The organism is Congregibacter sp., assembly GCF_965662665.1.
Taxonomy (GTDB): Bacteria; Pseudomonadota; Gammaproteobacteria; order Pseudomonadales; family Halieaceae; genus Congregibacter.
In genome coordinates this window covers 1-52,712 of record NZ_CBFIIF010000019.1, presented here as the reverse complement: position 1 = coordinate 52,712, position 52,712 = coordinate 1, and the positions used below count along the sequence as shown (strand labels likewise).

Annotated in this window: 48 protein-coding genes and 1 tRNA gene; 22 read left to right on the top strand and 27 right to left on the bottom strand. The window is 55.5% G+C overall.

What is annotated here, in order from left to right; all coding sequences use genetic code 11:
• Together ACTG39_RS09450 and ACTG39_RS09445 are read right to left on the bottom strand one after the other, a co-directional pair.
• Nucleotides 1-375 (bottom strand): class I SAM-dependent methyltransferase (locus ACTG39_RS09450; protein WP_439107300.1); only part of this gene is annotated, 375 nt, incomplete at its 3' end.
• Complete coding sequence (locus tag ACTG39_RS09445) at nt 372-1,214, bottom strand: lipase family protein (RefSeq protein WP_439107299.1); 843 nt, start codon at nt 1,212-1,214, stop codon at nt 372-374. The genes ACTG39_RS09450 and ACTG39_RS09445, both read right to left, overlap by 4 nt.
• A gap of 92 nt (nt 1,215-1,306) precedes the next feature.
• On the opposite strand from ACTG39_RS09445, the gene ACTG39_RS09440 reads away from it, so the two are divergent.
• Nucleotides 1,307-2,086, top strand: coding sequence for an SDR family NAD(P)-dependent oxidoreductase (locus ACTG39_RS09440; protein ID WP_439107298.1), 780 nt, complete (start codon nt 1,307-1,309; stop codon nt 2,084-2,086).
• 57 nt (nt 2,087-2,143) lie between these two features.
• Here the strand turns inward: ACTG39_RS09440 and ACTG39_RS09435 are convergent, their stop codons facing one another.
• Nucleotides 2,144-3,271, bottom strand: a complete 1,128-nt coding sequence (locus ACTG39_RS09435; RefSeq protein WP_439107297.1) for a DsbA family protein — start codon at nt 3,269-3,271, stop codon at nt 2,144-2,146.
• A gap of 208 nt (nt 3,272-3,479) precedes the next feature.
• On the opposite strand from ACTG39_RS09435, the gene ypfJ reads away from it, so the two are divergent.
• A complete protein-coding gene (ypfJ, locus tag ACTG39_RS09430) occupies nt 3,480-4,379 on the top strand; it encodes a KPN_02809 family neutral zinc metallopeptidase (RefSeq protein WP_439107296.1) in 900 nt (299 codons plus the stop codon).
• A gap of 36 nt (nt 4,380-4,415) precedes the next feature.
• Here the strand turns inward: ypfJ and ACTG39_RS09425 are convergent, their stop codons facing one another.
• Both ACTG39_RS09425 and ACTG39_RS09420 read right to left on the bottom strand, forming a co-directional pair.
• A complete protein-coding gene (locus tag ACTG39_RS09425; protein ID WP_439107295.1) occupies nt 4,416-5,609 on the bottom strand; it encodes an NAD(P)/FAD-dependent oxidoreductase in 1,194 nt (397 codons plus the stop codon).
• Nucleotides 5,602-6,150, bottom strand: a complete 549-nt coding sequence (locus ACTG39_RS09420) for a DUF1415 domain-containing protein (RefSeq protein WP_439107294.1) — start codon at nt 6,148-6,150, stop codon at nt 5,602-5,604. The genes ACTG39_RS09425 and ACTG39_RS09420 overlap by 8 nt, the downstream gene beginning before the upstream one ends.
• A gap of 135 nt (nt 6,151-6,285) precedes the next feature.
• Here ACTG39_RS09420 and ACTG39_RS09415 point away from each other — a divergent pair, with 135 nt between their 5' ends.
• Complete coding sequence (locus ACTG39_RS09415) at nt 6,286-9,396, top strand: error-prone DNA polymerase (protein WP_439107293.1); 3,111 nt, start codon at nt 6,286-6,288, stop codon at nt 9,394-9,396.
• 169 nt (nt 9,397-9,565) lie between these two features.
• Nucleotides 9,566-9,766: a YgaP family membrane protein gene (locus ACTG39_RS09410; RefSeq protein WP_439107292.1), complete on the top strand. Its 201-nt coding sequence runs from the start codon at nt 9,566-9,568 to the stop codon at nt 9,764-9,766.
• 4 nt (nt 9,767-9,770) lie between these two features.
• Here ACTG39_RS09410 and ACTG39_RS09405 read toward each other — a convergent pair whose 3' ends face one another.
• The 9 genes from ACTG39_RS09405 to ACTG39_RS09365 all read right to left on the bottom strand — a co-directional run bounded on the left by ACTG39_RS09405 (nt 9,771) and on the right by ACTG39_RS09365 (nt 18,779).
• On the bottom strand, nt 9,771-10,721 hold the full coding sequence (locus ACTG39_RS09405; RefSeq protein ID WP_439107291.1) for a proline iminopeptidase-family hydrolase: 951 nt from the start codon (nt 10,719-10,721) through the stop codon (nt 9,771-9,773).
• Nucleotides 10,721-11,110, bottom strand: coding sequence for an MAPEG family protein (locus ACTG39_RS09400; protein ID WP_439107290.1), 390 nt, complete (start codon nt 11,108-11,110; stop codon nt 10,721-10,723). Before ACTG39_RS09400 ends, ACTG39_RS09405 begins: the two co-directional genes overlap by 1 nt.
• A gap of 43 nt (nt 11,111-11,153) precedes the next feature.
• Nucleotides 11,154-12,290, bottom strand: coding sequence for a PQQ-dependent sugar dehydrogenase (locus ACTG39_RS09395; protein WP_439107289.1), 1,137 nt, complete (start codon nt 12,288-12,290; stop codon nt 11,154-11,156).
• Between the two features lie 59 nt (nt 12,291-12,349).
• Nucleotides 12,350-13,774: a nucleotide 5'-monophosphate nucleosidase PpnN gene (ppnN, locus tag ACTG39_RS09390; protein WP_439107288.1), complete on the bottom strand. Its 1,425-nt coding sequence runs from the start codon at nt 13,772-13,774 to the stop codon at nt 12,350-12,352.
• Between the two features lie 73 nt (nt 13,775-13,847).
• Nucleotides 13,848-14,471 carry an alpha-ketoglutarate-dependent dioxygenase AlkB family protein gene (locus ACTG39_RS09385; protein WP_439107287.1) on the bottom strand — a complete coding sequence of 208 codons (624 nt, stop codon included), beginning with the start codon at nt 14,469-14,471 and terminating at the stop codon, nt 13,848-13,850.
• Nucleotides 14,472-14,479: 8 nt separating this feature from the next.
• Nucleotides 14,480-15,079 carry a GNAT family N-acetyltransferase gene (locus ACTG39_RS09380; RefSeq protein WP_439107285.1) on the bottom strand — a complete coding sequence of 200 codons (600 nt, stop codon included), beginning with the start codon at nt 15,077-15,079 and terminating at the stop codon, nt 14,480-14,482.
• Between the two features lie 139 nt (nt 15,080-15,218).
• The gene (locus tag ACTG39_RS09375; RefSeq protein ID WP_439107284.1) at nt 15,219-15,785 is read right to left on the bottom strand and encodes a peroxiredoxin; all 567 of its coding nucleotides are present in this window, start codon (nt 15,783-15,785) and stop codon (nt 15,219-15,221) included.
• Between the two features lie 221 nt (nt 15,786-16,006).
• Complete coding sequence (locus tag ACTG39_RS09370) at nt 16,007-17,500, bottom strand: flavin-containing monooxygenase (RefSeq protein ID WP_439107283.1); 1,494 nt, start codon at nt 17,498-17,500, stop codon at nt 16,007-16,009.
• Between the two features lie 58 nt (nt 17,501-17,558).
• Complete coding sequence (locus ACTG39_RS09365; RefSeq protein WP_439107282.1) at nt 17,559-18,779, bottom strand: argininosuccinate synthase; 1,221 nt, start codon at nt 18,777-18,779, stop codon at nt 17,559-17,561.
• A gap of 135 nt (nt 18,780-18,914) precedes the next feature.
• Here ACTG39_RS09365 and pyrC point away from each other — a divergent pair, with 135 nt between their 5' ends.
• Together pyrC and rnt are read left to right on the top strand one after the other, a co-directional pair.
• Nucleotides 18,915-19,964 carry a dihydroorotase gene (gene pyrC, locus ACTG39_RS09360; RefSeq protein WP_439107281.1) on the top strand — a complete coding sequence of 350 codons (1,050 nt, stop codon included), beginning with the start codon at nt 18,915-18,917 and terminating at the stop codon, nt 19,962-19,964.
• Nucleotides 19,965-19,967: 3 nt separating this feature from the next.
• Nucleotides 19,968-20,597: a ribonuclease T gene (rnt, locus tag ACTG39_RS09355; protein ID WP_439107280.1), complete on the top strand. Its 630-nt coding sequence runs from the start codon at nt 19,968-19,970 to the stop codon at nt 20,595-20,597.
• 91 nt (nt 20,598-20,688) lie between these two features.
• Here the strand turns inward: rnt and ACTG39_RS09350 are convergent, their stop codons facing one another.
• Genes ACTG39_RS09350 through mpl form a run of 3 tightly spaced genes read right to left on the bottom strand, consistent with a single transcriptional unit; the run spans nt 20,689 to nt 25,354 of the window.
• Nucleotides 20,689-21,279 (bottom strand): LON peptidase substrate-binding domain-containing protein, encoded by a 591-nt coding sequence (locus tag ACTG39_RS09350; protein WP_439107279.1) that lies wholly within the window; start codon nt 21,277-21,279, stop codon nt 20,689-20,691.
• Nucleotides 21,276-23,939 carry an efflux RND transporter permease subunit gene (locus ACTG39_RS09345; RefSeq protein ID WP_439107278.1) on the bottom strand — a complete coding sequence of 888 codons (2,664 nt, stop codon included), beginning with the start codon at nt 23,937-23,939 and terminating at the stop codon, nt 21,276-21,278. Before ACTG39_RS09345 ends, ACTG39_RS09350 begins: the two co-directional genes overlap by 4 nt.
• Before the next feature lie 41 nt (nt 23,940-23,980).
• On the bottom strand, nt 23,981-25,354 hold the full coding sequence (mpl, locus tag ACTG39_RS09340) for a UDP-N-acetylmuramate:L-alanyl-gamma-D-glutamyl-meso-diaminopimelate ligase (protein ID WP_439107277.1): 1,374 nt from the start codon (nt 25,352-25,354) through the stop codon (nt 23,981-23,983).
• Nucleotides 25,355-25,486: 132 nt separating this feature from the next.
• Here mpl and ACTG39_RS09335 point away from each other — a divergent pair, with 132 nt between their 5' ends.
• Together ACTG39_RS09335 and ACTG39_RS09330 are read left to right on the top strand one after the other, a co-directional pair.
• A complete protein-coding gene (locus ACTG39_RS09335; protein WP_439107276.1) occupies nt 25,487-26,755 on the top strand; it encodes a 6-phosphofructokinase in 1,269 nt (422 codons plus the stop codon).
• A 176-nt stretch (nt 26,756-26,931) separates the two neighbouring features.
• Nucleotides 26,932-27,570 (top strand): inorganic pyrophosphatase, encoded by a 639-nt coding sequence (locus ACTG39_RS09330; protein ID WP_439107275.1) that lies wholly within the window; start codon nt 26,932-26,934, stop codon nt 27,568-27,570.
• A 33-nt stretch (nt 27,571-27,603) separates the two neighbouring features.
• Here ACTG39_RS09330 and ACTG39_RS09325 read toward each other — a convergent pair whose 3' ends face one another.
• A complete protein-coding gene (locus ACTG39_RS09325) occupies nt 27,604-28,335 on the bottom strand; it encodes a M15 family metallopeptidase (RefSeq protein WP_439107274.1) in 732 nt (243 codons plus the stop codon).
• Between the two features lie 87 nt (nt 28,336-28,422).
• Here ACTG39_RS09325 and ACTG39_RS09320 point away from each other — a divergent pair, with 87 nt between their 5' ends.
• The 11 genes from ACTG39_RS09320 to acs all read left to right on the top strand — a co-directional run bounded on the left by ACTG39_RS09320 (nt 28,423) and on the right by acs (nt 40,208).
• Nucleotides 28,423-28,746, top strand: coding sequence for a Rieske (2Fe-2S) protein (locus tag ACTG39_RS09320; protein ID WP_439107273.1), 324 nt, complete (start codon nt 28,423-28,425; stop codon nt 28,744-28,746).
• Nucleotides 28,747-28,907: 161 nt separating this feature from the next.
• Nucleotides 28,908-29,465, top strand: coding sequence for an RNA polymerase-binding protein DksA (dksA, locus tag ACTG39_RS09315; protein WP_439107272.1), 558 nt, complete (start codon nt 28,908-28,910; stop codon nt 29,463-29,465).
• A gap of 22 nt (nt 29,466-29,487) precedes the next feature.
• Entirely contained in the window at nt 29,488-30,354 is an 867-nt protein-coding gene (gluQRS, locus tag ACTG39_RS09310) for a tRNA glutamyl-Q(34) synthetase GluQRS (RefSeq protein ID WP_439107271.1), read from the top strand.
• An 87-nt stretch (nt 30,355-30,441) separates the two neighbouring features.
• Complete coding sequence (locus tag ACTG39_RS09305) at nt 30,442-31,569, top strand: sensor histidine kinase (RefSeq protein WP_439107270.1); 1,128 nt, start codon at nt 30,442-30,444, stop codon at nt 31,567-31,569.
• 75 nt (nt 31,570-31,644) lie between these two features.
• A complete protein-coding gene (locus tag ACTG39_RS09300) occupies nt 31,645-33,102 on the top strand; it encodes a sigma-54-dependent transcriptional regulator (protein WP_439107269.1) in 1,458 nt (485 codons plus the stop codon).
• Between the two features lie 497 nt (nt 33,103-33,599).
• Nucleotides 33,600-34,883 carry a polynucleotide adenylyltransferase PcnB gene (pcnB, locus tag ACTG39_RS09295; protein ID WP_439107268.1) on the top strand — a complete coding sequence of 428 codons (1,284 nt, stop codon included), beginning with the start codon at nt 33,600-33,602 and terminating at the stop codon, nt 34,881-34,883.
• Nucleotides 34,880-35,401 carry a 2-amino-4-hydroxy-6-hydroxymethyldihydropteridine diphosphokinase gene (folK, locus tag ACTG39_RS09290; protein WP_439107267.1) on the top strand — a complete coding sequence of 174 codons (522 nt, stop codon included), beginning with the start codon at nt 34,880-34,882 and terminating at the stop codon, nt 35,399-35,401. The genes pcnB and folK overlap by 4 nt, the downstream gene beginning before the upstream one ends.
• A complete protein-coding gene (locus ACTG39_RS09285) occupies nt 35,398-36,063 on the top strand; it encodes a deoxynucleoside kinase (RefSeq protein ID WP_439107266.1) in 666 nt (221 codons plus the stop codon). The genes folK and ACTG39_RS09285 overlap by 4 nt, the downstream gene beginning before the upstream one ends.
• A gap of 121 nt (nt 36,064-36,184) precedes the next feature.
• On the top strand, nt 36,185-36,976 hold the full coding sequence (gene panB / locus ACTG39_RS09280; RefSeq protein WP_439107265.1) for a 3-methyl-2-oxobutanoate hydroxymethyltransferase: 792 nt from the start codon (nt 36,185-36,187) through the stop codon (nt 36,974-36,976).
• 237 nt (nt 36,977-37,213) lie between these two features.
• Nucleotides 37,214-38,098 (top strand): pantoate--beta-alanine ligase, encoded by an 885-nt coding sequence (gene panC, locus ACTG39_RS09275; protein WP_439107264.1) that lies wholly within the window; start codon nt 37,214-37,216, stop codon nt 38,096-38,098.
• 175 nt (nt 38,099-38,273) lie between these two features.
• Nucleotides 38,274-40,208 (top strand): acetate--CoA ligase, encoded by a 1,935-nt coding sequence (acs, locus tag ACTG39_RS09270; RefSeq protein WP_439107263.1) that lies wholly within the window; start codon nt 38,274-38,276, stop codon nt 40,206-40,208.
• 112 nt (nt 40,209-40,320) lie between these two features.
• Here the strand turns inward: acs and ACTG39_RS09265 are convergent, their stop codons facing one another.
• The 9 genes from ACTG39_RS09265 to ACTG39_RS09225 form a co-directional block, all read right to left on the bottom strand.
• On the bottom strand, nt 40,321-41,313 hold the full coding sequence (locus tag ACTG39_RS09265) for a glycosyltransferase (protein WP_439107262.1): 993 nt from the start codon (nt 41,311-41,313) through the stop codon (nt 40,321-40,323).
• A 108-nt stretch (nt 41,314-41,421) separates the two neighbouring features.
• The gene (gene pnp, locus ACTG39_RS09260; RefSeq protein ID WP_439107261.1) at nt 41,422-43,539 is read right to left on the bottom strand and encodes a polyribonucleotide nucleotidyltransferase; all 2,118 of its coding nucleotides are present in this window, start codon (nt 43,537-43,539) and stop codon (nt 41,422-41,424) included.
• 58 nt (nt 43,540-43,597) lie between these two features.
• The gene (gene rpsO / locus ACTG39_RS09255) at nt 43,598-43,867 is read right to left on the bottom strand and encodes a 30S ribosomal protein S15 (RefSeq protein ID WP_439107260.1); all 270 of its coding nucleotides are present in this window, start codon (nt 43,865-43,867) and stop codon (nt 43,598-43,600) included.
• Between the two features lie 164 nt (nt 43,868-44,031).
• Nucleotides 44,032-44,961 carry a tRNA pseudouridine(55) synthase TruB gene (gene truB, locus ACTG39_RS09250; RefSeq protein ID WP_439107259.1) on the bottom strand — a complete coding sequence of 310 codons (930 nt, stop codon included), beginning with the start codon at nt 44,959-44,961 and terminating at the stop codon, nt 44,032-44,034.
• 2 nt (nt 44,962-44,963) lie between these two features.
• Entirely contained in the window at nt 44,964-45,404 is a 441-nt protein-coding gene (rbfA, locus tag ACTG39_RS09245; RefSeq protein ID WP_439107258.1) for a 30S ribosome-binding factor RbfA, read from the bottom strand.
• Nucleotides 45,405-45,429: 25 nt separating this feature from the next.
• Nucleotides 45,430-48,060, bottom strand: coding sequence for a translation initiation factor IF-2 (gene infB / locus ACTG39_RS09240; RefSeq protein ID WP_439107257.1), 2,631 nt, complete (start codon nt 48,058-48,060; stop codon nt 45,430-45,432).
• A 52-nt stretch (nt 48,061-48,112) separates the two neighbouring features.
• Complete coding sequence (nusA, locus tag ACTG39_RS09235) at nt 48,113-49,606, bottom strand: transcription termination factor NusA (RefSeq protein WP_439107256.1); 1,494 nt, start codon at nt 49,604-49,606, stop codon at nt 48,113-48,115.
• A 37-nt stretch (nt 49,607-49,643) separates the two neighbouring features.
• The gene (gene rimP, locus ACTG39_RS09230; protein ID WP_439107255.1) at nt 49,644-50,099 is read right to left on the bottom strand and encodes a ribosome maturation factor RimP; all 456 of its coding nucleotides are present in this window, start codon (nt 50,097-50,099) and stop codon (nt 49,644-49,646) included.
• Nucleotides 50,100-50,229: 130 nt separating this feature from the next.
• A tRNA-Met gene (locus ACTG39_RS09225) sits at nt 50,230-50,306 on the bottom strand.
• A 468-nt stretch (nt 50,307-50,774) separates the two neighbouring features.
• Between ACTG39_RS09225 and ACTG39_RS09220 the strand changes: the two genes are divergently transcribed.
• The 3 genes from ACTG39_RS09220 to ACTG39_RS09210 all read left to right on the top strand — a co-directional run.
• Nucleotides 50,775-51,185, top strand: a complete 411-nt coding sequence (locus tag ACTG39_RS09220; RefSeq protein WP_439107254.1) for a hypothetical protein — start codon at nt 50,775-50,777, stop codon at nt 51,183-51,185.
• A gap of 35 nt (nt 51,186-51,220) precedes the next feature.
• Nucleotides 51,221-51,889: a hypothetical protein gene (locus ACTG39_RS09215; protein ID WP_439107253.1), complete on the top strand. Its 669-nt coding sequence runs from the start codon at nt 51,221-51,223 to the stop codon at nt 51,887-51,889.
• 519 nt (nt 51,890-52,408) lie between these two features.
• Nucleotides 52,409-52,712: hypothetical protein (locus ACTG39_RS09210; protein WP_439107252.1), on the top strand; the 304-nt coding region annotated here is incomplete at its 3' end.

Sequence of the window (52,712 nt, the reverse complement as noted above, 5' to 3'; positions counted from 1 at the left end):
ATCATCAGGAGCAACAAAGCGCTCTCGAATCGCTATAGCCTCGGGCAGATCGACGGTATACCAGCAACACGCTTCCTCACAGAGTCGGTAGCGCTGCGTCTCCAGCCCTTCACCAAGGTTGACGACACTGGCACCCGGATATTGACCGAGGAACGCTGATAAGGACCGATCAAACAATTGGGCGCGCAAGGCAGCCATAGGGTTACTGCGCCCAAAACTGCGTTTAAAGTCGTAATCAATGCCTCGATAAATCTCAACGGCCTTAGGGTCGTCAAAGGTCCCGTCCGGACGCATAGCCTCCTCTGCTCGACTGTACAGGGTCCAGAGCATTGTTTCGGGGACATCGCTAAGACCGGGTGCGTGGGGAGGGCTCATCGCTTTCGCGCTCGCTCTTCACGTGCAAGATCATCTATTAGCCTTGGAATATAACTGTTCTTGGCGGATGCGAGTCGATGGTTGTCCGCCAGATCGAAGCGCTTCCCGGTCATTTTTACGAAGTTTTTCAAGGCTGCGATGCGCTCATCAAGCCAGGACCCTTTGGTACGCTTTTTGTGGTTGTGCTTGAGTATCACGCGACTTCCCGGATGGCTGAAAAACGGCTCGGGAGGCACATGGGGAACCACGTCGCCAGAGTTAACCACACGATAGTGCGGCCCTTCGATGCTCTTGCTGAGAGCGGACGCGAATTTTGCATCACCGGGCCTGGGACTGGCGAAGGTATACACTCCGTAAACATCAATGTCATTTTCTAACAACATGCCGGCATACAGTGAACACAAAGCGCCACCGAGGCTGTGCCCCGTAATCCATACCCGTCGCGGTTTATCCGCCTGAGTCCTGAGTATCTCTGTAAGTTTAATCACCGCGGGATAGAGTGAATCCTGAAAACCTTCATGAGCACCGGTACTCTCAAAAGGCCCTGGATCCTGAGATGCCTGAAAGTTCGCGAACCAGTCATTTCCGGAGTCACTGCCGCGAAAAACAACCACAATATTGTTGTCATCAGCCATGATGAAACACTGCGTATCGATGTCGGGTTGCTTCTTTCGCGACACCAGCGCAAGAAACTCGTAACCCCAGGTTTTTTCAACGCAGCGCTTGGCCGATCGCAATGAAGCGTAGGACAACTCGCAGGCAAGGGCCAAAGATAGAGCGTTCTGCGGATCGTAGGCATTGCTGGCCCGCAGCGACCGAAAGTGTTCCGCGTACTTCATAGGACCCCTTCTAACAGGAGGAATGTTCGCTGACGCATTATGACGCTATGCTGAGCTGTCGCGATAATAAATCTTTAGTGAGGCAGTCATCCATGAAAAGCGCAGAACGAACCCTCGCAGGCAAAGTAGCCCTGATAACGGGTGCCGCCTCCGGTATTGGCGAAGCCTGTGCTCGAAAACTCGCTGCTGACGGCGCTGCACTGGTACTCACAGACATTAACCAAGCCGGCGTAGAAACACTGACCGCCAAGCTCACCGCTATCGGGGCGCAAGCTATAGCGACCCAACTTGACGTCACCAAGCCAGATGACTGGGATCAAGCCATTGCCCTCACCCTGGACCGCTTCGGTGGCCTGGACATCCTGGTTAACAATGCAGGCATTGCCGGTGACAACACCGATTTAATGACGCTCGACCTAGAAGCATGGCATCGCGTACTGTCAATAAATCTCGATGGCGTGTTTCTTGGTCTGCGTTACGCGGGCCCGGCACTTGAACAACGCGGCGGTGGATCAGTCGTTAACATCAGCTCGATTCTGGGCAAGATTGGCCTCCCGGGAGCAGCACCGTATTGCGCTTCCAAAGGCGGCGTCACGCAGCTTACAAAAGCCGCCGCACTGGAATGGGCTTCGCTGAACATTCGGGTCAACTCGGTCCATCCGGGCTTTGTCGAGACGCCGCTCGTAGACGGAGCACTGGAAAAGCATGAGGATAGCCTGGCGATGCGCGAACTTCTCGTAACGGCGCACCCTCTGGGAAGACTGGGTCAGGCGGACGAAATTGCCAACGCGGTGGCTTTTCTGTCGTCCGATGAGTCAAGCTTCATGACGGGTTCGGAGCTGGTCATCGACGGCGGATACACTGCGCAGTGAGCTGAGGGCTGAGGGCTGAGGGCTGAGGGCTGAGGGCTGAGGGCTATCGAGCCGCACTCAAGACCTTACACCCAACTTCGCCTCAACAAGCGGCAGATGCTGTCGGCCAATAAAAATCTCATCATCGAGCAGCATCACGATGCCAGGCATCGCTGGTTCTGTGACTTGCTCAGGCCCTTCCGAGGAGAGATGAATGTCAAAAGAGCTTAAGGTGTCAGTTATCGCATCAGCATAGGCATCGCTCTGGATATCTAAAACTCCATAGCGGCGCTTGTTCGCGCTTTTATGCGCCCGACGAAAGCGCTGATGCATAGCACTGCGAGAGTTATCCTCATCCGCGACATGCCTGGGACCGGGCTCACGCGAAGTAATCCGCAACCAATGGACCTCAGCTGGGTAGTTGTTCAATAGCCCTACCAGAGTCGGAAGCGCCCGCAGACTATCCAGAGAGTCATCGACCCCGACAAAGATACGCTCGGGCGTATCCGCGTACTCAGGAAGACTTGGCGGTAGTGGGTTGGCGATATCCGGCGCCCCACCCTCACAGCCCTCTAGCTGCCAGCGCACGCGAGGCAGATGCTCCCGACCAAAATAGCATTCGCCTTTGACGACAAAAGTGGGAACTCCGTAAACTCCTGCGTCAAAAACTGCGTGTTGGAAGTCGATACTCGCCGCAAGCCCACCCTCACGAGCCCACTCAAGAAATGCAGCTCCATCAAGCCCCCCGTCATTGAGCAGCCCGGCAACCACCTCCTCACTCTCAAGGTCGAGATCTCGCACCCAGAACCGTGGATACACGCTGTCAATAAAATGCTGCACCGCCGCATGAGAAATCTGTCTGGTCCACATCATTGCTGCTGATACGAGGTGCGTGTCCCAAATTTTTTCTGTGCCGCGTATGGTTAATCCATACAAGCTCGCGTAGCGACGGCAATCGTAATACGCGTACTTCACTCCGGACCATTGTTCAGCACTACGTTTTTGCTCTACGACCTCACCACTTTCACCTAATCGGGCACTGCCCAAATAGCTTGGAATATCCAGTACAAAAGGCCGCCAATCAAACTGCATACCCAGTTGCCGCTCGAGCGCTCGCGTGGGCTCAACCGCCAGGTACGCATAGGGGCTTTTAAAGTCGATGTAGACAATGGCGGGCGCATCAGTCTCAAGAGGCACTATGTTCATAGGGTTTCCGTTAACGAAAAATATGTGAATTCAGACGACGCCTGAACCCCCGCTACTCAGCTTAAGTTCTGCGATGCCAACAACTAATAACCAAGCCATGAGTGCACTCCTGATGAAAGAACTGCGTCGGAGTATAGCCAGCTATCAAAGAGACCGAATCATTTGCTAGGGTTTACGCTGCCGTCACAACTAAATCGGGGAGCTACCCATGCGCTGGAAAGGCAATCGACGCAGCGACAACATTGATGATCGCCGGGGTCGGCGGGTCGTCAGATCCGGTGGATCCCGGTCGACTATGCTGCCGCTCATCATGCAGCTCACCCGCAGTCGTGGAGGTTGGGCGGTCATAGTGATCGTGGCAGGGCTGATGTTCTTTACCGGCACAGACTTAACGACACTCCTCGGTCTGGCAGATGGCCAGTCGACACAAACAACAAGCAGGCCAGTAGAACAGTCCGCCGAAGAAGCCGAGACAGTGGAGTTTATGGCCACGGTACTCGCCGACACCGAAGACACCTGGACGGCGCTCATGGCTGGCGGACAGACGCCCTATGTCGAACCCAAACTTGTGCTGTATCGAGATTCGACACGCTCGGCCTGCGGGCTTGGACAAAGCGCTATGGGTCCTTGCTACTGCCCGGGTGACCAAAAGATCTATCTGGACCTGTCGTTCTTCGGGCAACTCAGCCGCCGCTATGGTGCCCCCGGTGATTTTGCGCAGGCCTATGTGCTGGCTCATGAGGTCGGACATCATGTACAAACCTTGCTGGGTATCAGCGCACGCAATCACGAGGCTCGACAGCGAGCGACAGAAGTTGAAGCGAATCGCTTAAGCGTACGCCAGGAACTCCAAGCCGATTGTTTTGCCGGACTGTGGGCTAATAAGGCGGATCAAGCTCGACAGATTCTCGAGAGCGGCGACGTCGAAGAGGCCCTCGCGGCTGCCACCGCGATCGGCGATGACACCCTCCAGCGTCAGGCCCAGGGACGGGTTACTCCAGACTCATTTACCCATGGTAGCGCAGAGCAGCGCTTGCGCTGGTTTACCGTCGGACTGGAAAAAGGCTCTATGGATAGCTGCAATACCTTCACGACAAACACGCTGTAACCAAAGCCGGGGACTTTTTAAAGCCTAAGAATGCAATCAGAGATGTTGTCCGCAGCACCATCCTGAGGCCCAGGCCCACTGAAAGTTGTAGCCACCGAGCCAACCCGTCACATCCAGCGCCTCTCCAATGGCAAACATGCCGGGCACACGCTTGAGCTCAAAGGTTTTTGAAGAGACTTCGTCGGTATCAATACCTCCCAAAGTCACCTCTGCTGTTCGATAACCCTCGCTACCCCCGGGCATAAAAGACCAGCTGTTCAAGCGCTCGCCGATTTCCGTGAGGGCTGGCGGCGAAAAACTCCCGATTTTCTGATCTTCGAACCATGTGCCCGACATGAGATCCACCAGACGGTTGGGAAGCTGTGTTTTGAGCACGCTGAGCAGCCGCTGCTGGGGATTGGCTTCTCTCGCTGCTGCAAGCCACTGGGATGCGTCATGATCGGGAAGTAGATTTATATCCACGGCCAGACCTTCTCGCCAGAAGGACGATATCTGCAGGATTGCTGGTCCACTCAGACCCCGGTGGGTGAACAACAGATTCTCCCGAAAACTGTGGCCCTGACAGCTCGCAATAACTTCTGTGGATATGCCTGAAAGCGACTCGTAGACGGCTTTGTCACTGGAATTCCAGGTTAAGGGCACCAGAGCAGCGCGTGTTGCATTCAATTTTAAGCCCAACTCTTTAGCGGCGCGAAAGGCCAGATCACTCGCGATTTTCGGCATAGACAAACCACCGGAAGCGATAACTACCTTCTGACCCTCATACTCAGCATCCCCGGTGCGCACAACAAACCCCTCATCTGTCCCGGGATCTATGGAAGTCACCGCCTGGCGTAAACGAATTTCGACCCCCGCGTAGGAGCACTGCTCCAAAAGCATGGCCACAATATCCTTGGCACTATGGTCGCAAAACAGCTGGCCCAGCTTCTTCTCGTGATAGTCGATGCCCGCAGTCTCCACCATTTGGATAAAGTCCGATGGCGAAAACCGCTTCATAGCAGAGATGCAGAAATTGGGGTTCTGCGACACATAGTGTTCGCGCGGGTCTGCGAAAACATTGGTGAAGTTACAGCGACCGCCGCCCGACACCAGAATTTTTAAGCCAACTTTTGGGCCCTGCTCCAGCACTAAAACGCGCAGCCCACGATACCCCGCACTAATCGCGCACATGAGGCCGCTTGCGCCGCCACCGACAACAACCACATCGTATTTTGGAGAGCCTTTACTCATCTAGGCAGCTTTGCAAAAGCTTTTGGAGCCTCTCTCTTCCAAGGCGATTTAGTGTGCGGATATTGTCCTCGGGAATTCTCGCGATATCTGGATGACCAGCAACCGCACGCTCCACGCCCTCCTCTCTCAGTAAATGCAGCATCGGATAGGGTGAACGGTTGGAGTAGTTCTCGGCATCATCAGGCTCAGTCCCAGCAAATTGATAATGCGGATGAAAACTGGCGATCTGATAGATCCCTTCCAGCTTCATCTGTTTAAGCAGAGCATCAGAGCGACCCAGGAAATCGTTGAAGTCATAGAAGTCGTTCAATACCTTTGGATGGACAATAAACGCAGTCTCGATCTCCGGACAATCCTCGAGTCGCTGCAGCTCTTGTGCCAGAGCAGTGAGTAACCCCTCTTCGTCGTCGGCATCACTTAGCGTGAACGCCACGCTATCGCTGTCGAGCTCGCGCTTTGCGAAGGGGCACAGGTTGTATCGCACTACAAGGCTGTCTATCCAGCGCCGGCAGGCATTTAAAGCTTGGTCGTTCAGATACATAACTCCAGAATCGTGCCACGGCGCTAAAACCGAGGGCAAAAAAGGCAATTTAGGACGTAAGTTAGATAATCTATAAATACTGTATAAATATACAGTACACTGTGCGGCCGAGAAATTTTGGCACCGCCGTAAACCATGTCCTACTGCGAACTCCACTGCCTGTCATGTTACAGCTTCCTGCGCGGCGCTTCCCGTCCAGAAGAGCTTGTCGCGCAAGCTGCGGTGAATGGTTATGCCGCGGTCGCTATTACAGACGAATGCTCCCTGGCCGGTGTCGTCAAAGCTCACGTAGCGGCCAAGGAATACGGAATACCGCTGATTATCGGCAGTGAATTCACCTTAACCGAAGGCGTTCATATCATTGCCCTTGCTCCCACGCGTGCAGCCTATGGCGAACTCTCGGGACTCATCAGCCTTGGCCGGCGCCGTAGCCCAAAAGGCGAATACGAGGTGACACTTCGAGATGTGATCTTTCATCTTAAGCGTTGCTTGCTCATCTGGCTCCCGAAGGAAGACAGCGAAGCTAATCGCGGCTATGGCAAACAACTCGCAAGACTCTGTCGAGAGAGAGTCTGGATCGGGGTGCATTATCTTCTTGGCAACGATGAGCTGCGCCGCTATCGGGCATTGCAGACACTCGCGGGCAAACTACAGCTACCTCTCGTCGCCTGCGGTGATGTGCGTATGCACTGCGCAACCCGCAAACCCCTGCACGACGTGATGACCGCCTTGCATCACAATTGTAGTGTTGCTGCGCTAGGTCGTCGCCGGCTACCTAATGCTCAACGGCACTTACGCAGTATCCGGCAGCTGCAACGCTTCTACCCCGCCGAGCTTCTGGACGAAACACTCAACATCGCCCAGCGCTGTCAGTTCACTCTGGATGAGTTGCGTTACGAGTACCCCGAAGAAGTCGTACCCGATGGGCATAACGCGCGGGACTATCTGAGAGAACTTACCTGGCAAGGAGCAAGCCAACGCTGGCCCGACGGGGCGCCCTCAGTCATTCGCGAGCGCATCGAAAAAGAACTCGCCTTGATAGCCGAGCTGGATTACGAGTACTACTTTCTTACGGTACACGACATTGTTCGTTTCGCGCGGGGTCGCGGCATCCTGTGTCAGGGCCGCGGGTCCGCCGCAAACTCCGTAGTGTGCTACTGCCTGTTCATCACAGAAGTCTCCCCCGAGAAAATCTCTTTACTATTTGAGCGGTTTATATCCCGGGAGCGTGACGAACCTCCGGATATCGACGTGGACTTTGAGCACGAGCGCCGCGAAGAAGTTATCCAGTACATCTACGAAAAGTACAGCCGACGCCGAGCTGCACTTGCCGCCACGGTTATCACTTACCGAGCTCGCAGTGCCGTGCGCGATGTAGGTAAAGCCCTCGGCCTGGACCCTCTATTTGTCAACGATCTTGCTAAGTCTCTCGCCTGGTGGGACAAGCAGCGCGACCTGGAAGCACGCTTTAGCGAACATGGGCTACAAACCGAAAGCCAAGATGGCAAACCCAATACCGCCCAGCTCTTTTATCAGCTGGTGCAAGAGATATTGGGATTCCCGAGACATCTGTCTCAGCATGTCGGCGGATTTGTGATATCCCGGGGGCCCATCTCGCAGCTTGTCCCCGTAGAGAATGCCAGCATGGCAGACCGCACCGTGATTCAGTGGGATAAGGATGACATCGAAGCGCTGGGGTTACTCAAGGTCGATGTTCTGGCGCTGGGCATGCTCTCGGCGATCCGCAAATCTCTGGCATTGGTAAATCGCTATGATCCCAGTATCCGTACGCTGCAAGATGTTCCGGCAGAAGACATCGCAACCTATCGCATGCTGCAAAAAGCAGACTCCATTGGTGTTTTCCAGATCGAGTCTCGAGCGCAGATGAGCATGCTGCCGCGCTTAAAGCCGGCGTGCTTTTATGATCTTGTTATCGAAATTGCCATTGTGCGCCCGGGTCCTATTCAGGGAGATATGGTGCACCCTTATCTACGTCGGCGACAGGGGCTGGAAGACATCAGCTATCCCGATGAAGCCGTACAAAGTGTCTTGGAGCGCACTCTTGGTGTGCCCATTTTTCAAGAGCAGGTCATTCGTCTGGCAATGGTAGCCGCAGGCTTTACCGGAGGTGAGGCAGATCAGTTACGGCGGGCCATCACCAACTGGGGCCGTAACAGCAAACTACTCACCTTCGAGAAAAAGCTCACCGATGGCATGCTAAGCCGCGGCTACAGCGAGGACTACGCCCACAGGCTTTTTGATCAGATTAAGGGCTTTGGAGGCTATGGGTTTCCCGAATCCCACTCCGCAAGCTTCGCTCTATTAGCCTACGTGTCATCCTGGCTTAAATGCCACCACCCCAGCGCCTTTTATGTGGGGCTGCTTAACAGCCAGCCCATGGGTTTTTACACGCCTTCGCAACTGATTCAGGATGCTCGCCGGCATGATGTCGTGGCATTACCTCCGGATGTGAATCACAGCGACTGGGATCATCAGCTACTGGATGACGGTCAACAGACCACGCGCGCGCCTATTCGCTTAGGTCTTCGATTGATTAAAGGATTGTCTAAGGATGCCGCCAAACGCATCAGCAGGGCACGCAGAGATGCGCCCTATCGTCAGGTTTCTGATTTACGTAAACGTACTGCACTAAATCGCAAGGATATGGAGGCGCTGGTAGATGCTGATGCGCTTGCCAGTCTGAGCGGTCACCGGCATCAGGCACGTTGGCAAGTCATGGCACTGGAGCCCGAGCGACCGCTTTTGCAACATGAGCAGTACTCTGCCAGCACCACCCTAAACGACGAAGTCAGTTTGCCAGAGCCCGCGGTAGCTGAATCCGTCATCGCCGATTATCGCAGCACGGGAGTCACGCTTCGGGCCCACCCTCTTGCTTTACTTCGCAATCAGGTGCCGTTTAACCGGTGTAAGAATCAGCGTGATCTGCAAGCTATGGATGATGGCCGCTTCGTACGCATAGCCGGACTCGTAACTTGTCGTCAACGCCCGGGCACCGCCTCCGGCGTCCTCTTTCTCACCCTGGAAGACGAAACCGGCAATAACAACGTCGTGGTCTGGCCCAAGGTCCAGCAGAATTTTCGTGAGGCACTCATGAAAGGTCGATTGCTACTTGTTAAAGGCACGCTACAAAAACGCGATGGCGTCACGCACATCGTCGCAGGAGCATTGTTTGATCACAGTGATGCGCTGGGGAACTTAGGTCTTAAGTCGCGGGGTTTTCATTGAGACGAGTCATCGATGGAATACTGGCCTCCGACATCAACAACTCCGAGGGACTCTATAGATCACATAACGAAGTATTCGTTGGGAGAACCTTAGTCATGTGCCATACAACCACGATTGGTCTGTGCTTGATGGGTGAGCAATATTTGGGTGCGTAATATTTGGAGGTGGTATGAAAACAAATATACACAGCATTGAAAGAGTCGTTCGTGTCCTTGGTGGCGCGGGCATCGTCAGCCTCGCCTTTATAGGACCTCAGACACCGTGGGCCTGGTTGGGACTCGTACCTATGGCGACCGGGCTGAGCGGCTGGTGCCCACCCTACGCAATTCTTGGGATCAGTACCTGTAAAACACAGCCCGAAGGTAACTAAAACCTTACCTGGCTTCGGCGTCGCGCATAAAGCGACGCAGCAGGTCACGATAAAGCTGCGGCTCACGGCTGATCGACGCGTGTCCCACTCCCGGGATGACTTCAAAGCGCGACCCTGGCACTGCTTCCGCAAAGCTCTTCACGGTATCCGGTCGTGCCTCATCAAACTCACCCGTGACAAACAGGGTAGGTACATCGATCTCGGCAAGGCGTGGCGTCAGGTCAAAGTCCTGCAAGCTGCCCGTGGCATAAAACTCTGTGGGACCCCACATCTGGTTATAGATCACTGAGTTCCACGGTGCGCCGGGACAATCAACTTCTTCCTGGGCATCACCCCGTCTCACAAATTCCTCATAAAAGACCGCGGTCGCCTTCTCATAGTCCTCATGGTCCGTGGAACTCTCGGCTTCGTGCTTGTCCAGTATCGCTTGCACCTCGGGGGCCAGCGTAGCGCGCAGGGCGTTGGCATCACGAATCCACAGCGGCGTGCTAATTAGCGGTGAGGACAGCGTCAACGACACTATGCCCTCGGTACCTTTCTCCAAAACGTAGTAAGCCGCCAGGGCTCCGCCCCAACTATGCCCCTGAAGATGCATCCGCTTGAGACCCAGCTCCGTGCGCAGGGTGTGAAGAGCATCTACAAATCGGTCCCTGTTCCAAAGCTCAGCATCCCGCGGCCGACCAGAGCGACCGGTACCCAACTGGTCGTAACGAATAACCGCACGTTCATCGGAAAGTGGATACAACAACTGCAAGCCGCAGGAGGTGCCGCCTGGACCACCGTGCAGGGTCAACAAAGGCACAGCATCGCTATTGATGGAATCTCCGCTCGCTATCTCATACCAAAGCGGACCACCCTCGACTCGGATGAAACCGGAACGGAGCTCTGTATCTGCCTGCGTAGCGAAGCTTGTCAGCAACAGCGCGAACGTAAAGAACCGATTAATCGTTCTCATCACATCACCGCCGCTAAGAGCATCACAAAAGTGGCCGCAAAGCCCACAAACCATATGGCTGAGCGCAGTAGCGGAATACCCGAGGCATAGGCCGGCACGTACAAAATCCGCGCAGCCAGATAAGTCCAGGCAGCCTTGGCCGTTAAGGCGCTTCCTGCATCACCAAGCACGACCACCGCCACCGCAATGGTGAAGAGGATCAATCCCTCAAAGTGATTATCCATTGCGCGCTTGAGCCGCCCGGGAACACCCCTTGCCTCCTGAGGTTCATCCCGAGGCCCACCGGTGTACTGCACGCCCAACTGTATATTCAGGGGCACCGCCATTAAGACAAACTGCAGGTACTGCAGCAGTCCCGCGTAAGCCAGAACTTGAACTTCTACAGGCATGGGTAAATCTCTTTGTGTGCGATCAACGTCGAATCAATAACGATCAAGGCGTCAAACGCAGCAGACGCCCACTGCTATCACCGTAGTCGTCTTCGAGCACCCAGATGCTGCCATCTGCAGACTCCTGAACACTGCGAATGCGTGCACCCATATCAAAGCGCTCCACCTCTTCAGCTGATCCGTCTTCGCCCAAGGCAACGCGGACGATCGCGCGAGAAGACAAACCCGCAATAAGCGCGTCGCCTTTCCAGTCAGCGAACGCACCACCACGATAAATCAGCATATCTCCCGGAGAGATTACCGGCGTCCACCACAGGGCAGGTTTGTTGAATTCGGGTCGCGTGTCGTGATCGGGCATTTTGCGGCCATCGTAATGATCACCATTTGACACCTCCGGATAACCATAGTTGGCGCCGCGCTCAATCAGATTAAGCTCATCGCCACCGGCAGGGCCCATCTCAATCTCCCAGAGACGCCCGTCAAGACCTAAAGCAAGACCCAGAACATTGCGATGTCCCAGGGACCAGATTTGGGGATAAATCCCACCCCGACCCACGCGGGGATTCTCGGAGTAGTAATCTACGAAGGGATTGTCATCCGGTACCGAGCCATCGTCATTAAGACGAAGGACCTTACCGGAGTTGGATTGCATGTCCTGAGCCGTCGTGAACTTCTGGCGATCACCCGAAGTGATCCAGAGATAACCCTCGTCATCAAAAAGTATGCGGTGTCCGTAGTGCCCATAACCCAGCAGCTTGGGGTATTGCCGCCAAATCACTTCCACATCACTGAGGGAGGGTCGTCGGCCTGAAGCATCCAGCACCGCGCGAGCCACTGCCGCGCCGCGGGTGCCGCCAACGCCCGCCTCGGCGTAGCTCAGATACACCATGCCGTTGTCAGAAAAGTCCGGGTGCAGCGCAATATCACCAAGACCGCCCTGTCCGCCGTACGCCACATCAGGCACCCCGCCCACGGGACGGGACTTCGTACCCTCTTCGTCCACAATGATCAGGTTGCCCTTTTTTTCAGTAACTAATAAACGCCCATCGGGCATTTCGGCAACAGACCAGGGATCGTCAAATTGGCTTACCTCAGTGACGGTGAAGGGTAACTCGGCATGCGCCGTTGCAACCAAAAGCAGCGCTATTAGCGAAAATGCAGCGTTCAAAAGGAGTTTCATGTCGTTTCCTTATTGTGTGTTGTGCAGACGCCGTTTGACGACGGATGACCACGCACTCACTAGACGTGCCCGGCCACTTCAAAACAAGGTCGGTAGCTCGCAGGATCAATCTTCATCCGACCGTCTTTAACAAATCCATCCAACAGTTCGGCCAGACCCTCGATAACTTCGCCCTCTCCGTTTAACTGGTACGGACCGTGAGCCTCAACGGCTCTTACGCCAAAGTCTTTTACATTACCCGCGACAATGCCGGAAAAAGCTCGGCGCAGCTCAGCAACGAGCTCATGCTGCGGTTGATCACGATGCAAGGATAGCGCAGCCATGTTTTCATGGGTGGGCTCAAAAGGCATTTGTAGCTCTTGGGGTATATGCAGAGTCCAGCCATAGCTGAAGGACTCATTCTGTTCGATACGCTGGCGCCGCAGCGCTTTGATCGAACTCTTCATGGCTCGCGCTACTCCCGCCGCATCACCATTAATAATCTTGTAATGCTGTGCTACCTCATCGCCCAGGCACTTCCGCAGAAAACTATCGATCTGCTCAAAGTAAGCAGCGCTCTCTGTGGGCCCCGTAAAGATCAAGGGTAGTTCAAGATGAGCGTTCGCAGGATGCATTTTTATACCCAAGAGGAACATAATCTCTTCGGCCGTCCCCGCACCACCGGGGAACACCAAAATCCCATGGGCGACACGCACAAAAGCTTCCAAGCGTTTTTCGATATCTGGAAGAATCACCAGCTCATTGACAATCGCATTGGGAGATTCAGCGGCGATAATGCCCGGCTCCGACAGCCCGACGTAGCGGGTATCACTGTTGAGTTGCTTGGCGTGGGCGATAGCCGCTCCCTTCATGGGCCCTTTCATCGCGCCGGGGCCACAGCCGGTGCATATATCAAAACCGCGCAAACCCAAGGAATAACCTACTGTTTTGGAGTAGTCATACTCTATACGGGAGATTGAATGACCGCCCCAGCAAACGACCAGTCGGGGCTGTACATTGCTACGCACGACGTTCGCATTGCGCAGAATGCGAAAAACCGCGTCGGTAATACCCTCAGAATTGCTCAGATCAAAGGTTTGCTGCTCTGCCAGTTTGTGCTCCGTATACACAATATCGCGCAGCGCTGAAAACAGGTGGTGGCGTATCCCCTCGATCATTCTGCCATCGACAAATGCCTCGCCGGGGGCATTAAAAAGCTCCAGCTTTAAACCCCGAGGCTCGGGAATGACCTTCAGATCAAAGTCCGCATAGGCCTCATAGACTTTCCTCGCATCATCCACATAGCCATCGGTGTTAAGAATGGCCAGCGCACAGCGGCGAAACAGCTCATGGAGCTTTGCATCGGCGTTCGCGAGGCTGGCCATTTCACGCTGTGTCAGAAGGTCGAGGGTTTGCACAGGGCGAACGGAAGCCCGAGTGATACGTGGAAGGGTGATTTCACTGCCGCCGGTGGTTTCACCAGCGCATTGTTCAGGAATGTTCATATCCCAAGTATACCGCGACAAGGTGACGCCTGAGTGACGGGTGACAATGCAAGGGAATCAGCCCCTGGAAACTCTATCGCGACGCTGTGGAGTGCACGTAGCGGAACGTTAGATTAATGCGCGGCCCACAGGCTCTCGTTTGTTTTGGAACCTCGTGTCGCCAATTTAGCTGGGTGTCACCACGCATAATCAGCAGGGTACCCGACGGCAGCGGTAGCCTCAGCGGTTTGATGGACTTGTCGCTTCGATGCTTGAGCCTGAAGATTCGTTCTTCCCCCAGACTGAGAGACGCAATGACAGGCTGCTCACCCAACTCGGGCTCATCATCCGCATGCAGGCCCATGCTGTCACGGTGATCGCGATACAGGTTGGCGAGCACACTGTTGAATCTGGCGTCGCTGAGCTCCTCTATGCGTTTGCGAAGAGAATTCAGTTGCGGAGTCCAGGGCAAGCCATCGTGTCGAATCCCTGAGTATTTATAGCTCACTCCCTCATCAGCGTACCAAGCCAAAAGACGGGGCTGCATGTACCGCTTGCCAAATAGCTGAATAGGCTCTTCCCGCCAGTCCACTTCGCGCCGAATAATCTCAAAAAGCGATGCGTAATCTCCGCCCAGATCAGGGGTCCGATAGAGTATTAACTCGCCCCCGGGAAGATCTAACTGCTCTTTGCTTGCCGACGAAAACAGATCGTTCATTGCTCAGTTCATCTCGGTGGAGAGTCCCGCCCCAACATTGAATCCAACTGCACCTTTACGCCCAGCCATTCGCTATCAAGGATTGAGTACACGCAAGTATCCCGCAGCGTGCCGTTGCGATGGCGACTGTGGTTGCGCAAAATTCCATCGGCCTTTGCGCCAATGCGCTCGATAGCGCGACGACTCCCGCGGTTGAAGGACGAGGTGCGAAACTCCACCGAGATGCAGCCCAGAGATTCGAAGGCGTGCTCGAGCAAGAGACGCTTGCACTGCGTGTTGAGTGCCGTGCGCTGAACACGCTTTGCGTACCAGGTAGAGCCAATCTCAACCCGTGGAGAACTCGCATCGATGTTCATATAAGTGGTCATTCCCGCTGGGACACCCTCAGCATCAAGCACGGTGAAGGGCAGCATGCGCGACGCACGCTGCTCACCAAGGCGACGCTCTATCTCTGCCGCCATTTCCGCGGGCGCTGGCACATTGGTATACCAGGCGCGCCAGACTTCGCCGTCACTGCTGGCGCTGGCAAGGGCATCGGCATGTTCCCTTTGCAGGGGAACGAGACTCGCGAATTCACCCTCGAGAGTAACGGGATCAGGCCATGACATAAGAGGCTTCCTGAAAAAAAACGCATGGCTAGCATGCCATGATTCAGACAAAAAAAACCCGCTCACAATGGAGCGGGTTTTTCCTCGGCCAGGCGCGCCCAGCCAAAGCCCGAAGGCTTTCCTACCATTTTGGCGGTGCTTAGCCTACAAACGCTTTGCGTGGCTCTGAAACGCCCGCAGACTCTGTACCCTTGAGGTAGGCCAGCATGGTGTCAGCATCGGAGACTTCAAAGGGATCAGTCTCACCGTTATCGCAGTAACCCGCCTCAGAAAACAGCTTCTCGATAGTGCCGTCATTGACGAGCATGGAGTAACGCCAGGAGCGCATACCAAAGCCGATGTTCGACTTGTCTACCAGCATGCCCATCTTGCGAGTGAATTCGCCGTTGCCGTCAGGGAGCAAGAAGACATTTTTGTTGCCCTGCTCCTGGCCCCACTTGAACATAACGAAAGCGTCGTTCACTGAAACACAGATGATCTCGTCAACGCCCTGTGCCTTGAACTCTTCATAAAGTTCTTCATAGCGTGGCAGGTGGTTGGAAGAACAGGTCGGTGTAAAAGCACCTGGAAGTGAAAAAACGACAACTTTCTTGCCGCCAAAAATGTCGGCTGTTGTCTTCTCTTCCCAACGGAAAGGGTTATCGCCACCTACGGACTCGTCCCGTACGCGTGTTTTAAAAGTTGCCTCTGGTACCTGTGTAGTCACGTCTAAGCTCTCCTTAATCGATCGGAAATTGATATCGCTGTTACAGCGATACCTTTGAATATCTGCCGCTTCATCTCATGCGGGGGGTGCATCTTAACGAAGATTCAATGATCGATAAAACGATATTTATCGCTCTAGCCGTTCGATTTTATCGATTGCCGTGCTTCGCACTCCCCCGCGTCGTTTTGCGACCCCATCGCTGGCCGCACCCGAACCCTAACTTAGGCGGCCTGCTGCGCGTCACGCTCCGCATTACGTGGAGACTCATAACGCAGTGCAGCTTCAGTGAAGCTCATCTCCTCAAACTCGCGTTTCTCCCGCAAATAGTTTTGCGAGTTCACCCAGGGAGTACGATCACCCTGTTTTGGAAACAAATGCATCACGCGCTGCATGTACCCGGCAGAAAAGTTGTCAATCCAGGGGCGTGGCTCCATGGGCGGAAGGTCTTCCTCTACAGCAGCGGTCACTACGGTTTCTCCCGTGCTCTCCATATGCGCGAGCAGACGACACATCCACTGGGACACAATATCTGCACGGAGCGTCCAGGACGCATTAATGTAGCCAAACACCGACACCATATTGGGCAAACCGGTGCACATCATCCCGCGGTAGGACCAGCTGGACGCTATGTCAAAAGCTTCGCCATCAACCTGCAGATCAATACCCCCCATGAGTTCCAGCTCCAATCCCGTGGCGGAGACAATGATGTCCGCAGCAATCTCAGATCCATCAACGAGGCGCACACCCTCAGGAGTGAGTGTATCGATCTGACTCGTGACGACGCGGGCCTTGCCGCTGTGAATAGCGCCAAACAAATCGCTGTCGGGTACCAAACAGAGACGCTGGTCCCAGGGATCATACTGGGGGGTGAAGTCCGCCATATTGCCGGCATCGCCCAATTCCTTGCGCGTTTGGTCCAGCAGCATCTGGCGCACCTTCTCGGGCTTGTTACGCGTCTTTTTGTACAGCCAGTGCTGCATGCGGGTATTTTTCCAGCGCGTGAGATTATACGCCCAGTCTTTCGGCAACACCGCGCGGAGGAAATTAGCTATCCGGTCAGTCGAGGGTCGCGAAACAACCCAGGTCGGTGAGCGCTGGAGCATCACCACTTCTGCCGCCTTTTCGGCCATAGAGGGCACCAGAGTCATAGCCGTGGCACCCGAACCAATGATTAGAACGCGCTTATTCACGTAATCAAGGTCTTCGGGCCAAAACTGCGGATGCACAAACTCGCCCTGAAAGTCCTCACGACCGGGGAAGTCTGGCTGATGCCCGTGGCTATAATTGTAGTACCCGGCGCAGAGGTGCAAAAACCGCGTCTTTAAACTTGTTTGCGTGTCATTCGCGCCATCTTCGATGGTCAACTCCCAGCACTGCTCATGACTGTCCCAGTTCGCCTGACTAACCTTTTGCTGATAGCGAATCAAGGATTCCACGCCATACTCCTGCGCAGTCTCGCGCACATAGCTGAGAATAGAGGGGCCATCAGCTATAGCTTTAGAAGCCTCCCAGGGCTTAAAGCTATAGCCCAGGGTATGCATATCGCTATCAGAGCGAATACCCGGGTAACGAAACAAATCCCAGGTGCCTCCGCTGCGTTCTCGGGCCTCGAGAATCGCGACTTTGCGTTTCGGACAATTGCGTTTGAGATGACAGGCAGCACCGACGCCCGAGAGCCCCGCGCCAATAATCACTACATCAAGAATATCGCTCATAAACTACTGCCTGTGATTTGTAATCGAGCCAATAACCATCATTGGCTATTGTCGTAAGCTAGCGTGCGCTTCGACCCCGTCCCGCGGCGATTCGCAAACGCAGCGCATTGAGTTTGATGAAACCTTCGGCGTCAGCCTGATCGTAAGCACCGGCATCATCCTCAAAGGTCGCAATACTTTCGTCGAACAAACTATCGTCGGAGCTACGCCCCACCGCCGATACGCTACCTTTATACAGCTTCAAACGAACGGCGCCATTTACCACTGACTGCGACTGGTCAATCGCCGCTTGCAGCATTTGACGCTCTGGCGACCACCAGTATCCGTTATAAATGAGATTCGCGTAGCGCGGCATTAACTCATCCTTCAGATGTGCCACCTCGCGATCGAGGGTGAGAGACTCAATGGCACGGTGAGCTTTGAGCATTATCGTACCGCCCGGCGTCTCGTAGCAGCCCCGGGACTTCATGCCCACGTAGCGGTTTTCGACGATATCCAGACGACCGACCCCATTGGCTCCGCCGATGCGATTTAATTCTGCCAGCACGGTCGCAGGAGACATCTCTGTGCCGTCGATAGCGACGATATCCCCGCCACGAAACTCAAGCTCGACATAGGTCGGCGTATCCGGCGCATTCTCTGGGCTCACGCTCCAGCGCCACATGGATTCTTCGGCCTCTGCCCAGGGGTCCTCGAGAACCCCTCCCTCATAGGAAATGTGCAGCAAGTTCGCATCCATGGAATACGGCGACTTTTTACCCGCTGCGGCAAAATCCACGAGGATATCCCGCTCACGACAATAGGCCACCAGCGACTCCCGGGAGCTGAGATCCCACTCCCGCCACGGCGCAATCACCTGAATCCCGGGCTTGAGGGCATAGGCGCCGAGTTCAAAGCGCACCTGGTCGTTGCCTTTACCCGTTGCGCCGTGGGAGATCGCGTCGGCGCCCGTCTCGGTGGCGATATCGACCAGTCGCTTGGCGATGAGGGGACGCGCTATGGATGTCCCCAGCAGGTACTCTCCTTCGTAGATCGTGTTGGCGCGAAACATGGGATAGACGTAGTCGCGCACAAACTCTTCACGAAGATCCTCAATATAAATCTCCTTAACGCCCAGCGCCTCAGCTTTAGCGCGAGCGGGCTCTACTTCTTCCCCCTGTCCGATATCGGCAGTAAAGGTCACCACTTCGCAGCTGTAGTGGTCCTGCAACCAGCGCACAATGACCGAAGTATCCAGTCCTCCGGAATAGGCCAAAACCACTTTATTGACATCTGACATGGAGATCCCCGAAACAAAAAAGAGCGCAAGTTTACCGCCGCAAAGGCCGCCATGCACGGATAAGCCGCTCCTATGGTGTTGTCGCCGTCACCTTTGCGGTAGCATCAACATCCCGCAACAGCTCGGCTCTATCCTTTGAACACCCTGACTCTTATTCGTCCCGACGACTGGCATAGCCACCTCCGCGATGAATCCGCCCTAAGGCATACCGCAGCCGACATGGCCAGGTATATGGGACGCGTGATCGTCATGCCCAACCTGATACCACCGGTCACCAACGCGCGCCTGGCTGCCGAGTACCGACAGCGTATCCTGCGCAGCATGCAGGACGCTCCGCGGCAGTTTGAGCCCTTGATGACGCTGTATCTGACCGACGGCACCAGCGCCGAGGACATACGTGAGGCCGCAGAAATAGACTGGCTGGCCGCTGTAAAGCTGTACCCCGCGGGAGCTACAACGAATTCCGACGCCGGCGTGAACTCCCTGGAGGCTCTTTATCCCGTACTGGCGACCATGGAAGAGGTCGATTTGCCGCTACTGGTGCACGGCGAAGTCACGGATGCAGACGTGGATATCTTTGATCGCGAAGCGGCATTTATCGAAGAGCACCTGAGACCCATCGTAGAGCGCTTCCCCAATCTACGTGTGGTACTGGAGCACATCACCACAGCGGACGCCGTGGAGTTCGTAAAGAGCGCCGGTCCCAAGGTAGCGGCAACTATCACCGCGCACCACCTGCTTCTCAATCGCAACGACATGCTGGTGGGCGGCATAAAACCACACTATTACTGCCTGCCTATTCTCAAGCGCCGGCAGCATCAGGAGGCACTGCGCCAGGCGGCTGCGGGCGAAGACCGAAGCTTTTTTATCGGCACAGACTCAGCCCCGCACGAGCAGCATGCAAAAGAAAACGCCTGCGGCTGTGCCGGGGTGTATACGGCCCACGCATCGCTGGAACTCTACGCCGAAGTGTTTGAAGAATTAGACGCGCTGGACCGACTGGAAGACTTTGCCTCTCTGCGCGGACCAGATTTTTATGAGCGACCTCGCAACAGCGACACCGTGCAGCTACGTAAGGTTGACTGGACGGTACCTGCAACGATTCCTTTGGGCGATACACAGATGGTGCCCCTGCGCGGCGGCGAGACGCTGCGCTGGCAGCTAGTTGATGCGGGAGCGCAGTAGGTAATGACCATGCGATCGCGCTTCCGTGGATTTCTCCCCGTCATCGTTGACATGGAGACTGGCGGGTTTTCTGCCTCCACCGATGCTGTCTTGGAGCTGGCCGCAACGATTGTGCGCATGGATGACGCAGGGCACATTGCTGTTCACGAGACCCATAGCTTTAATGTAGCCCCCTTTGAGGGCGCTAACATCGAGCAATCGGCTCTGGACTTCACCGGCATTGACCCCTGGCACCCCTTTCGCGAAGCGCAATCCGAAAAAGATGCGCTGGCTGAGCTGTTCCAAATTGTTAGGCGAGAGATACGCGATCAGGAGTGCACCCGAGCGATTTTAGTCGGCCATAATGCGCATTTTGATGCGGGCTTTTTAAACGCGGCGGTAGAGCGCTGTGAAATCAAACGCAATCCGTTCCACCCGTTTTCACACTTTGATACGGCGACGCTCTCGGGACTGGCCTACGGACAAACGGTTCTCGCGAAAAGCTGCTTTGAGGCGGGCATTCCCTTTGATAACGAGCAGGCGCATTCCGCAGCGTATGACGCGGAGCGCACCGCAGAATTGTTTTGCGGCATCGTAAACCGCTGGCAAATGCTCGGCGGCTGGTCCCCGAGCAGTATGTCGTCAGCGGACTAGCGCTTTGGCCAAAATTCAGGTTTTCCTGTTACCCCAGTGCCCCCAGGTTTACTGGCGTAAAGATCACGCCGCAGGACGACCGATACTCGAACTATCCCTCACCACTGAGCGTATTGAGCAACAAATCGAGCTCCCGCATGAGCTCTTCGATAGCTGACAAAGACAGTAGCTCCACCTTCAGTTCTTCTTCCAAAGGCAGCAGTTGCACCAGGGTGTACGCCACCTGCCAGGCATCTTTAAGATCTGTGGGCATACCGATTCTCTGCACATGAGGGTGCGCCTCAAGGCCCTCAAGCACCGTTCGCAAGGGCTCCCAGGCATCGATCATCGCAACCGGCTCCAGTGCTGCCAAGAGCTCGACCTCCGCGCGAATCAATCCGTTATCTTCGCGCCAAAACTCCCCCAGGCGAAAACGCTGATCGCCCTGAACAGTGACGCCCAGCAGGCCGTTCTCCAGCTGATCCCAATCTACAATCGAGGCCAGCGTGCCGATGCTCGCAAGTTCCGGCAGGCGAGCAGCACCTACTTCGACGCCCCGCTCAATGCGCACCATGCCAAAGCTGTCACCGCTGCGCATGGACGATTTCACCAAATCGAGATATCGCTGCTCGAATATCTGCAGTGGCATGCGTCCATAGGGCACCAGCACTGCTGACAGCGGAAACAAGGCAACTTCGGTCATTGCTCAGCACCCAGCGGTTTAAACAACAGTATCAATCGCGGTAGCAAGAGCAGGGCTCCCACCACCGCTGCGGTCATGGCAATCACCGTGAGTACGCCAAAATATAAGCTGGGATTGAAGTTAGACAAGGTTAACGTGCTAAAGCCAATGACCAGCGTCAGTGTCGTGTAGTACATGGCCCGTCCTATACTGCCATGACAGCGATACATAGCCGCCAGGTAGTTGCGATCCGCAGGAAACTCCCGCTTGAAGCGATGCACGTAGTGAATACAGTTGTCCACGCCGATACCCACTACGATCGCGGCGATGGTGATCGTCATGATGTCCAGGGGAATACCCGCAAACCCCATAATACCCAGCACCATACCCGCCGCCAGCAGATTGGGCGCAAGAGCAATCAAGGCCAGCGACAGGGAGCGAAACAGAATCCAGAACATAAGCAAAATGACGGCAAAAACCGCGCCCAAGGTCAGTATCTGCGATGCAAAAAGACTCTGGAGAACGTTGTTGTACATGACCAGCATGCCCGTGAATTGCGCCTGACCCGCATCAAGGCCGCCCTCTTCCTGCAGCGCTATATCCAGATCACGCAGGAACGCCGCTCGCCGTAATTCTTTACTGGTCTCCTTGACCCTCACCGTGATCCTGGCCTCATCACGCTCGGCATTAAAGTAGGGCGCTACAAGCTGGCGGGAAATATCTTCCGATAATGCATTGCGCGCCAATGCGAGTTCGACACTTCCCATATCGTCGCCCAGAAGCTGGCGAAACAGCTCAAAGGTAGTCGACAGTGACTGTACTTTCCCGGTTTCAGCATAAGCATCGACAATACCTTGCAGCCGATCGATAAGACGCATGCCCTCCAGACTGAACCAGAATCCGGGGTCGACGTTTTCACTGGAAAAGTCACTGCCAAAACCACTGTCAAAATCATCGCCGAAAGGATCATCGCTTGCGGACTCCGCCGCAAAGGTATCTCCGGCAAAGGGATCATCGCCAAAACCGTCGTCGGCGAAGGCATCTGTGTCGAGGGAGTCCGAGGTGGACTCCCTCGCAAAGGGGTCGTCAAACTCATCAGCGAAAGGGTCATCATCGTCCACCGGCGCAGCATTCCCATTGCTCGCGTTTTCGAGCCCCGGAAGCGGCGCGGAACTATCGGGCGCGGCAATGACGATGTCCAGAGGAATCGTGCCTCCGAGACGGGCATCCAGAAGCTCCATGCCCTGATAGATCTCGGTAGTCTCTTTGAAATAATCAATAAACCTATTCTCGACCTGAAGGCGCAAAACACCCAGCACCACCAACACGCTTAAAGCCGCGCTGCCCCATAACACCAGGGATCCGTGGTGGTCGGCAATGCGGGCAAAGCGCAGCGTGAAGGGATCCCCTTCTTCGGGTTTAGCCTTTTCGCGATCCTGAGGCCAAAGCAGCATCAGTGCCGGCACCAGCGAGAAAGACACCAGCAATGCGACAGAGATACCCAGCGTCATCATCCAACCAAAATCAATAACCGGTTGTATACCGGAAACCACAAGGGAGACAAACGCCACCATTGTGGTCACGCCCGTGTAAACACAGGGCACAGCCATAAGGCGCATGCTGTCGCGAACTCGCTCGTACAGTGGCGCATCAGGCTGAATCCGGTGCAGCTCGCGGTAACGCACGACCAGATGAATGGCGATCGCCAGTCCCACGATGAGCAAGACAGCGACCACGTTGGAAGATATCACCGTCATGCGCCAATCCAGATAACCCAGTATTCCGAGGGTATAGGCGACGCCCAGCGAGCAGCTTGCCAGAGGGATCACAACCCACTTTATGCGCCGAAAAATCAGCGCCAGTACCAGCACCATAACGCCCAGTATTGCACTGCCAAACAACACCAGATCGCTGCGCACAAAACTCACCATATCTGCGGCGATCATGGGCACGCCGCCTACAAAGATTCCCGCGTGCTCGCGATAACCCTCCACCACGGCGCGCACGCCCGCGACCATGTCGCTTTGCTGTCCCAATTGTTCGGCGCTGCGTTTCTTTACCTCCTGCTCTACCACCTTCAGACGCGCTGCGGCTTCTTCGCTGATCTCGCCAGAACGCTGCGCCTTGCGCAGATCCTCACGCTCAAGGAGCAAGGCACTATCGCCATCCGTGCGCTGAATATTGACCTGAATCGCGGTGACATCGCCCTGAGCGCCGACTAGCAGGTCGCTGTAAAGCGGGCTTTGAGTGAACTCGCGAAGCGCCTGCTCGCGGTCAATATTCGGGTCCTGCAAGGATGGCAGGGGATCGCCCGAGGTCACCTGCCCCAAGCCCACGGGGGGGCTCTGCAGTAACGGCACGTCCATTATGGTAACCACAGACGACACGCCGGGCAGCGCGCGAAGCTCATCCGCCATAGAGGACAGCGGCTGCAGGGATTGATCGGATAACAACGGAGCATTGGGTCGCCAGGTAATGACGATAAAGTCTTCGCTGCTGTAACGCTGCCCTACCTCTCGGAAGTACTCGAGTGCGGGATCTCCCTGCAGCAACAGAGAATCGGCCGACGCATCTATGCGAATTTTGGGAAACTGCAGCAAGGCCAGCAGCAGCAACACCAGGAGCAAGCCGAGTACGGCAAGCGGTCGCCGCAGCACTAACTGCTCATAAAAGGCCAACATACCCGTACTCCTTCGGTTCTTACTGCTGCTATTACGACTGTTTACTGCTGAACGAGCGCCAGTGCCGACAGCAGACGCTCGTGAATGCCACCAAAGGCACCATTACTCATTACTACAACATCATCTCCGGCGACGGCCTCGTCAACGACAGCTGCAATAAGCTCATCGATATCCTCACTAATCGTCGCGGGTACCGTACTTGCGTCGAGGACATCGTCGAGGGACCAGCCCAGCGCTTTAGGTTGGTACCAGAATACGGCATCGGCATCCGCCGTCGACGGCGCCAGAGCGGATCGATGCTCTCCCATACGCATGGTATTGGATCGCGGTTCGATAACGGCCAATACTCGCCCGCGTCCCGTAGCGCCGCGCATGGCCCCAAGCGTGCTGGCGATAGCCGTGGGATGATGCGCGAAGTCGTCGTAAACCCGAACGCCAGCGACCTCACCTCGAAGCTCAAGACGCCGTCTCACACCCAAAAAACGCGTCAGGGCATCTGCCGAATGCGCTGGCGTTACGCCCACATGGCGCGCGGCGCCGCAAGCTCCCAGAGCATTTGCAACATTGTGCGCACCCCGCTGCCCCCAGTTCACGGTCAGACTCTCGCCACCGGGCGCTTTAAGCTGCCAGGAAGTTCCGCCCACATCCGCAAGGGTTGCTTGCCAATCAGCATCGCCACTATCCGCTGACAAAGTCTCCCGCGGTGTCCAGCACCCCAGCTCCAGCATTTGCTCCACCGCTGGCACTCCAACCGGCGTAAAGAGACGACCATTGCCGGGCACACAGCGGATGAGATGATGAAACTGACGCTGAATCGCAGCGAGATCCGGATAAATATCCGCGTGGTCAAACTCCAGATTGTTCACTACCAAGGTGCGGGGCCGGTAATGTACAAACTTGGCGCGCTTATCAAAGAAGGCCGTATCGTACTCGTCGGCTTCGATCACAAAGAAACTCCCGCCCCCCAAACGAGCAGATACCCCAAAGTTAAGGGGAACTCCCCCGATCAAAAAGCCCGGCGACAAGCCGGCGTCTTCCAAGAGCCAGGCCAGCATACTGCTCGCAGTAGTCTTGCCATGGGTCCCCGAGATCGCCAGCACCCAACGGTCTGCCAATACCGCTTCTGCCAGCCATTGAGGACCTGATTGATAAGGCAGCCCGCGAGACAGCACGGCCTCCACAGCGGGATTACCACGGGATAAGGCATTACCCACAACAATCAGTGCATCCTCAGGAAGATGCTCAGGATCAAAACCCTCATGCAAGGCAATGCCTGCTGCCGCGAGCTGATCGCTCATAGGCGGATACACGTTGGCATCGCAGCCACTCACTTCCCAGCCGAGCTCCCGGGCAATCAATGCCAGGCCACCCATAAAAGTGCCGCATATCCCAAGAATGTGCAGACGCTGATGCACAGCCTGTCCTCGCAAAAAAAAGAGCGCGATTCTAGCACGCGGTCACACTATCGCCGGGCTCTGCGGTGCACAGCGCAGCGCGTATCCCGTATGATGCCAATCTTTCATTAACGCGCCATGGGGATCTCCAGCTTGAGCCGCAAAGCCAACGCCTTCTACGCCCAGTCAGGGGGCGTTACATCAGTTATCAATGCCTCCGCCTGCGGTGTCATCGAGACCGCGCGGCAACACCGCGACGTCATAGGAAAGGTATTCGCAGGTCGCAACGGTATTATCGGCGCGCTGCAGGAAGAGCTGATTGACACCAGCAGAGAAAGCAAAGCGGCGATTCGCGGTCTTATGCAGACACCCTCCGGGGCATTTGGCTCCTGTCGCCATAAACTCAAGTCTCTGGAAAGTAATCGCGCAGAATATGAGCGCCTGATGGAGGTATTTCAGGCACACAATATCCGTTATTTCTTTTATAACGGCGGTGGTGATTCCGCTGACACCTGCCTGAAAGTGTCGCAACTCAGCCAATCCCTGGGCTATCCCTTGCAGGCTATCCACGTCCCCAAGACGATTGACAATGACTTGCCGCACACGGACAACAGCCCGGGCTTTGGATCCGTCGCCAAATACGTGGCGATTTCCACGCGGGAGGCCGCGCTAGACGTTGCCTCCATGTGCGCAAGCTCCACCAAAGTATTTATTCTCGAAGTTATGGGGCGACACGCAGGATGGATTGCCGCGGCTTCCGGTCTTGCAGCCGAAGAAGAAGGTGACGCACCACATGTGATTCTCTTCCCAGAGGTCGCCTTCGATAAAAAGAAGTTTCTCGCGCGCGTTCAACGATCCGTAAAGCGCTTTGGCTACTGCGTTGTGGTGGCCTCCGAGGGCGCACAAACCGCGGACGGTCGCTTTCTCAGCGACATGGGGACCCGAGACGCATTCGGACATGCCCAATTAGGTGGTCTGGCGCCAGCGCTAGCGGGCATGGTGAAGACAGAGCTGGGCTATAAATACCACTGGGCGGTGGCCGACTATCTGCAGCGCGCGGCACGCCATATTGCGTCGCAAACCGATCTGGATCAGGCCTACGCTGTGGGTGAAGCCGCGGTAGAGATGGCCGTGGCGGGTAAAAGCGCTGTTATGCCGAGCATCATTCGCGGCAAAGGTAAGCGCTACAGCTGGCGCATTGGCGAGGCTCCTTTAGATCAAGTAGCCAACGTAGAAAAGAAAATGCCCCGCAGCTTTATCAGCCGGGATGGTTTTGGCATCACCGACGCGGCGCGGGAGTACCTGCAACCCCTGATTCAAGGGGAAGCCTACCCCGACTATCGCAAGGGCATGCCGCAGTACGTGCGCCTCAAGAATGAACTCGTACCACGCAAGCTGCGCAAACGTTTTCGGGTAGCTTGAGCACGTAGCCAGACCTCAAGATCAAGCCACTACCAAAGTCCCACAGATTTTCCCAGCGCTAGCAGGTACAATCGCGCCGGATTTTTGCTCCAGTCTTAAACCCCCAGATTGATTGCGGCATCCATGCATCATGGTCAAACGCCTGAGCACGGCCGCCTAACATTGAAGGAGACATCATGTATCGCAACGAGAAGTTCAATCGCTGGCGCCGACACCCATGGCACGGCCTACACACGCAAATGGATGGCGCTGACGACGGTGTCGTACAGGTTTACATCGAAATGCTGCCTACCGATGTGGTGAAGTACGAACTGGACAAAGCGTCGGGCTTTTTGATGGTCGACCGACCTCAGCGGACAACTTCCAGCCCCCCTGCTTTGTATGGCTTTATTCCCCGTACCTATTGTGCAGAAGAAGTCGCCAAGCGCTGCCCGGGCGTCGAGGTTGCTGACGGTGACCCTCTGGATATCTGCGTGTACTCCGAGCGTCACATCAACCGTTCCGACATCGTACTGAACGCGCGCGTTGTCGGCGGCATACAAATGATCGACGACGGAGAAGCCGACGACAAAATCATTGCGATTCTTGACGGCGACAATATCTGGGGCGACGTGCAGGATATTTCCGACCTCCCGCAGATCAAGATCGAACGTCTCCAGCATTACTTCTCAACCTACAAATTGATACCCGGGAAGGAAATCGACATCAAAGTGGATCACGTCTATGGTCGTGAAGAAGCGCTCGCTGTGATCGCGGCAGCCGAGAAAGACTACTGGAACCACTTTGAAGACCTGCACGAACAGGCTCGAAAGTAAGCCTTTTATAGTCCTGATACCTCCCTCTGGCCTTTAGGCCGGGGGCAGGTAGTTAAGCGCCGAATCCGGTGGTGTCGCCACCCGCGCTACAAACCGTTCGAAAATCATCTCCGCTTGCGAGTCCAATACTTCCCGGGCTTCGATCTGCCCAAGCTCAACATCCGCCCAGAGCGACCTCAAAAGATCGGCAGTGCAGCAATTCTGATACTCCATGGCCAGCGGTGCATAGCTCAGGTGCCAGCGTTCTGCGGCCACTCCGCCGCGGTCTTTGTCGTAAGGCCTGTAAAAACCGAAGCTTTTCCCCTCGGCAATGCGCTCATCGAGCCAGTCATGCATGGCGGCGAAAGGTCCTCCAGGACCTACCTCGGCGGCACTGAGCTGAACCCGGTAGCCACCTTGCACCGCTGCAGTATCAAAAACGTCTAAATCAGTACCCCAGTGATGTCTACTGGCACCGGGCATGGCCGAAAATCGCAATACGCAATTAATACACTCCTCAATACTGAGCCTCGCCACATCCACGTTCAGATCATTATCGTCAACAACCGCGCGCTCGCCGCTCAACTTACCGTTCCAGATCGCAAGCTGACGTTGGTAGGAGCGATAGGCGCTGGCAATCTCTAACTGAAATCCGTGACGGCTTGCGGCATCCCTCAGACGGCTCAAAGCTGACCAGACGGGGGGCTGCAAATTATGGCCCCCCTGCTCCGTGAGAGCACCTTCGTCCAGCCCCAGAAGCCGTCGCTGAAAGGCAGAGAAGGTCACGGGAGTCTCCGCAGTAAATGCTTGCGTTCATCCGCTAAGCAATGGCTTACTTCGCCGCGGCAACCTGTATTGATAAAACTTAAGACCATGAACGACTCCGAAGCGAACTCCCCCCACCTGACAATGCCCGATAACAGCAGCCGCAGTGTAACGCTCGAAGGGCGACCTCTGGTACTGGCCAAACGGCGCGGCGAGTTCTTCCTGTTCGAAAACAACTGCCCTCACGCCCATGAGACCCTGGATCCTCTTGGCGGCTCTTTGAGTGACGAGAGTGGCGACCTCCTACGCTGTCAGCGCCATGGCGCGGAGTTTCTGACGCAGACGGGCGAGTGCGTGGCGGGGCCCTGTCAGGGAGAAGCGCTGACGCCCGTGGCGTTTACCATCGCCGCCGACCAGATTTATCTGGACTGAGCCCTCCACCATCAAAAACATCCGGTCGGCGATTAATGATTCGTCAAGAGCGATTTTAGCTGGTGTGTAGGGCGCAATTCTGGTAGTTTCTGCGCGCTTCGAAATGCGCCCAGCGGGAAGAACCCGTCAGGCAGTCAGAGTAAGATAGTTGGAACACCACTATGCCGACAAAAGCAGCACCTAAAGCAGCACCTAAGAAAAAAGCCGCAAGCAAAGCCGCGCCCAAGACAAAGGCCGCGACTAAGGCTAAGGCAGCGCCAGCAAAGAAGACCCGCGCGAGCGCAAAGAGAAAGCCGAGCAGCAGCGTCGAGTTTCGTAACTTCGAGCCGTACAAGCCTAAGCGCGGCGAGGAGTACATGAACGAACCGCAGCGTGAGCACTTTAAGCTCATCCTCATGCGCTGGAAGGCCGAGCTCATGGAAGAAGTGGACCGAACGGTCACGCACATGAAAGACGAGGCTGCCAACTTTCCGGATCCAGCCGACCGTGCAACGCAGGAAGAGGAGTTCAGCCTCGAACTGCGCACCCGCGACCGTGAGCGCAAGCTCATCAAGAAAATTGATTCCACCATCGAGCGTATCGAGCAAGACGACTACGGCTTTTGTGACGCCTGTGGCGTAGAGGTCGGTATTAAACGTCTGGAAGCACGCCCCACGGCGTCGCTGTGCATCGATTGCAAGACTCTCGACGAAATCAAGGAACGGCAGGAACTGGGCTAAGCCCACGACACGGCCCCGGTTAATGGCGCTCGAGGCTGTTTACCGGGGGCGCTTTGCCCCCTCTCCCACGGGCCCTTTGCATATGGGCTCGCTCTTGGCTGCGGTTGCCAGTTATTTGGATGCCCGCTCGGCATCTGGCGCATGGCTTGTGCGCGTTGAAGACATAGACCCCCCCAGAGAAGAACCCGGGTCCGCAGACAGTATTCTTCGCAGTCTTGAAGCCCATGGCCTGATCTGGGATGAAGCCGTGCTCTATCAATCCTCTCGCCTGGAAGCGTACCGGGAAGCGCTCACCCGCCTAAGCGCTTCCGGCAGGGTGTTCTCTTGTTGCTGTACCCGCGCCACCCTCGGGCCAGGCGGAAGCTGTCTCGGGCGCTGCCAACCCGGCCCGCAGGATGCTACCACCCTGAGAGTCCAGCTACGCGGAGACCTCGGCTTCGAAGATGGGTTCCTTGGCGCTCAGCCACCCCCGGAGACCGCGAGTGACCTGGTACTCAAACGTAAAGACGGGCTCTACGCCTACGCCCTTGCTGTGGTGGTCGATGATGCCTGGCAAAACATCACCCACGTTGTTCGGGGGGCAGACCTTCTCTCCCAAACTTTTGCGCAGCTTGAACTGCTCAGCGAGCTTGGCACCTCATTGCCGGCCTATGCGCACCTGCCCCTCGTCCGCGACTCCTCGGGAACCAAACTCAGCAAGCAATCCGGCGCCCGTGGAATCGAAGATGAATTTGCCCTGGATAATTTGCGCCTAGCCCTGGGTATGCTTGGACAAGACAGCGCAGATTTGCCGGCAGGATCGGCAAGCGAACTCATCGCCTTGGCAACAGCACGCTGGAATCCTCAAGGAGTGAACAGCGCACGGGAGTCGGCGCTTGTTTACCCCTAGACAGGGAATCCGTAGCATGAGCCGCAACCTCAAACCCGAAGTGAGCGACTCCAGCGTCTCCCCTGATTACATCAGCCTGAACACACTATGACTCTTTTTTATCTCGCCATGCCCTCTCTGGCGCTACTGCTCACGCTGGTGCTCCTCTATCGCCAGCGCAGGGAATATCATCAAACCTTTGAAGAACTGCCCACAGGTCTTTGCGTTGTGGGTGGCGATAACCGGGTACAACGCTGGAACCGACAGATGTCCAATCTCAGTGGAATATCTGCGGACGATGCCATAGCAGAAAGTATCGCCAATCTGCCCAGCCCCTGGCCCGAGGCTCTCAACGAAGCCCTGCTTGACCCCAAAGGAACGGTAATCAAGCAGTCGCTAGGCTACGACGATAACGGCGGCGAGCGCTGGGTTATCTTGCACAGCAGTGCCCTGCAGCTTCCGGGGAGAAAACGCCAGATCCTGGTAGAGGACATTAGCGACTACCAGCGTCTCCAGGACGAGCTTTTGCACAATGAGCGTTTGGCGTCCGTCGGAAGACTCGCAGCCGGCGTGGCCCATGAAATCGGCAACCCCGTCACCGGCATCGCCTGTATCGCACAAAATCTGGCTGACAATGCGGATGCCGGAGAGCTGGAGCAGGGGACCTCCGAAATCCTCAAGCAAACCGACAGGATATCCCGGACAGTGAGCTCGCTGATGCAGCTATCGCATCCGGGCAGTAGTGCCCGAGAAGCCGATGCAGTGCCCTGCAATTTAGCCGACTGTATTGACGAGGCGATACATCTGCTCAGTCTTGACCTGGACGTGCCACGGGGCAATTTTCGCAATGACAGTGACCGGGAGTTGCTGGTTCGCGGCGACAGTCAGTTACTACTCCAAGTCTTTCTGAATCTGTTGGATAACGCCCGCAGCGCCGCGGCAACGGAGGGGCCCGTCATTATTGACGCACAGCAAGATGGGGAGACAACAACTATCACTATCGATAATCCGGGCCCCGCAATATCGGCAGAAGTTATTTCACAGGTGTTCGAGCCTTTTTTCACGACCAAAGATGTGGGTGAAGGCACCGGCCTGGGGCTGGCACTCGTGCGACGCATGCTGGAAGACATGGGCGGCAGCGTTAGCCTGCTAAGCCCCTCACCAAAGACTCCCGGACGAGGCGTGCGCGCCCGCGTTGTACTCTTTGCTGCGGAATACGCGCGGAGTTTCGAGTGATGGACTAGCCCGATCCAAGACAGATCAAAAGAGGATGCTAGAATATCCGGCAGTAAAATGAAGGATCCCCATTCGATGCATAAGATACTGATCGTCGAGGACGAGTCGGTCATCCGTGCAGCACTTCGCCGGCTGCTGGAGAGACACGACTACACCTTAGATGAAGCGGGCTCCGTAGCCGAGGCTCAAAACAATTATGTTTTGGGCGACTACGACCTCATCATCAGCGACCTCCGGCTTCCCGGATCGCCTGGTACGGACCTGATTGCCCTGGCGGGCGACACTCCTGTATTGATCATGACGAGCTATGCCAGCCTGCGCTCTGCCGTAGATTCTATGCGCATGGGTGCCGTGGACTACATCGCAAAGCCCTTCGATCACGCCGACATGCTGCAGTCTGTGCAACGTGTCATCGACAAACATGCCCAGCGCAAAACGCCAAAGTCATCTAAAGCCAAGAAGGGACTGAAGTCAGAAAAGGGAGACTCTTCTGCAAGTCCGCGTAACGGCGACACTGCGGTCGCCATGATCATCGGCGAATGCGACGCCATGCAATCGCTGTCTGAGCACGTCGAAAAGTTTGCGCCAACCGATTCAACAGTACTTGTCCTGGGTGAAACGGGTACGGGCAAAGAGCTCGTCGCACGGGAAATCCACGCGCAGAGTAAAAGAGCAGAGCAGACACTGATTTCGGTCAACTGTGCAGCTATCCCCGAGACCCTTATTGAATCCGAGCTCTTCGGTTATGAGAAAGGTGCGTTCACGGGGGCAAACACCAATCGCATGGGACTTATCGAAGCCGCAGATGGGGGCACACTGTTTCTCGATGAAATCGGCGAACTCCCCATGGAAGCTCAAGCGCGTCTATTGCGCTTTATTCAGGAAGGAGAAATACGCCGCATCGGGTCCGTGCACTCGCGCAAAGTGAATGTGCGCTTAATCTGCGCCACGCACCGGGATCTTCAGACCCTGGCCTCAGAGGGCAGCTTCCGCCAGGACCTCTTTTATCGTATCAATGTGCTTCGACTGAAGCTTCCGCCCTTGCGAGAACGGGGCAAAGACATCCTGTTCCTCGCCGAGCGACTCCTCGAGAAACAAGCGCTGCGCGCCGGCCGCACAACAATGACCTTGTCACCCAAGGCTATTCAGGCCATCACCACTTACCAATGGCCGGGTAACGTTCGCGAAATGGAGCACGCCATTGAACGTGCCGTAATCCTCACGGATGACTCGGAAATAGACAATGATGCTCTTGGTATTGATCTGGAACTGGTCAATATCAATCGTCTCCGGGGCGACAGGGTGAGCAGCGGGTCGGCAGTGCGACCTACACGGAGCAGTGACCCGGTAGAAGACCTCTCTTTGGAAGACTATTTCCAACGCTTTGTAATAGAGCATCAGGACTCTATGAGTGAGACAGAGCTCGCGCAAAAACTGGGCATCAGTCGAAAGTGTCTTTGGGAACGCCGTCAGCGTTTTGAGATCCCGCGCAAGAAGTCTGCGAGCAATAGACCGCGGAAAGTGGCGAGCTAATCGTTACCCTCATCAGTGCTACTCGCAGTAACAGTAGACATAGGTAACAAATCACTCCCAAATAGGCTTCGCCTTAAACTGATAAATAACCTAAGCTATTGTTATTTATAAAAAAACATTTACTGGCACAAACTCTGCTTTCACTGACGCACACAACAATAAAAATAATGCGCACCGCAATAATAATAAATGGTTTAGTGAACCTGGAAGGGGGAAGTTTTTACTTCCCCCTCGTTCGTTCTGACAGCCAATTTTCTACTTAGTTTCGCTCTTTTATAAGCACTTCCGTCACTCTTCTTCGCGCCTCACTGGCACCCGCCTTGATCGTCTCTTTGGCACCCGGTGCGAGCTACAGGAGAGCATCCGGGACAACCGAACTTCGCGGATGCCTGTGCTACCATGCGCCCTTTCACAGAAGCTCGTAACGCTGAAAAGAGTTCGCTATCCAGGTAGCTGCAGCGCGGGCAATTTACGACTCGAAGAGAAGACATCACCGCTTGAACGTAATACCCAGAGATCAGCATTGCGTTTCACGCAAAGACATCAGTCCGGGTGCTCTAAAGGTCATGGCACGACTCAGGGACCGTGATCATCAGGCGTACCTGGTGGGCGGTGCTGTTCGCGACCTTCTTCTGGGCGGACACCCAAAAGATTTTGATATCGCCACAGACGCAACCCCGGAAGAAGTTCACGCCCTGTTTGGCAACTCCCGCATTATCGGGCGCCGCTTCCGCATTGTGCACGTCCGCTTTGGCCGGGAAGTCATCGAAGTCACCACCTTTAGAGGGCATCACGATGATGCCGACCAACCGAGCACCGGAGCCAAGCGCTCTTCTCGCGGCCTCCTCCTTCGCGACAACGTCTTTGGTACTCTCGAAGAGGATGCCGTTCGGCGCGACCTGACGGTGAATGCGCTGTACTACGACAGTGGCAGCTTTGAGGTATTTGATCAGGTAGGGGGGCTTGAAGATCTTGAGGCGCGGCAAGTGCGCGTTATCGGCGACCCTGCAAAGCGCTATCGCGAGGATCCGGTGCGCATGCTGCGCTGCCTTCGCTTTGCCGCGAAGCTCGATTTTAGCGTAGAAAAAGCCAGCGGAGCTCCGATCCCCGAGCTCGCCGGCCTGCTGGATGATATACCCGCTGCCAGACTCTTCGATGAGTTCGGAAAGCTCTTTCTTACGGGTAATGCACAGGCAACTTTGCGACTGCTCAGGGAGTATCGTTGCTTCGATCACCTGTTCCCTGATAGCGCGCGCCTGGCTGACAGCGACCCGTTCTACGATCGATTACTCGATGCCGCCATGGGCAACACGGATCAACGTATTCGTCAGGACAAACCGGTGACGCCTGCATTCATACTCGCCGCCGTGCTCTGGCCCGCCATCTGTGAACGTCGCACGCAATTAGAGGCGCAGGGGGAGAAACCTGTACCTGCGATGCATAGCGCAGGCCAGGAAATCGTCGCTCAAGCCTGTCAACGCATCGCTATTCCGCGAAGATTCAGCATGCCTATGCGCGAAATCTGGGAAATGCAGCTGCGCTTACCCCGTACCGAAGGCAAGCGGGCGCTGGAGCTGATGAGCAAACGCCGCTTCCGCGCCGCCTACGACTTTCTTCTGCTTCGGGAGCAAGCCGGCGAAGACTGCTCAGGACTCGGCGCAACGTGGACTCGCCTTCAGGAAGAGCACGGCCCCATCGAGATCGTTGACTCCCCAGAAGATCACCGCCCACCCCGCCGCCGTCGCCGAGGCGGACGCAGACGCTCGGCGCCTCCGGCGTGATACGTTGCTATATCGGCCTTGGGGCGAACCTCGGGAATGCTCATGAGGCGCTGATAGAAGCTGTGCTGGGCCTGGAACAAGCGGCAGCGATAAACGTCGTCGGCAGATCTTCGATCTACCGCTCAGCTCCCATGGGACCTCAGGATCAGCCTGACTACCTCAACGCGGTCGCAGCGCTGGACACAACCCTCGACCCCCTGGCACTCCTCGATCAAATGCAACTACTCGAGGAAAAAGCTGGCAGAGTGCGCGGACTTCGCTGGGGTGCACGAACATTGGACTTGGACCTATTGATTTATGGCACAACGGCATTGCAGTCCGAGCGCCTGACACTACCTCACCCCGGGCTTCTGGAGCGTAACTTTGTGCTGCGTCCGCTTGCGGACATCGTGGGTGAAAGCTGGCAGTTTCCGGATGGTTCAACTCTAGCTCAACACCTCGACAGCTGCCCTGATACTGAGCTCTCTCTGACCGCCCTAAACTGGGCTCCAGGACAGCCCGAGGCCATAAGCGCGTGACGGAACTAGAGCTTCGAGGTCGCAAGCCACCTGCATATATCGCTGTTGAGGGCCCCATAGGGGTCGGAAAAACCACACTCACCCGGCGTCTGGCAGAAACATTCAATCACGAAATCCTGCTGGAAGATGCTGAGAAAAACCCGTTCTTAGAGCGCTTCTACCGAAATCGCAGCGAGGCGGCTCTCGCAACGCAACTGTTTTTTTTATTCCAACGCACGCAGAAAATGCAGGAGCTCAGACAGTCCGAACTCTTCTCCCCCGTGCGCGTAGCTGACTTCCTCATAGAAAAAGACCCGCTTTTCGCCCGCATCAATCTCGATAGCGATGAGTTCGAACTCTATGAAAAGGTGTACCAGAAGCTGACCATCGACGCGCCGAGACCAGACCTCGTGATCTACCTTCAAGCCCCCACCGATGTGTTGCTTTCGCGCATAGAACGCCGGGGACTAGGGCATGAGCGGGGTATCGATGGACGCTATCTGGAGCAGTTAAACGAAGTGTACAGCGAATTTTTTCTGTACTACGATGGCGCGCCTCTGCTTATCGTCAACGCCAGCATGATTGATCTGGCCGAAGGCGACGGTGATTACCTGCAGTTAGTGGACTACCTGCTCGACATTCGCAGCGGTCGCCACTACTTCAACCCGACTTTTTTTGGGTAGCGTCTTGGGTAGCAGCGGGCGCTTTTTGGCGGGCAGCAGGCGCTTTTTGGGCAGCAGCAGGCGCTTTGAGGTAGGAAGCTTAGGACAACGGGCTTTTTGTAGTGAGACGGCTTTGTAGTTTATGACTAAAGTAACAATCAGCACGCTCGATAAGATGAAAGCCTCTGGCGAGAAGTTCGTGTGCATCACGGCCTACGACGCTACCTTTGCCCGCCTCATCAGTGAAGCTGGTGCCGAAACCATTCTCGTGGGTGACTCGCTGGGCATGGTTCTTCAGGGACACGACAGTACGATTCCCGTGACGATTCAGGATATGGAGTACCACACTCGCTGCGTCAATCGAGCGGCGCCACACTCACTCCTCATCGCCGACTTGCCCTTCATGACCTACAGCAACGCCACAGAAGCCATGACCAATGCGACACGTCTCATGCAAGCCGGTGCGCAGATGGTGAAAATGGAGGGCGGTGTCTGGCTAAGCGACACTATCAGTGCCCTGGTAGAGAGGGGCGTACCCGTTTGCGCCCATCTGGGACTCACTCCTCAATCGGTTAACGCCTTTGGCGGGTACCGCGTGCAGGGTCGCACACCCAAGGAAGCCAAATCTATTCTGGCTGACGCGGTAGAAATCCAGGATGCCGGCGCTAGCCTGTTGGTGCTCGAATGCATCCCTGCGGAACTGGCCAGCGATATTTCCGCCAAACTCGATATACCCGTGATTGGCATTGGCGCAGGCGCAGGAACAGACGCACAAGTACTGGTAATGCACGACTTACTGGGACTTTCTGATCATCGGCCAAAATTTGTAGAGAATTTCATGATTGGCGCGGACAGTGTACAAGCAGCGCTCGCTGCCTTTGTGACCTCGGTAAAAGATGGCAGCTATCCGCGGGAAGAACATAGCTATACGTAAGCACCCGCTCATACTGAGAAGTTTGAGACAGTCAGACATAACCAAAAGTTACAAAACCGTTTCTTTTAGTAATAAAATCGGCTTCTAAAGAAGTGAACTACGCGCTTGCCCACCCTGCCCGAAAGCTGCATACTCGGTCGCCCTGAGCGGAATAATCCGCCGTAATCCGGGTTTGGTATGCGACGTGCTTAAGGTCGTTGACCTGAAACCCACCCTGATCGCAAGCGGGGTAGCAGCATGCTGGTAGTAGACAGCAAAACAGGTTTGCAGCACGCCCTGCAACGTCATCGCCTCGCCCGGGAGAGCATTGCCTTCGTCCCGACTATGGGCAATCTTCACGAGGGTCATCTCGAGTTGGTTCGCCGTGCCAAGCAGCAAGGCGACATTGTTGTTGTCAGTATTTTCGTTAATCCCATGCAGTTTGGCGCTAACGAAGATCTCGACGCCTATCCCAGAACCTTGAGTGCGGACCGCGAGAAACTGTTCTCCGAAGGTGTGAACTATCTCTTCGTACCCTCCGAAGAAGACATCTACCCCGACGGCCTCAGTGCACAAACGGTAGTCCGTGTACCGGACCTCTCCGAAACGCTCTGCGGTAGCAACCGCCCTGGCCATTTTGATGGCGTCTCCACTGTCGTGAGCAAACTGTTCAATATGGTGCAGCCGCAATTCGCCTTGTTTGGCGAAAAGGATTTTCAGCAGCTCTCGATCATCCGAAAGATGGTGGAAGACCTCAGTTTGCCAATCGATATTATCGGTGTGCCCACGGTTCGCGCCGATGATGGCCTCGCACTGAGCTCGCGAAATCACTATCTAACGCTACCCCAACGCGATGTCGCGCCCCTGCTCCACAAAACTTTGCTCGATTGCAGAGATGCTATTGCCTGTGGCTTTGACAACTTTCTGCAGATCGAATCCCACGCGCGCATGCAGCTGCTCCAGGCTGGCTTTGCCCCGGACTACTTTGCCATACGCGACGCCCGCACTTTGCAAGCCGTGGGAGAGAGCACCGAAGAGATCGCTATTCTGGCTGCCGCACGCCTTGGTGGCACACGTCTCATAGACAATGTTCGACTGACTCTCAATCCCGCATCTGACTGGGGCATGCTCGCGACGCCCTGAGGGTAGCCACCCTCCACTTTCCGCTAAATCCCGCAAATTCCCGCAAGAAAGACGGCCCTCCGGCAAAGAAAACGCAATCTTTGGACTTAGACTAACGTAGGCTTGTCTCGTAGCCCCGTGCGTCTAGAATCAAAGACTGCTAACACATCGAATAATGATCAGAGAGGGGCCCTCAATGTCTCACCAATTCCCTACGCACCCTATCCCTGCAGGCTTTGCTGACGCTCATGTTAAGCCGGCGGACTACCAGGCCATGTACGAACGCTCCCTAAGCGATCGCGACGGCTTCTTTGCAGAGATGGCCACAGAGTTCCTGAGCTGGGATAAACCCTGGGACTCAGTCTGCTCCTTCGATTTTGTGAAAGGTGACGCCAGTTGGTTTGCGGGTGGAAAGCTCAACGTCAGCGTGAATTGTATCGACCGACACCTGCCCGAGCGCGCCAATCAGACAGCGATCATCTGGGAAGGTGATGACCCTCAGGACAGTCGCTCCATAAGCTATGCAGAGCTCAAAGACGAAGTTTGTCGCCTCGCCAACGCGCTCCGTGCTCGGGGAGTGACAAAGGGGGATCGCGTATGCCTTTACATGCCCATGGTTCCCGAAGCGGCCATAGCGATGCTCGCCTGTACCCGCATCGGCGCGGTCCACACTATCGTGTTTGGCGGATTCTCTCCCGAGGCGCTCAAGGATCGTATCCAGTCAGCAGAATGCGCCGCCGTCATTACCAGCGATGAGGGATTGCGCGGCGGCAAAGCCATCCCTCTTAAGGCCAACGTCGATAAGAGTCTGGCTGATTGTCCGTCCGTAAGCACCTGCATCGTCGTGCGTCGCACCGGCGCCAGCGTCAATATGGAAAATGGTCGCGATGTGTACTACGACGAAATCACCGCCGCACAAAGCGACGATTGCGAACCTGAGTCCATGGATGCGGAAGACCCGCTGTTCATTCTCTACACCTCAGGCTCAACGGGAAAACCCAAAGGTGTTCTGCACACCACTGCCGGCTATCTGTTACAGGCCAGCATGAGTTTCAAGTATGTATTCGACTATCGCGAGGGCGAAGTTTACTGGTGCACAGCGGATGTAGGCTGGGTCACAGGGCACTCCTATATCGTCTATGGGCCTCTTGCCAATGGCGCCACCACGCTCATGTTCGAAGGTGTACCGACCTACCCGGATGCGGGCCGATGCTGGGACGTCGTCGACAAGCATCAGGTATCGATCTTCTACACCGCGCCCACCGCAATTCGAGCGCTCCAGAGTAAAGGCGATGCCTACGTCACACGCTCCTCGCGAAGCACCCTGCGCATTCTTGGCACAGTAGGTGAACCCATTAACCCCGAAGCCTGGGAGTGGTACTTCCACACCGTTGGCGAAGGGCGATGTCCCATTGTGGACACCTGGTGGCAGACCGAAACTGGTGCGCACATGATCACCCCATTACCGGGCGCCACGCCCATGAAGCCGGGGGCCGCCTCGGTGCCTTTCTTCGGTGTTGAACCGGTTTTGCTTGCTGAAGACGGTAGCGAAATTGACGGCCCCGGCGCAGGTTACCTGGCAATTAAATCCTCCTGGCCCAGTCAGATACGATCCGTGTACGGCGACCACCAGCGCATGGTGGATACCTATTTCTCAAACTATCCCGGCTATTACTTTACCGGTGACGGCGCGACACGCGATGAGGATGGCTACTACTGGATCACCGGTCGGGTGGATGACGTGCTTAACGTCTCCGGACATCGCATGGGAACAGCGGAGGTCGAAAGCGCGGTGGTACTGCACGACAGCATTGCTGAAGCGGCGGTCGTGGGCTTTCCCCACGACATCAAGGGTCAGGGTATTTACTGCTACGTCACACCCATGGAGGGTGTGGAGCCCAACGATGCACTAAAAGCCGAGCTCGTTCAGCTATGCGTGGAAGAGATTGGCCCTATCGCCAAACCTGACGTTATTCAGTGGGCGCCAGGACTACCCAAAACCCGTTCCGGCAAGATCATGCGGCGCATCTTGCGCAAAATTGCGGAGAACGAGTTGGATAGCCTTGGGGACACATCGACGCTTGCGGATCCCAGTGTGGTTGATGAGTTGATTAGTAACCGCAGTGCCTAGGTAGCGGCTAAATAGGGCCTAAATAGCGGCTAGATAACGCCTCCATCTAACAGCTCGACAATAAAGTCCGGGCTTACACCTGGGGCAGCAGCTTAATTACGATGAAGCCTGCTCAGCCAGCGAGAAATTCGATGTTGCGCCGAATGGTCTCATCCGTCTCTGGCCCCATACCACCCAAAGCGAGACACTCCTCCAACAATGCAGCACCGCGGGGCTTGTCTCCGCTTCGCACCGCCAAATTGGCAAGATTCAGGCACAAGGAGGGGGTGCGATGCCCATCCTTGTAAAGACGACGGTAGATATCCTGGGCTACTCCAAAGTTACCACCACGATAGGCCGCTTCTGCAGCTCCTTCTAAACTGCGAGCCGGCTCATAACCAAGCTCGGCGGCGCGTTGAAGATAGCGACTGGCCTTTGCGAAGTCGTTTACAGCGTACAAAGCGGTCGATCCGGCAATACCGAAAATCCGACCGTCGTCCCGTTCTTCCAACAAACGATCCATAAGCACGAGATAACGGCTCGCTCGGTCAAGGCGGGATCGTTCGGGGTTAGCGTCGATGTAATGATGAAGGGGCACATCCAAGGTGCCTCTTGTTGCCTCAGCTAAAGTACCGTCCACTATTTCGTGGATGTTTCCTTGATAACGTATGACGTCATTGCGCCGGAATAGTCGGAGAATAGGATTTTCGGTATAGCCTTTCCAATCACCCGACCACTGATCGGGCTGCGATATCGCAATCCACTTTAGCTGCAACTCTTCGTTGCTGTAGTTTCGCTGAATCAGATAGAAGCCATCATATTCATCTCTACTCATAGCCTCCCTAAGCTTGGGAAAGTCCTCAGCCGCAATACGCTCATCGGCGTCGAGCACCAAAATCCAATCTCCCGTGGCGGCGGCGAGTCCGGTGTTTCTCGCAGCAGAGAAATCGTCAATCCATTCAAAATCCAGAACTTTATCTGCGTACCGCTCAGCAATCTCCCGAGTGCCATCAGTGGAACCCGTATCCACCACCACGATTTCATCAACAAAGGGCGCTGCTGATGCAAGACACTCCTCGATAAAGAACGCTTCGTCTTTGACGATCATGCACAGAGAAAGACGCATAGAGTTAAACCGATCACCTAATCACTAAACTGGAACGCAACTATAAAACACGGGCCATAAAAAAGGGCGCCGAAGCGCCCTTTGATACAGCTGCTAATCCGCAATCGATTAGGCGTCGCCCGCTGCTTCTGCAGGCGCCGCATCGTCGTCAAGGAGTTCCTTGATAGACAGCTTGATACGACCACGCTGATCCACATCCAGAACCTTAACGCGCACTTCCTCACCTTCACTCAGGTGATCAGATACGTTTTCTACGCGCTCGTTAGCGATCTGAGAGATGTGCAGCAATCCATCCTTACCCGGTAGGATGTTTACGAATGCGCCGAAGTCGACGATACGCTCAACCTTACCAGTGTAGATAGCACCCACTTCAGCCTCCGCAGTGATCTCTTCGATCATCGCTACCGCCTTATCCCGTGAAGCCTGATCCTGACCGAATACGCGTACGGTGCCGTCATCTTCAATATCCACAGTGGCGCCCGAGTTCTCGGTGATGGAACGAATCATCGCGCCACCCTTACCAATGATGTCGCGGATTTTGTCAGAATCAACCTTCAGGGTCACCATGCTCGGCGCATTCTCAGAAGTCACTTCCCGCGGTGCTGCAAGCACTGCATTCATCTGACCCAGAATGTGCAAGCGAGCTTGCATGGCTTGCTCCAAAGCAATCTCCATGATCTGCTCGGTGATGCCTTCGATCTTGATATCCATCTGCAGGGCGGTAACACCATCGGCGGTACCGGCGACCTTAAAGTCCATGTCACCCAAGTGATCTTCGTCGCCCAGGATGTCCGTGAGAACAGCAAACTGGTTGCCTTCCTTCACGAGACCCATGGCAATACCCGCAACAGGCGCCTTGAGAGGCACACCGGCGGTCATCATGGCGAGGGAACCGACACAAACAGAGGCCATAGAGCTGGAGCCGTTGGACTCTGTAATCTCTGACACCACGCGGATCGTGTAGGGGAACTCTTCCAGGTTAGGAAGAACCGCCGCCAGACCGCGACGGGCCAAACGGCCGTGACCGATTTCGCGGCGGCTGGTAAAGCCTACACGTCCAGCCTCGCCTACAGAGTAGGGAGGGAAGTTGTAGTGCAGCATGAAAGGATCACGACGCTCGCCTTCCAGCGCATCAATGATCTGGGAGTCACGAGTAGAGCCTAAAGTTACGGCGCCAATAGCCTGAGTTTCGCCACGGGTAAACAGTGCGGAACCGTGGGCTTTGGCGAGTACGTCTACTTCGCAGGCGATTTGGCGCACGGTGCGCGTGTCGCGACCATCGATGCGTGGCTCACCGGCGATGATGCGGTTACGTACCAGAGACTTCTCGACCTTCTTAAAGTACTCCTTAACCAAGTCAGCGCTAGGACCACCTTCGATCGCAAGCTCTGCAACGCAAGCTTCGCGGATCTCTCCGACGCGCGCATAGCGCTCAGCCTTATCTGTAATACGGTAAGCCTCGCCAAGATCGGCTTTTGCTTTCTCTTCAACCGAGCTAAACAGCGCTTCGTCTATGGCAGGTGCCTGCCAGTCCCAGCTAGGCTTGCCGGCCTCTGCAGCCAGTTCCTGAACTGCTTTGATAACCACCTGCATTTCCTGATGCGCAAACAAAACCGCACCCAGCATCTGATCTTCGGTCAACTGGTCGGCCTGGGACTCAACCATGAGTACGGCGTCCTGGGTTCCTGCAACGACCATCTCAAGCTTGCTCTCGGGCAGCTGGTCATAGGTTGGGTTGAGGATGTAACCCTCAGCGTCGTTGAATCCGACACGCGCCGCACCAATAGGTCCATTGAAAGGACAGCCAGAGATCGCCAGTGCTGCTGAAGTACCAATCATTGCAGGGATATCGGGATCAATGTGCTTATCGGCAGACATCACCGTGCAGATGACCTGCACTTCGTTCATGAATCCGTCAGCAAATAGCGGTCGGATGGGGCGATCAATCAATCGAGACGTCAGTGTCTCTTTCTCGCTGGGGCGCGCTTCACGCTTGAAAAAGCCGCCGGGAATCTTACCTACGGAGTAGGCCTTCTCGGTGTAATGCACAGCCAGCGGGAAGAAGTCGCGGCCTTCGCGAGCAGTCTTCTCAGCGACAACGGTCACCAACACACTGGTGTTTTCTACGGTAACAAGAACGGCGCCGGTCGCCTGACGGGCGATGCGGCCTGTTTCCAGCGTGACGGTTTGGCCGCCATACTGAAAGGTTTTAGTAACTGGGTTCACAATTTTTCTCCAATTCAAAATAAAACGACCGGAGCCCATGCCCCGGTCGCGTCAGCGGTTATCGGCGCAGGCCGAGTCGCTTAATCAATTCAGCGTAACGCGCTGAATCTTTGCGCTTGAGGTAATCCAGCAAGTTCCTGCGCTGGTTCACCATGCGAATGAGGCCCCGTCGAGAATGGTGATCCTGCTTGTGGGACTCAAAGTGATCGCGAAGCTGCTCGATGTTTGCTGTGAGCAGGGCTACCTGTACTTCCGGGGAGCCGGTATCACCTTCGCCTTGTTGATAGTCGCGGACGATTTCCGCTTTACGTTCTGCGTTTAAAGCCATTTCAATTTCCTTGTAATAATCTGCTCTGGCCACTTTGCGACCCGGATTCTTCTAAAAAGAGTCGGCATCGATCAAGGTGAACCCACTAATAAAAGAGCCTGCCCGTGCAGATTGACAGCCAGGTTCTCGTCAACGTTCGCGAAAATCACACTCGTTTTAGCGTGTTATCCACCGCTGACAACCAGTCGACGGGGCGCAACGCGCCCGTCGTCCAGAATTTCACCAAGCCCCAGAAACTCACCTGTCTCCAGAGCGACGCGCACCATACCATCACAGGGCGCATTTGGCACTAGCACCGGCTGCCCCTGACGAAGGTAAAACCCACTGGATTCGGGCAGTTTCAGCAGCGGCATATGAGCCACGGCGGTATCGGTGGGCTTCAAAAAAGCGTCCATCCCCGCCAAATCCTGCTGCCCGTGAAGCGCTTCCAGAGTGCTCATGGTGACGCACTCATCCAATTCGAAGGGACCAGCCTTGGTACGCCGCAGCGCGGAGACATGCCCACCGACGCCCAATTGCTTCCCCAAGTCCATAGCAAGGGAGCGGACATAGGTACCCTTGCTACACAAAATACGCACATCGACCTCTGCGCGAACGCCCGGGCGAAAGGCCAGGACCTCCAGTAACATTATTGTCACAGGGCGAGGCTCGCGTTCTACTTCGATGCCGGCCCTGGCAAGCTTATAGAGCGGCTGGCCATCGCGCTTGATTGCCGAATACATCGGCGGAAGCTGCTCGATGGCGCCGCGAAAACGCTCCAGAGCACCTTCAATCTGCACTAGATCCAGTGCGGATGCATCTGCCTCCAAGACAGTCTCACCTTCAGAATCACCGGTCTCAGTGCTCCGCCCAAGGCAGAAGGTACTGTCGTAGCCCTTATCCGCATCCAATAAATACTGGGAGAACTTTGTGGCCTCACCAAAACACAGCGGCAACACACCCGTCGCCAGCGGGTCAAGACTGCCCGTGTGCCCCGCCTTCGCCGCATTAAACAGCCACTTGCAGCGCTGCAAAGCCTGGTTAGAGCTCATGCCCAAGGGTTTATCGAGAAGAAGGATGCCGGAGATAGTTCTACCGCGGCGCCGTCGCGCCATGGTTAGTTCGCCTCGTCCTGATCGCCGGAGCTGTCATGCTCGCCCGATGATTCGGCATCGCGCTCAACATCAGCATAGCGACGATCATCGGCGGATCGTGCGCGACTAATCAGATCTTCTAGATCACGGCCGCGACCAACACTGCTGTCAAAAAAGAAGCGCAATTTTGGAACGCTACGCATGGACGCATCTCTAGCGAGGGCTGAGCGCAAGAAACCGGCCGCCTTATTCAACACATCCGTGCAAGGCTTTGCCTCTTCGGCGGTGTCCGACCCCAACAGCGTGAAATGTACTTTGGCGTGGGATATATCTCGACTCACATCGACTGCCGTAATGCTTACCATGCCCAAGCGAGGGTCCCGCACTTCGCGCTGAATAATCAGCGCGAGTTCGCGACGCAGGTAATCACCCACTCGCTCTGTACGACTAAACTCTTTGGCCATGGGGTTACGGGTAGCGGAAGCAGTCTTAGAGACTGCGCGCTATCTCACGGACCTCGAAGACTTCGATCTGATCACCCACTTTGACATCGGTATAGTTCTTCACGCCGATACCACACTCCACGCCATTGCGGACCTCGTTCGCGTCGTCTTTAAAGCGGCGCAACGACTCGAGTTCGCCCTCATAGATAACAACGTTGTCTCGAAGTACACGGATGGGTTTGGAGCGATAGACCGTGCCCTCGGTAACCATGCATCCCGCAATCTGACCGAACTTCGGAGACCGGAATACATCCCGCACCTCGGCGATGCCCACAATTTCCTCGCGCATTTCCGGAGGCAGCATGCCAGACAAAGCCTGCTTCACGTCATCAATCAAATCGTAGATAACATTGTAGTAACGCAGATCGACACCTTCGGCCTCAACCAGGCGCCGTGCCGAGTTATCGGCACGAACGTTGAAACCAAACACCACGGCTTCGGATGTCATTGCCAGGTTGATATCAGTCTCGGCAATACCACCAACACCACCGGAAACGATATTGACCTGAACTTCATCGTTACCCAGCTCCAGCAACGCTGTTTGCAGCGCTTCCAGAGATCCTCGGACGTCGGCCTTGACCACAACGTTGAGCGTCTTTTTCTCGCCCGCCGTCATGCTCTCAAACATGTTGTCGAGTTTGGCAGCCTGCTGACGCTGGAGCTTGCTGTCGCGCATCTTCTCCTGACGGGAGTCCGCCAGCTCGCGAGCCCGCTTCTCACTCTCGAGAACCGCAAATTGATCACCCGCATCAGGCGTTCCGTCGAGACCCAAAATCTCCACAGGAATACTGGGACCTGCCTCTTCGATGGGCTGCCCGTTCTCGTCCAGCATGGCTCGCACGCGACCGTAGTGCAGTCCGGCAAGACAAATATCGCCTTGACGCAGGGTACCGCTTTGAACCAGTAGTGTTGTTACGGGGCCGCGACCTTTGTCCAGGCGGGACTCAATAACGATACCCTGAGCGGGTACTTCGCGAGGCGCCTGAAGCTCAAGAAGCTCCGCCTGCAGCAAAATAGCATCCAGGAGCGCATCGACACCGTCACCGGTGATTGCTGACACAGGAATGAACTGGTATTCACCGCCCCATTCTTCCGGGATCACTTCTTTAGCGGCTAGTTCGTTCTTAACGCGATCGGGATCTGCGCCTTCTTTATCCATCTTGTTCACGGCAACGATCAGCGGGACCTCCGCTGCCTTGGCGTGCTGCACTGCCTCAACGGTCTGCGGCATAACGCCGTCATCGGCTGCCACTACAAGAATGACGATATCCGTGCTCTTTGCACCTCGAGCTCGCATCGCGGTAAACGCGGCGTGTCCCGGCGTATCCAAAAAGGAAATCATGCCGTGATCTGTATCGACGTGATAGGCACCGATGTGCTGGGTTATACCGCCAGCTTCGCCCGATGCCACTTTAGCCTTGCGGATGTAATCCAGTAGCGAGGTCTTACCATGGTCAACGTGACCCATGACCGTAACCACCGGCGCTCTTGGAGAAAGTTCACCCTCGTGCATTGATAAGGCTTCGCTCAGGTTGTCCTCAAGCTCATCGGCGCTCACCAACTTCACGGTGTGGCCCAGCTCTTCGACTACCAGCGTCGCCGTATCCTGATCGATCATCTGATTGATGGTCGCCATGACACCCAGCTTCATCAATTCTTTAATGACCGCGCCCGACTTCACAGACATCTGCTGCGCAAGACCGCCCACGGCAATCATATCCGCCAGCTCTACTTCGTAGACCTTCTTCGCGGTGGGCATTTCAAAGCCATGCTTGCCATGCTCTTCATGGGTGGACTTGCCTTTGCGTCGGCCACCACGGCGCCGCGGCGCACCTGACTCCGCCGCTTCCAAATCTGATAAGGACAGGTTGTGGCCTCGATGCTTGCCACGGCCCAGAGGCTCTGAGCCCACACGACCACGAGTTTTTTTCTTGCGAGGCTCTTCGCGACCCGGTGCGGCCGGCGCATCATGCAGACGCTTGGGCTTACGGGCGACATCGGCACTCGGCGCGGCGCGAGGTGTTGCCGCTGCTTCCGCTGCCTTACGCTCTTCCTCTGCTTTGCGGGCAGCAATAGCAGCTTCACGAGCCGCTGCTTCCTCAGCTTCCTGCTTCTTGCGTCGCGCAGCCGCCCGCTGACGGAGCACCTCGGGATCGAGGTCTTTTTCATCTTCCAGTTCCAGCTCCGGATCTGGCTCCGGTGTGGGCTCGGGTTCTGGCGCAGCAACTACCGGCTCCACGACCTCATCTAAAACGGGTTCTTCGACCAGATCATCAAGGGCCGCAGGAGCGACGTCATCACCGCTGTCCTCAAGAACATCACGCTTCACGTAAGTGCGCTTTTTGCGCACTTCAACGTTGACAGTCTTCTTGCCCTGAGAGCCGCCACCACCGCGCAAAGTACTGAGCGTCTTACGCTTCAGAGTGATGCGCTTGGGAGCCGCGGTGGACTCACCATGGCTGGCCTTGAGGAACGCCAGCAGCGTCTGCTTGTCCTCATCAGACACGGCTTGCTCTGCCGCACTATGAGGCAAGCCCGCATCTTTCATCTGCGCCAATAAACGCTCTACCGGTGCGCCTACTGTTTCTGCCAGTTGCTCTACTGTTACCTGCGCCATCGCGCTGTCTCCCTTGTGACCCGTTAACCCTGCTTCACTACCAAAAGGTTAATCAGGCCGACTCTTCCTCGAACCAAGGCGCGCGAGCAGTCATAATCAGCTCACCAGCACGCTCTTCGGTCATATCTTCTATATCCATCAGCTCGTCTACGCCCTGCTCCGCCAAATCTTCCATAGTCACGATGCCGCGACTGGAAAGAATAAAGGCGAGATGGCGGTCCATACCGTCCATGGTCAGCAGATCTTCGGCTGGCTCCTGAGCACCTAGCTCCTCTTCGGAGGCAATGGCCAGCGTCAACAGAGCATCTTTAGCCCGCGCTCGGAGCTCTTCAGCGATATCTTCGTCGAAGCCATCGATGGACGTCATTTCTTCCAGCGGGACATAGGCCACTTCTTCCAGCGTCGTGAAGCCTTCATCCACCAGAATTCCGGCAACGTCTTCGTCGACATCAAGCTTATCCATGAACGTCTGGATAACCTGGCCGGCTTCCGCTTCCTGCTTCTCAAGCGCCTCGTCGACACTCATGACGTTGATGGTCCACGCGGTAAGTTCACTTGCAAGACGAACGTTCTGGCCGGCGCGGCCAATCGCCTGCGCAAGATTATCCTCGGCCACGGCGACATCCATGGTGCCGTTTTCTTCATCCACAACGATGGACTCTACTTCTGCCGGCGACATCGCGTTGATCACCAACTGCGCAGGGTTGTCGTCCCAGAGCACAATATCGACCCGCTCGTTATCAAGCTCATTAGAGACCGCCTGGACTCTGGATCCGCGCATGCCAACGCAGGCGCCCACGGGATCAATACGCTGATCGTTGGTCTTCACAGCGATCTTTGCACGGGAGCCCGGATCACGAGCGGCGCTTCGGATCTGGATAACTTCCTCAGAAATCTCGGGCACTTCAATCTTGAACAGCTCGATAAGCATCTCTGGGCAAGCGCGACTGAGAATCAGCTGGGGACCCCGAGTCTCCGTGCTGATCTCTTTGAGAATCGCGCGAACGCGATCGTTGATGCGGAATGTTTCCCGGCCTACCAGCTGCTCTCGTGGCAGCAGACCTTCGGCATTGTTACCCAGATCCACAATGACATTATCGCGAGTTACTTTCTTAACCGTTCCCGCGACGAGCTCGCCAACACGACTCTCATACTGCTCGACAACCTGAGCACGTTCCGCGTCCCGGACCTTTTGAACAATGACCTGCTTGGCAGTCTGGGCAGCGATACGCCCGAAGCCTACGTTCTCGACCTGCTCCTGATGTACATCCCCAGGCTTCAGGGACTCGTCCTGCTCAATCGCTTCTTCTGTGGTGAACTGCGTGCCTAGCAACGCCAACTCATCGTCGGGAACCACCAGCCAGCGGCGCACAGTCTCGTAATCGCCGGTTTCGCGATCAATGGTGACTTCAATATCCGCGTCTTCGTCGTAGCGCTTCTTGGTGGCCATGGCCAGAGCGGACTCAATCGCCTCGAAGATAATGTCCTCGGACACTCCCTTCTCGTTGGATACCGCTTCCGCTACCAGCAATATTTCTTTTGTCATCGTTCTAAAACCTCGTAGCAACAACCTCGGGGGTTGCTTATATACGCAGCGTCAACTGCGCCCGGTCCACGTCGCCGTAAGGCAACAGATACTCGTGATCATCCACGAGCAACACAATATCGTCGTCCTCCACACCCCGAAGGATGCCCTTGAACTTGCGACGCCCTTCAAAGGGATTGCGCAAGCGCAGCTCCATCTCTTCGCCAACGTAGGCGGAGTATTGATCCAAGCGAAACAAGCGACGGTCAACGCCGGGAGACGACACCTCCAGCACGTACTCACCGCTGATAGGTTCCTCAACATCAAGAACCGCACCTACCTGCTCACTTACTGCCGCACAGTCCGTTACCTGTACGCCGTTCTCAGACTCTATATAAAGCCTCAATACGCTGTGCTTACCCTGAATCAGGTACTCCGTACCCCAGAGTTCAAAGCCCAGCGCCTCGACTGTCGGTGCAAGCAATGTTTGCAGCTTATTTTCTCTCGCGCTCATCGCCCGCCTCCTCTTATCCAGTCACTGTCCATCGTCTGCTTCGCACTCAACACAAATGCGAAGCCAATAAAAAAGCCCCATAAGGGGCTTTTTTAGTCACACCGTCGGTCATTGGAGCTAACGGTGTTATTGGTAGCGGGGGCCGGATTTGAACCGACGACCTTCGGGTTATGAGCCCGACGAGCTACCAGGCTGCTCCACCCCGCATCAAAACTTTTCTCTGCGTGTCGACCCTTTGAATGAGGACTAACTTCGTTAGCTAGCTTCACCCTGAAGTACGACCCGCGGGACACTCCCTTAAGCTGCCCCTCGTGAGAGGCCGCGTATTATAGGTGCGGCCAACACGTCACGCAAGCACAACTGAGTGCTTATTCGTCCAAGCCAATTGAGGCACAAACAAAGCACCAGATTCACCCTACCAGCTTACCCGTGCCAGCAACGCTCAACGGCGATCTGGTGATGAATGCCCACCGCTCCTGCACCGAGATAACGGTACTTTGGCGATCTGCGCCAGATAGAAAGACCACAAATTAGTTTTTTTTTGCAACATTTCCGTTATTCAGCCGTCATACCTTATACAAACGCACAACTCGCGTTTTACCGATTGGGTTGTGCAAGCGCATTTCATACAATGGCGCTCCAATTTTTTTTACACATGACAGAAGGTGTTGGTAGATGTTTCTCCGAATTTTTATTTTGATTGCCTCCCTAGGCGCCGCTGCAGAAATTGCGGCCAGCTCTACTGAGGCGCTGAAGCGAGATTACCTGCAAGTCAACAAGACCAAGGTGATTGCGGAGATAGAGAGCCAAGGCAATTTGATCAGTGTGCAATCCGTACCCGACGGGTGCATTACCGAAGACCTCTCAGACCTAATCGTTCCTTCAGATGCTCTAACGGGGACATTCAACTGGTTCGGTGATACGGCGTCAGGGAAAATCTGGCGAGAGGCGTGTGAAAACGATTCAACTCTGTCAGCCGTTGTACTTCAACTGACCCCTGATGAAGGCGCCCCCCCCCATTCATATGCTCCGCTGCCTTTGCTATTGATCAAAACGGAGCACGTTACGAATCGGTCGAGCTTGTGACGGCGCCTGATGCAGTAGCATTTTGCGATGATCTTTTGAGCACGGAAACGTTTCTTCTTGACCAGTTTGACAGCCTGCCGCCTCGCGACCAATTTGACGAAGATCAGGCGTTTGATTTGATCTACAACGACGCGCTTGTGGTCAGCGTCCCGGCATATGAAGGAAGCGAAGGTCCCGAACCAGACCCAGCATTCGTGTTAAATCTGGAGGAGCCCGTAGATGGTGCAACGGCATCCGGCATCTCAAGTCTGCGCGGGTGGGCAGTTTCGTCTTCAGGTATCGAGAGTATAGAACTGTTCGTGAATGGCCAGTTTGTGCAAACGCTCACCTATGGTGGGGTGCGTACCGATGTTGAGTCCGTTTACCCGAACGTTCCCAACTCTCGGGAATCTGGATTCGGTGAGATATACAACTTCGCAAGTCTCGGCGCCGGAGAGCACACGGTCATGATTAGAGCCAGGACATCTGATGGCCAGCAGCAGGATCAAACGAGTACCTTCACCGTCCAAGCCTTTGCTGATGATTTTATCGATGAACCCGGATTCCCGGCTTTCACAGCTGCCACAACACAGATCTTAAATGAAGACGGTACGATAACCATTTCGCCCGTAACGCTAGCAGATGACACTTCCTATCGCCTGCAGCTGCGCTGGAGTACTGCCACCCAGGGCTTTGAGATCGTGAGTATTACGGCTATCGACTAGACACACTGCTAAGGGTGAGTGTTTGTTCCATGAGTGGTAGCCCAAAATACCTCAGGCCTGCATAAATTCGTGTGGGCTGCTCGGGAATACGCACGATCACTCCCCCACAATCACAGCCCCCCCATCACTCCCCAATGAGTGCGAAGCGCGGGGCTTGTGGGAAAAAGTTTAGCGAACTTGGTCAGTAAGGCGAGTCAGAGGCCTTCGCTCGCTTACATTTGGAAGTCCAGCGCTGAAACAACTCAGTTGAATCACACTTGGCTTAAAGCACTAGTCGCTCTTCGCAAAGCCGGCTTAGACGCTCGGCGACTGCCAGTTCAAACAAAGCAAAAACTTTGAGTCCTAGCGACTAACCCTAGACTTGCCCTAGGCCAGCCTTTAAAGAAGCGCCTAAGTTCAAAGTATGTAAAAAAATGGTGCCGAAGGGGGGACTTGAACCCCCACGATAAACCACTGATAATAATAAGAATTCTAGATAGATCTACCATGTATCTTACAGGAATCTTTACAGGAATACGCATGAAACTACCCAAATACGTCAGAACCATAGGTAACAGTGACAGGCTTGGGGCGTTTATCATGAAAAAACGAGTACTATTGTTTCTCTTTATATTTATGGCAACACCTCTCTATGCAGGTGAGGCGTTATCGCCACAGCGGGTCGTCGAAAATTTCCTTGAGTTTTTCAACAACGAAGACAGGGCATCACTTAATGCACTATGGGGCAGCCCAATCGTCTTCGTAAGGGGTGGTAAGCCTGCCGTATACTCCGATTATGGCGACGTGGTAGATTTTGATGGGCTAAAGGCGTCGGGCTGGTCTT

Coding starts and splice junctions, on each gene's coding strand:
- ACTG39_RS09445 (WP_439107299.1), bottom strand. CDS start 1,214: ATGAAGTACGCGGAACACTTTCGGTCGCTGCGGGCCAGCAATGCCTAC.
- ACTG39_RS09440 (WP_439107298.1), top strand. CDS start 1,307: ATGAAAAGCGCAGAACGAACCCTCGCAGGCAAAGTAGCCCTGATAACG.
- ACTG39_RS09435 (WP_439107297.1), bottom strand. CDS start 3,271: ATGAACATAGTGCCTCTTGAGACTGATGCGCCCGCCATTGTCTACATC.
- ypfJ (WP_439107296.1), top strand. CDS start 3,480: ATGCGCTGGAAAGGCAATCGACGCAGCGACAACATTGATGATCGCCGG.
- ACTG39_RS09425 (WP_439107295.1), bottom strand. CDS start 5,609: ATGAGTAAAGGCTCTCCAAAATACGATGTGGTTGTTGTCGGTGGCGGC.
- ACTG39_RS09420 (WP_439107294.1), bottom strand. CDS start 6,150: ATGTATCTGAACGACCAAGCTTTAAATGCCTGCCGGCGCTGGATAGAC.
- ACTG39_RS09415 (WP_439107293.1), top strand. CDS start 6,286: ATGTCCTACTGCGAACTCCACTGCCTGTCATGTTACAGCTTCCTGCGC.
- ACTG39_RS09410 (WP_439107292.1), top strand. CDS start 9,566: ATGAAAACAAATATACACAGCATTGAAAGAGTCGTTCGTGTCCTTGGT.
- ACTG39_RS09405 (WP_439107291.1), bottom strand. CDS start 10,721: ATGAGAACGATTAATCGGTTCTTTACGTTCGCGCTGTTGCTGACAAGC.
- ACTG39_RS09400 (WP_439107290.1), bottom strand. CDS start 11,110: ATGCCTGTAGAAGTTCAAGTTCTGGCTTACGCGGGACTGCTGCAGTAC.
- ACTG39_RS09395 (WP_439107289.1), bottom strand. CDS start 12,290: ATGAAACTCCTTTTGAACGCTGCATTTTCGCTAATAGCGCTGCTTTTG.
- ppnN (WP_439107288.1), bottom strand. CDS start 13,774: ATGAACATTCCTGAACAATGCGCTGGTGAAACCACCGGCGGCAGTGAA.
- ACTG39_RS09385 (WP_439107287.1), bottom strand. CDS start 14,471: ATGAACGATCTGTTTTCGTCGGCAAGCAAAGAGCAGTTAGATCTTCCC.
- ACTG39_RS09380 (WP_439107285.1), bottom strand. CDS start 15,079: ATGTCATGGCCTGATCCCGTTACTCTCGAGGGTGAATTCGCGAGTCTC.
- ACTG39_RS09370 (WP_439107283.1), bottom strand. CDS start 17,500: ATGAGCGATATTCTTGATGTAGTGATTATTGGCGCGGGGCTCTCGGGC.
- ACTG39_RS09365 (WP_439107282.1), bottom strand. CDS start 18,779: ATGTCAGATGTCAATAAAGTGGTTTTGGCCTATTCCGGAGGACTGGAT.
- rnt (WP_439107280.1), top strand. CDS start 19,968: ATGACCATGCGATCGCGCTTCCGTGGATTTCTCCCCGTCATCGTTGAC.
- ACTG39_RS09350 (WP_439107279.1), bottom strand. CDS start 21,279: ATGACCGAAGTTGCCTTGTTTCCGCTGTCAGCAGTGCTGGTGCCCTAT.
- ACTG39_RS09345 (WP_439107278.1), bottom strand. CDS start 23,939: ATGTTGGCCTTTTATGAGCAGTTAGTGCTGCGGCGACCGCTTGCCGTA.
- ACTG39_RS09330 (WP_439107275.1), top strand. CDS start 26,932: ATGTATCGCAACGAGAAGTTCAATCGCTGGCGCCGACACCCATGGCAC.
- ACTG39_RS09320 (WP_439107273.1), top strand. CDS start 28,423: ATGAACGACTCCGAAGCGAACTCCCCCCACCTGACAATGCCCGATAAC.
- dksA (WP_439107272.1), top strand. CDS start 28,908: ATGCCGACAAAAGCAGCACCTAAAGCAGCACCTAAGAAAAAAGCCGCA.
- gluQRS (WP_439107271.1), top strand. CDS start 29,488: ATGGCGCTCGAGGCTGTTTACCGGGGGCGCTTTGCCCCCTCTCCCACG.
- ACTG39_RS09305 (WP_439107270.1), top strand. CDS start 30,442: ATGACTCTTTTTTATCTCGCCATGCCCTCTCTGGCGCTACTGCTCACG.
- ACTG39_RS09300 (WP_439107269.1), top strand. CDS start 31,645: ATGCATAAGATACTGATCGTCGAGGACGAGTCGGTCATCCGTGCAGCA.
- panB (WP_439107265.1), top strand. CDS start 36,185: ATGACTAAAGTAACAATCAGCACGCTCGATAAGATGAAAGCCTCTGGC.
- panC (WP_439107264.1), top strand. CDS start 37,214: ATGCTGGTAGTAGACAGCAAAACAGGTTTGCAGCACGCCCTGCAACGT.
- acs (WP_439107263.1), top strand. CDS start 38,274: ATGTCTCACCAATTCCCTACGCACCCTATCCCTGCAGGCTTTGCTGAC.
- ACTG39_RS09265 (WP_439107262.1), bottom strand. CDS start 41,313: ATGCGTCTTTCTCTGTGCATGATCGTCAAAGACGAAGCGTTCTTTATC.
- rpsO (WP_439107260.1), bottom strand. CDS start 43,867: ATGGCTTTAAACGCAGAACGTAAAGCGGAAATCGTCCGCGACTATCAA.
- truB (WP_439107259.1), bottom strand. CDS start 44,961: ATGGCGCGACGGCGCCGCGGTAGAACTATCTCCGGCATCCTTCTTCTC.
- rbfA (WP_439107258.1), bottom strand. CDS start 45,404: ATGGCCAAAGAGTTTAGTCGTACAGAGCGAGTGGGTGATTACCTGCGT.
- infB (WP_439107257.1), bottom strand. CDS start 48,060: ATGGCGCAGGTAACAGTAGAGCAACTGGCAGAAACAGTAGGCGCACCG.
- nusA (WP_439107256.1), bottom strand. CDS start 49,606: ATGACAAAAGAAATATTGCTGGTAGCGGAAGCGGTATCCAACGAGAAG.
- rimP (WP_439107255.1), bottom strand. CDS start 50,099: ATGAGCGCGAGAGAAAATAAGCTGCAAACATTGCTTGCACCGACAGTC.
- ACTG39_RS09220 (WP_439107254.1), top strand. CDS start 50,775: ATGTTTCTCCGAATTTTTATTTTGATTGCCTCCCTAGGCGCCGCTGCA.